This window comes from Paenibacillus sp. FSL H7-0331, assembly GCF_001956045.1.
This window is the reverse complement of the sequence record NZ_MRTH01000014.1, coordinates 1-57671: the sequence shown is the minus strand read 5'-3', so window position 1 is coordinate 57671 and position 57671 is coordinate 1. Positions and strand designations below refer to the sequence as shown.

43 protein-coding genes and 1 rRNA gene (1 of these 44 running past the window's edge) are annotated in these 57671 nt (G+C 47.0%); 32 read left to right on the top strand and 12 right to left on the bottom strand.

Features of this window, described 5'->3' with window-relative positions:
- The 7 genes from argC to argH all read left to right on the top strand — a co-directional run.
- Window positions 1-670: the 3' portion of an N-acetyl-gamma-glutamyl-phosphate reductase gene (gene argC / locus BK127_RS20975; protein WP_076233474.1), read on the top strand. The gene continues 380 nt to the left of window position 1, outside the view; the window shows 670 of its 1050 coding nt (coding positions 381-1050); the start codon falls outside the window, past its left edge; it ends in the stop codon at window positions 668-670.
- Window positions 671-752: 82 nt separating this feature from the next.
- The gene (gene argJ, locus BK127_RS20970; RefSeq protein ID WP_076233605.1) at window positions 753-1931 is read left to right on the top strand and encodes a bifunctional glutamate N-acetyltransferase/amino-acid acetyltransferase ArgJ; all 1179 of its coding nucleotides are present in this window, start codon (window positions 753-755) and stop codon (window positions 1929-1931) included.
- 450 nt (window positions 1932-2381) lie between these two features.
- Window positions 2382-3161, top strand: a complete 780-nt coding sequence (gene argB, locus BK127_RS20965; protein WP_076233473.1) for an acetylglutamate kinase — start codon at window positions 2382-2384, stop codon at window positions 3159-3161.
- A gap of 78 nt (window positions 3162-3239) precedes the next feature.
- Window positions 3240-4436, top strand: a complete 1197-nt coding sequence (locus BK127_RS20960) for an acetylornithine transaminase (RefSeq protein WP_076233472.1) — start codon at window positions 3240-3242, stop codon at window positions 4434-4436.
- 34 nt (window positions 4437-4470) lie between these two features.
- Window positions 4471-5424, top strand: coding sequence for an ornithine carbamoyltransferase (gene argF, locus BK127_RS20955; protein WP_076233471.1), 954 nt, complete (start codon window positions 4471-4473; stop codon window positions 5422-5424).
- Window positions 5425-5485: 61 nt separating this feature from the next.
- A complete protein-coding gene (locus BK127_RS20950) occupies window positions 5486-6724 on the top strand; it encodes an argininosuccinate synthase (protein WP_076233470.1) in 1239 nt (412 codons plus the stop codon).
- Between the two features lie 176 nt (window positions 6725-6900).
- Window positions 6901-8316 (top strand): argininosuccinate lyase, encoded by a 1416-nt coding sequence (gene argH, locus BK127_RS20945; RefSeq protein WP_076233469.1) that lies wholly within the window; start codon window positions 6901-6903, stop codon window positions 8314-8316.
- 179 nt (window positions 8317-8495) lie between these two features.
- Here the strand turns inward: argH and BK127_RS20940 are convergent, their stop codons facing one another.
- From BK127_RS20940 to BK127_RS20930, 3 genes are all read right to left on the bottom strand, one after another.
- On the bottom strand, window positions 8496-8867 hold the full coding sequence (locus BK127_RS20940; protein WP_076233468.1) for a DoxX family protein: 372 nt from the start codon (window positions 8865-8867) through the stop codon (window positions 8496-8498).
- Window positions 8868-8889: 22 nt separating this feature from the next.
- Entirely contained in the window at window positions 8890-9339 is a 450-nt protein-coding gene (locus BK127_RS20935) for a MarR family winged helix-turn-helix transcriptional regulator (RefSeq protein WP_076233467.1), read from the bottom strand.
- A 520-nt stretch (window positions 9340-9859) separates the two neighbouring features.
- A complete protein-coding gene (locus BK127_RS20930) occupies window positions 9860-11341 on the bottom strand; it encodes a VanW family protein (RefSeq protein WP_144026518.1) in 1482 nt (493 codons plus the stop codon).
- A 303-nt stretch (window positions 11342-11644) separates the two neighbouring features.
- Here BK127_RS20930 and ftsE point away from each other — a divergent pair, with 303 nt between their 5' ends.
- From ftsE to BK127_RS20905, 5 genes are all read left to right on the top strand, one after another.
- Window positions 11645-12331, top strand: a complete 687-nt coding sequence (ftsE, locus tag BK127_RS20925) for a cell division ATP-binding protein FtsE (RefSeq protein WP_076233466.1) — start codon at window positions 11645-11647, stop codon at window positions 12329-12331.
- Window positions 12321-13238, top strand: coding sequence for a permease-like cell division protein FtsX (gene ftsX / locus BK127_RS20920; RefSeq protein ID WP_076233465.1), 918 nt, complete (start codon window positions 12321-12323; stop codon window positions 13236-13238). Before ftsE ends, ftsX begins: the two co-directional genes overlap by 11 nt.
- Before the next feature lie 64 nt (window positions 13239-13302).
- Window positions 13303-14583: a murein hydrolase activator EnvC family protein gene (locus BK127_RS20915; RefSeq protein ID WP_076233464.1), complete on the top strand. Its 1281-nt coding sequence runs from the start codon at window positions 13303-13305 to the stop codon at window positions 14581-14583.
- Between the two features lie 87 nt (window positions 14584-14670).
- Entirely contained in the window at window positions 14671-16122 is a 1452-nt protein-coding gene (locus tag BK127_RS20910) for a S41 family peptidase (RefSeq protein ID WP_076233463.1), read from the top strand.
- A 157-nt stretch (window positions 16123-16279) separates the two neighbouring features.
- Window positions 16280-17545, top strand: a complete 1266-nt coding sequence (locus tag BK127_RS20905) for a PDZ domain-containing protein (RefSeq protein WP_076233462.1) — start codon at window positions 16280-16282, stop codon at window positions 17543-17545.
- 237 nt (window positions 17546-17782) lie between these two features.
- Here BK127_RS20905 and BK127_RS20900 read toward each other — a convergent pair whose 3' ends face one another.
- A complete protein-coding gene (locus tag BK127_RS20900; RefSeq protein WP_076233461.1) occupies window positions 17783-18562 on the bottom strand; it encodes an OmpA/MotB family protein in 780 nt (259 codons plus the stop codon).
- Window positions 18549-19337: a flagellar motor protein gene (locus tag BK127_RS20895; protein ID WP_076233460.1), complete on the bottom strand. Its 789-nt coding sequence runs from the start codon at window positions 19335-19337 to the stop codon at window positions 18549-18551. Before BK127_RS20895 ends, BK127_RS20900 begins: the two co-directional genes overlap by 14 nt.
- Window positions 19338-19582: 245 nt before the next feature.
- On the opposite strand from BK127_RS20895, the gene uvrB reads away from it, so the two are divergent.
- The 3 genes from uvrB (at window position 19583) to BK127_RS20880 (ending at window position 24969) form a co-directional block, all read left to right on the top strand.
- The gene (uvrB, locus tag BK127_RS20890) at window positions 19583-21595 is read left to right on the top strand and encodes an excinuclease ABC subunit UvrB (RefSeq protein ID WP_372237366.1); all 2013 of its coding nucleotides are present in this window, start codon (window positions 19583-19585) and stop codon (window positions 21593-21595) included.
- Between the two features lie 90 nt (window positions 21596-21685).
- On the top strand, window positions 21686-24547 hold the full coding sequence (gene uvrA / locus BK127_RS20885; protein ID WP_144026523.1) for an excinuclease ABC subunit UvrA: 2862 nt from the start codon (window positions 21686-21688) through the stop codon (window positions 24545-24547).
- 197 nt (window positions 24548-24744) lie between these two features.
- Window positions 24745-24969, top strand: a complete 225-nt coding sequence (locus tag BK127_RS20880; protein ID WP_076233458.1) for a hypothetical protein — start codon at window positions 24745-24747, stop codon at window positions 24967-24969.
- Between the two features lie 233 nt (window positions 24970-25202).
- Here BK127_RS20880 and BK127_RS20875 read toward each other — a convergent pair whose 3' ends face one another.
- A complete protein-coding gene (locus BK127_RS20875) occupies window positions 25203-26171 on the bottom strand; it encodes a sugar phosphate isomerase/epimerase family protein (protein WP_076233457.1) in 969 nt (322 codons plus the stop codon).
- Window positions 26172-26374: 203 nt separating this feature from the next.
- Between BK127_RS20875 and BK127_RS20870 the strand changes: the two genes are divergently transcribed.
- Window positions 26375-26644, top strand: coding sequence for a hypothetical protein (locus BK127_RS20870; protein WP_083689450.1), 270 nt, complete (start codon window positions 26375-26377; stop codon window positions 26642-26644).
- Window positions 26645-26900: 256 nt separating this feature from the next.
- Here BK127_RS20870 and BK127_RS20865 read toward each other — a convergent pair whose 3' ends face one another.
- The 5 genes from BK127_RS20865 to BK127_RS20845 all read right to left on the bottom strand — a co-directional run bounded on the left by BK127_RS20865 (window position 26901) and on the right by BK127_RS20845 (window position 34060).
- Window positions 26901-28052, bottom strand: coding sequence for an MBOAT family O-acyltransferase (locus tag BK127_RS20865; RefSeq protein ID WP_076233455.1), 1152 nt, complete (start codon window positions 28050-28052; stop codon window positions 26901-26903).
- A 121-nt stretch (window positions 28053-28173) separates the two neighbouring features.
- Entirely contained in the window at window positions 28174-29097 is a 924-nt protein-coding gene (locus tag BK127_RS20860; RefSeq protein WP_076233454.1) for a hypothetical protein, read from the bottom strand.
- Between the two features lie 103 nt (window positions 29098-29200).
- A complete protein-coding gene (locus BK127_RS20855) occupies window positions 29201-30397 on the bottom strand; it encodes a class-II aminoacyl-tRNA synthetase family protein (protein ID WP_076233453.1) in 1197 nt (398 codons plus the stop codon).
- A 6-nt stretch (window positions 30398-30403) separates the two neighbouring features.
- Window positions 30404-30655: an acyl carrier protein gene (locus BK127_RS20850; protein ID WP_076233452.1), complete on the bottom strand. Its 252-nt coding sequence runs from the start codon at window positions 30653-30655 to the stop codon at window positions 30404-30406.
- A 60-nt stretch (window positions 30656-30715) separates the two neighbouring features.
- Window positions 30716-34060, bottom strand: coding sequence for an FG-GAP repeat domain-containing protein (locus tag BK127_RS20845; RefSeq protein ID WP_076233451.1), 3345 nt, complete (start codon window positions 34058-34060; stop codon window positions 30716-30718).
- A 318-nt stretch (window positions 34061-34378) separates the two neighbouring features.
- Here BK127_RS20845 and BK127_RS20840 point away from each other — a divergent pair, with 318 nt between their 5' ends.
- From BK127_RS20840 to BK127_RS20800, 9 genes are all read left to right on the top strand, one after another.
- The gene (locus BK127_RS20840) at window positions 34379-36904 is read left to right on the top strand and encodes a U32 family peptidase (protein ID WP_076233450.1); all 2526 of its coding nucleotides are present in this window, start codon (window positions 34379-34381) and stop codon (window positions 36902-36904) included.
- A 216-nt stretch (window positions 36905-37120) separates the two neighbouring features.
- Window positions 37121-39826 (top strand): S-layer homology domain-containing protein, encoded by a 2706-nt coding sequence (locus tag BK127_RS20835; RefSeq protein WP_076233449.1) that lies wholly within the window; start codon window positions 37121-37123, stop codon window positions 39824-39826.
- A gap of 90 nt (window positions 39827-39916) precedes the next feature.
- Complete coding sequence (locus tag BK127_RS20830; RefSeq protein WP_076233448.1) at window positions 39917-40591, top strand: tetratricopeptide repeat protein; 675 nt, start codon at window positions 39917-39919, stop codon at window positions 40589-40591.
- Window positions 40592-40710: 119 nt separating this feature from the next.
- On the top strand, window positions 40711-42522 hold the full coding sequence (locus tag BK127_RS20825; protein WP_076233447.1) for a bacterial transcriptional activator domain-containing protein: 1812 nt from the start codon (window positions 40711-40713) through the stop codon (window positions 42520-42522).
- Between the two features lie 53 nt (window positions 42523-42575).
- On the top strand, window positions 42576-42953 hold the full coding sequence (locus BK127_RS20820; RefSeq protein ID WP_076233446.1) for an STAS domain-containing protein: 378 nt from the start codon (window positions 42576-42578) through the stop codon (window positions 42951-42953).
- 254 nt (window positions 42954-43207) lie between these two features.
- Window positions 43208-44404, top strand: coding sequence for an ABC transporter ATP-binding protein (locus BK127_RS20815; protein WP_083689447.1), 1197 nt, complete (start codon window positions 43208-43210; stop codon window positions 44402-44404).
- Entirely contained in the window at window positions 44397-45110 is a 714-nt protein-coding gene (locus BK127_RS20810; protein WP_076233445.1) for an ABC transporter permease subunit, read from the top strand. The genes BK127_RS20815 and BK127_RS20810 overlap by 8 nt, the downstream gene beginning before the upstream one ends.
- A 146-nt stretch (window positions 45111-45256) precedes the next feature.
- Window positions 45257-46645: a GldG family protein gene (locus BK127_RS20805; RefSeq protein WP_076233444.1), complete on the top strand. Its 1389-nt coding sequence runs from the start codon at window positions 45257-45259 to the stop codon at window positions 46643-46645.
- Complete coding sequence (locus BK127_RS20800; protein WP_076233443.1) at window positions 46642-47616, top strand: DUF4340 domain-containing protein; 975 nt, start codon at window positions 46642-46644, stop codon at window positions 47614-47616. The genes BK127_RS20805 and BK127_RS20800 overlap by 4 nt, the downstream gene beginning before the upstream one ends.
- 228 nt (window positions 47617-47844) lie before the next feature.
- Here BK127_RS20800 and BK127_RS20795 read toward each other — a convergent pair whose 3' ends face one another.
- Entirely contained in the window at window positions 47845-48384 is a 540-nt protein-coding gene (locus BK127_RS20795; protein ID WP_076233442.1) for a general stress protein, read from the bottom strand.
- Window positions 48385-48744: 360 nt separating this feature from the next.
- Between BK127_RS20795 and BK127_RS20790 the strand changes: the two genes are divergently transcribed.
- From BK127_RS20790 to BK127_RS20760, 7 genes are all read left to right on the top strand, one after another.
- Complete coding sequence (locus BK127_RS20790; protein ID WP_083689446.1) at window positions 48745-50268, top strand: phospholipase D family protein; 1524 nt, start codon at window positions 48745-48747, stop codon at window positions 50266-50268.
- A 70-nt stretch (window positions 50269-50338) separates the two neighbouring features.
- Entirely contained in the window at window positions 50339-50584 is a 246-nt protein-coding gene (locus tag BK127_RS20785) for a spore coat protein (protein ID WP_076233441.1), read from the top strand.
- Between the two features lie 23 nt (window positions 50585-50607).
- Window positions 50608-51471 (top strand): spore coat protein, encoded by an 864-nt coding sequence (locus tag BK127_RS20780; RefSeq protein ID WP_076233440.1) that lies wholly within the window; start codon window positions 50608-50610, stop codon window positions 51469-51471.
- Window positions 51472-51817: 346 nt separating this feature from the next.
- Window positions 51818-52498: a heptaprenylglyceryl phosphate synthase gene (gene pcrB, locus BK127_RS20775; RefSeq protein WP_179097561.1), complete on the top strand. Its 681-nt coding sequence runs from the start codon at window positions 51818-51820 to the stop codon at window positions 52496-52498.
- 37 nt (window positions 52499-52535) lie between these two features.
- Window positions 52536-54905, top strand: coding sequence for a DNA helicase PcrA (gene pcrA, locus BK127_RS20770; protein ID WP_076233438.1), 2370 nt, complete (start codon window positions 52536-52538; stop codon window positions 54903-54905).
- A gap of 81 nt (window positions 54906-54986) precedes the next feature.
- Entirely contained in the window at window positions 54987-57005 is a 2019-nt protein-coding gene (ligA, locus tag BK127_RS20765; protein ID WP_076233437.1) for an NAD-dependent DNA ligase LigA, read from the top strand.
- Between the two features lie 591 nt (window positions 57006-57596).
- A 16S ribosomal RNA gene (locus BK127_RS20760) occupies window positions 57597-57671 on the top strand; the annotation flags it as partial.

Below are 57671 nucleotides of genomic sequence, written 5' to 3'. Positions count from 1 at the left end.
GGCAAAGGCAATCTACGGACTGGCCGAGGTATTTGGCGAAGAGGTAAAAGGATCTACATTCATTTCCAATCCAGGCTGCTATCCAACCGCTACCTTGCTCGGATTAGTGCCGATCGTGAAACAGGGCTGGGCAGACACGTCTTCCATTATAGTTGATGCCAAATCCGGTGTGTCCGGAGCGGGTCGAGGCTTGGGTTTAACAGCGCATTTTTCGGAAATGAATGAAAATTTCCTGGCTTATAAAGTGAATAAGCATCAGCATACTCCGGAAATTGAACAGGTGCTTGGTCGTGTTGCTGGGGAAGAAGTTGTCATTACCTTTACCACACATTTGGTGCCGATGACACGCGGGATTTTATCGACTATTTATGTTAATCTGAAACAGAAGCATACGGAAGATGAAATTATCGATCTTTATCGTCAGTATTATGAAGGACGTCGTTTTGTACGTATTCGCGAGAAGGGCAAATGGCCTGCAACCAAAGAAATATGGGGCTCGAATTATTGTGATATCGGACTGTCTCTGGATGAGCGGACGGGTCGGTTGACGATCATTTCAGTCATTGACAATATTGTAAAAGGGGCCGGCGGTCAAGCGGTTCAAAACTTGAATTTGATGATGGGCTGGGACGAGGCGACTGGTTTGGCGTTCACTCCTGTATACCCGTAACTCGTAAAATTAAGGAGTAGATGAACAGGTGAGCAAGCAAACAAAGGAACTATATTCGGTCGTGCCCGAGGGTTCGATTACGATGCCTCAAGGATTTCGTGCTGGTGGTCTGCATTGCGGTTTGAAAAAAACGAGCCGTTTTGATCTTGGTGTTATTGTCTGCGAGGTTCCCGCACAGGCTGCAGGTGTATATACACTGAATGCGTTTCAAGCGGCGCCGCTGCATGTAACCCGTGAGAGCGTAGCCGTGGAAGGCAAGCTACAGGTGATGCTGGTTAATAGCGGCAACGCGAATGCTTGCACAGGCAAGCAGGGAGATACGGATGCACGCGGAATGCGTTCAGCTGCGGCTGAAGCATTTGGTGTAGCGGAGCATTTGGTAGGCGTCACATCAACAGGCGTTATTGGCGAGCTGCTTCCTATGCCGAAGGTGCTTAGCGGTATCGAAAAGCTGCCTGCACAAGTGAAAGCAGATGGTGGAGAAGATTTTTGCCAGGCGATTCTGACGACGGATCTCGTGCAAAAGATGACCTGCGTACAGCTGACCGTTGGCGATAAGACGATACATATCGCGGGATCGGCCAAAGGATCGGGTATGATTCATCCGAATATGGCAACGATGCTTGGATTTATGACGACAGACGCCAATATTGAAAGCGCACAGCTGCAAAAGCTGTTGAACGCCGTAACGGATTCCACTTTCAATATGATAACGGTAGACGGTGATACGAGCACGAACGACATGGTTGTCGTGATGGCGAGTGGTCTGGCTGGTAACGATACGTTAACACCGGAACATCCGGACTGGGCTGCATTCGAAGCGGGCTTTAAATATGTTGGCGAGTATTTAGCCAAAGCGATTGCTCGTGACGGAGAAGGCGCAACGAAGCTGATCGAGGTCACAGTTGCCGGAGCTGCAACACAAGAAGCTGCACGTGCGATCGCCAAAACCGTCATCGGCTCAAGTCTCGTGAAATCCGCTTGCTTTGGCGCTGACGCCAACTGGGGACGTATTATTGCTGCTGTCGGCCGCGCCGGTCAACCGGTTCACACGGAAACTGTCGATATCAGCTTGGGCGATATTGTCGTGTTGGAGCAATCCCGTCCGGTTAAATTCGATGAAGAACGCGCCGCTGAATATTTAAAAGGTGATCTGGTTGTCATCCATGTCAACCTGCACATGGGTAATGAAACTGCCACCGCTTGGGGCTGCGACCTTACTTATGATTATGTAAGAATTAACGCCGCTTACCGGACATAGGGAACCGAACAATTTAATTGAACTCAACGAGCTAAAGCGGAATTTTATCTTAATAGTAAACAGCCATAATAACTATGTTAAACATCATAAGAGTTAAGAAAACGACCATTGTCAATCCTTAGTCACTTTTCCCTTGCTGTAACGATGTACGAATCGTTACAGCGTGTGCAGAGCGAAGCAATTGCACCCATCACTAAAACCAACTCCAAGCACCCAAATAAAGCGTGTCCCGCAGGGACGAAAAGCGCTGATAACATCACAAAGGTTCGCAAACGTTCCGCGGCCACAAGTAAAGCGTGTCCCTTAAGGGACGAAAGCGTTGTAACCACGTTGTATCCATCAACAAAGCACCAACAGCATCAGTATTCCTCGGCTTATAGGGGGAGTCCAGAGGGCACAGCCCTCTGGGGCCCTCCCTATCAGGGAGGGTTTGGGAGGGTAATCACCATTATGTTTGTCATGAAATGCGGCGGTAGTACGCTGGCGGCGCTGCCGAATTCTTTTTTTGAAGATATGAAACGACTGCAGGATGAGCAGATCATTCCGGTAATTGTACACGGAGGCGGACCTGCAATCTCGGATACGCTCAGCAAGCTGGGCATCGAAACCGAATTTGTCAATGGGCTGCGCAAAACGAACGAAGCCGTACTCGACGTTGTCGAGATGGTTTTATCAGGGCAGATTAATAAAGAGATCGTCCGCAAGATTCAGCTGGCGGGCGCAAAAGCAATCGGCATCTCTGGTGTGGATGGTCATTTGATTCAGGCAGAGCCGGTAGATAATGCCAATGAGGTTGGCTTGGTTGGTGATGTGACCCATGTGAACGCAGAGCTGCTGCAAGGCATCATCAAGCTAGGCTATATGCCGGTCATCGCTCCGGTTGGCCTGGGAGCAGACGGAGGTCAGCGCTACAATATTAATGCCGATACAGCGGCGGGTGCTGTAGCTTCACATCTGGGCGTGGAGAGAATGATTGTCGTGACCGATGTGCCAGGCATAATGAAAACGATCAACGGCGAGAAAAAGGTGCTTCCGCTCGTTACCGTGCAGGAAATCAACGAAATGATTACAAGCGGCGATATTTATGGAGGCATGATTCCGAAGGTGCGTGCAGCGATCCAATGCATCCAAGGCAAGGTGAGTGAAGTTGTTATCGTGAACGGAGCCGAGCCGGAAGTATTGAGCAGAGTCATTAAAGGTGCAGAGATCGGTACACGAATCGTCAGATAGCCGATGACCATGAGTTCCTCAAGCAGCAAGCAAGCGTAATGCAACAAACCAATGAATCAGGAAAAGGAGTGAGCTGGCATGGGAGAAGGAGCCAATTCTTTATTTCCGAATTACGGCAGCAGGTACGGGTTGACGTTTGTGAAGGGTGAAGGCAGTCGACTGTGGGATGAGCAGGGCAAGGAATACCTCGACTTGATGAGCGGAATTGCTGTTACGAATCTGGGGCACGTCCCTAAACAGGTTACCGAGCGTCTGAAAGCGCAAATCGACCAGCTTTGGCATACCAGCAATTTATTTCATATACCGAATCAGGAAAAACTGGCTCAGTTACTGACTGACAACAGTTGTGGCGATGCTGTGTTTTTTTGCAACAGTGGTGCCGAGGCCAATGAAGCGGCGATCAAGCTGGCCCGTCGCTATTTTAATAAAGTACTGGGCAAGCCGGAGCAGTACGAGATTATTACGTTTCAGCAATCTTTTCATGGGCGTACATTAGCGACACTGACAGCAACTGGACAGGATAAGGTAAAAGACGGCTTTGCCCCATTGCCGGAGGGCTTTGTGTTTGCGCCTTATAATGATGCAGAGGCACTGAAGCAGCTAATCGGTCCCAAAACCTGCGCGATTATGCTGGAGATGGTTCAAGGTGAGGGTGGTGTGAACCGCGCTGAGCCGGAGTTCATTAAGCGAGTGACTGCTCTTTGTGAGCAGCATGGGCTGCTATTAATTATTGACGAAATCCAGACCGGAATCGGTCGTACCGGTAAGCTGTTCGCCTATGAGCATTATGGCATTCAGCCGGATATATTTACATTGGCCAAAGGTCTAGGCAGTGGAATGCCGATTGGTGCCATGGTCGGTAAAGAGAAGCTTCGTGAGGCATTCTCTGCAGGCAGTCACGGCTCTACATTCGGCGGTAATTATTTGTCTACAACGGCGGGTGTGGCAACACTGGAGACGATTTTGAATGAAAAGCTGTCCGAGCGGGCGGCAGAAATGGGCGAATATATCGTTAATGAATTGTCGAAGCAATTAGCCGATAACCCATTGGTTAAGGAAGTACGTGGTTTAGGATTGCTGATCGGGATCGAATGCACGCAACCGGTTGCCGACTTGGTCACCGCACTGCAGGAGCAGGCTGTTCTCGTAATCTCGGCAGGTCCAAACGTAATCCGATTGGCACCGAGTCTGTTGATCACGAAGGAAGATGTGGATCGGGGCATATCCGTAATCCGTTCGGTACTTAGCAAACAAGCGGCCGCTGCGGTACAATAAAAGCTGAATTTATTTTTGAGAGGGGCAGAGAACCTTGACAATCACAGAGCAACAACTAGCCGTGGATTTAAAAGGCAGAGATTTTTTGGGTCTATCTGACTTTACAACCGAGGAAATTCAATATTTGCTGGATATGGCGATAGATTTGAAAAAGAAACGTAACGCAGGGGAAGTATTCCATCCCTTGAAAGGCAAGACGCTGGGAATGATTTTTGAAAAGTCATCCACTCGCACAAGGGTTTCTTTTGAAGTCGGGATGTATCAATTAGGCGGTCATGCCTTATTTTTGAGCAGTAACGATTTGCAACTGGGACGCGGCGAGACGATCTCCGATACAGCACAAACGATGTCACGCTACCTGGACGGCATTATGATCCGTACTCATGCCCACCGCAAGGTTATTGATTTGGCTCGCGGCGCAACGATTCCCGTTATTAACGGACTGACCGACCGGTCGCATCCGTGTCAGGCATTGGCCGATTATCAGACGATATTGGAGCACAAAGGGCAACTGCGCGGTTTGAAGGTCGCTTATATCGGGGATGGCAACAACATGGTGCATTCCTTGATCATGGGTGCAGCGAAGCTCGGAATCGATTTTGCGGTAGCTTCGCCTAAGGGCTATGAGCCTAATGAGAAGATCGTAACCTCAGCAGTAGATGTAGCGAACCAGACAGGAGCCAAGCTTTACGTTGGCAATGACGTCAAAGAGGCAGTAGCGGATGCCGATGTTATTTATACCGATGTGTGGGCGAGCATGGGCTTTGAGGAAGAGCAAAAAGAACGTGAAATCGCCTTTAAACAATTTCAGGTGAACGAGGCGCTTGCCAGTCTGGCGAAAAAGGATTACCTGTTCATGCACTGCTTGCCTGCCCACCGTGGCGAAGAAGTCAGTGAGGGTGTTATCGATGGACCGAACTCGATCATTTTTGATCAAGCCGAAAACCGGCTGCACGCCCAAAAAGCGATCATGGCAGCGATTATGTAAAGAACTTATATGTTCATTTTAATTGTAATTATGTAATTATCAAAGGAGCGCGGAATCAAACATGGCTAAACAAAAAATAGTTCTCGCCTATTCAGGCGGTTTGGACACTTCGGTTATTTTAAAATGGTTAAAAGAAACGTACGATGCTGAAATTATCGCTTTTACAGCAGATATCGGGCAAAAGGATGAGCTGGACGGTCTGGAAGAAAAGGCGCTTGCAACAGGGGCATCCAAAATTTATATCGATGATCTTCGCGATGAATTTGCCAAAGACTTCATTTATCCGATGTTTCAGGCAGGCGCCTTGTATGAAGGACAATATTTGCTTGGAACAAGCATTGCGCGTCCCTTGATCGCCAAGCGGATGGTTGAAATCGCCCGTCAAGAAGGCGCTACAGCGATTGCCCACGGCGCAACAGGTAAAGGTAATGACCAGGTGCGCTTCGAGCTTACAGCGGCAGCCCTGGCGCCTGAGCTGGAGGTTATTGCCCCATGGCGTCTGGATTCGTTCCGTGAAACCTTCCCGGGCCGTGCGGAAATGATCGCATACGCCGAGAAACATAACATTCCGGTAACGGCTTCGGCCTCCAAGCCTTATTCCACTGACCGTAACCTGCTGCATATCAGCTTTGAGAGCGGGATGCTGGAGGATCCTTGGTTTGATCCAAGCGCAACCTCGAACAAAGACATGTTCGTTTTGAGCGTTGACCCTGAGGATGCGCCGGATCAGGCAGAATACGTAGAATTGAATTTTGAAAAGGGTAACTGTGTAGGGGTTAATGGTGATCTGATGACTCCGCTGCACGTGATGGAGTATTTGAATGAATTGGGCGGCAAGCATGGAGTGGGCCGTGTCGATATGGTAGAGAATCGTTTTGTAGGAATGAAGAGCCGCGGCGTATATGAAACACCGGGTGGTACGATCCTGTTCGCTGCACACCGCAAGATGGAGTCGCTGACGATGGATCGTGAGGTTATGAGCCTGCGTGATTCGTTGATTTCCCGCTATAGCATACTTGTGTATAACGGCTTCTGGTTTGCGCCGGAGCGGTTGGCCGTTCAGGCTTTAGTGGATGAGAGCCAGAAGAATGTAACAGGTACGGTGCGCTTGAAGCTGTACAAAGGCAATGTCATCGGAGCGGGTGTTCAAAGCCCTGTCAGCTTGTACAACCCGAACATTGCAACGATGGAAGCTGATCCGACTCAGGCTTATAATCAAGGCGATGCGACCGGCTTTATTCGTTTGAACGCTTTACGCTTGAAGGTTTCCTCCGGTGTGGAGCAAAATGCGAAGTCGTAAGTAACATATCAAGGAAAGCAAAATCCGAGTTGTGAGCAAATAGAAGGCATAGGCTTTTCTGAGCTGTCGCATAAGCAGCTTGGGAAAGCCTTGCATTGTGTATAAGAGACTCAAGATAGAATCAACTATGAACACACGGCTTTCATGAAGAAAGCTGTAAGAGAGGGGCTGTAACGGTGTCAAAGCTGTGGGGTGGACGTTTTACGAAAAAAACCGATCAATTGGTAGAGGAATATACGGCTTCCATTTTGTTCGATAAAGAGTTGGCAGAAGAAGATATACAGGGCAGTTTGGCGCATGTGACCATGCTGGGAACCTGCGGAATTCTTCCTCTGGAGGATGTCGACAAGATCAAAAACGGCTTGCTCAAGGTACAAAGCAAGATCCGTCAAGGGGAAATAAAGTTCACGGTAGGCGACGAGGATATTCATATGAATATCGAGAAAGCGCTGATCGAGGAAGTTGGTCCCGTAGGCGGGAAGCTGCACACCGGACGCAGTCGTAACGATCAGGTCGCAACCGATATGCATTTGTATTTGCGTAAGCGCGTTGTTGAGTTTGTCGGGCTGTTGAACAAATTACAAGAGGCACTTCTGGGACAAGCCAGTCAAAACCTGGATACGATTGTGCCGGGGTACACACATTTGCAGCGTGCCCAACCGATTCTGTTTGCTCATCATCTGATGGCTTATGTGTCGATGTTCCAACGTGATATCGAGCGCCTGCAGGATAGTTACAAGCGGATTAATGTGCTGCCGCTTGGTGCAGGTGCATTGGCAGGAACAACCTTTCCAATTGACCGTCATTTTGTAGCTCAGCAGTTGGGCTTTGACGGTGTGTACGAAAATTCGCTGGATGCGGTGAGTGATCGTGACTTTATTATCGAGTTTCTGTCCAATGCTTCGATGATCATGATGCATTTGTCACGCTTATCTGAGGAAATGATCTTGTGGTCGTCAACGGAGTTCCGATTTGTCGAGCTGGACGACGCATTCTGTACGGGCAGCAGTATCATGCCTCAGAAGAAAAATCCTGATGTGCCTGAGCTGGTTCGCGGCAAAACGGGCCGTGTGTACGGTAATTTGTTTGGTCTGCTTACGGTGCTGAAATCATTGCCACTGGCTTATAACAAAGATATGCAGGAAGACAAGGAAGGTATGTTCGACACGGTACGGACACTTCAGGGCGCGCTTCAATTGTACGCTCCAATGGTTAGTACGATGAAGGTAAATAAGGAACGGATGCGTCAAGCGGTCAATCAGGACTTCTCGAATGCGACCGATATTGCTGATTATCTCGTGAATAAAGGGCTGCCTTTCCGTCAAGCGCATGAAGTGATTGGCAAAACGGTGCTGTATTGCATCCAAAACGGGAAGTTTTTACTCGACTTGAAGATTGAGGAATACCATCAATTTTCCGATCTGTTCGAATCCGATATTTATGCAGTGCTGCAGCCAGAGCAAGTCGTGAATGCACGTAATGTGTACGGTGGAACGGCAACCGGACAGGTTAGTGCTGCCATTAGCCGTGCTGAGGCTGTGAAGCAGCAGACGGATGAGTGGTTCGAGCAGTTTTATAATAAAAGCAAGTAGGCCGTTAATTTAATAAAATTAACTAAAAACCATAAGAACGCTGTTTGGGCGTGTTTATGGTTTTCGGCTTTTTATTAGACAATGAGACTGCCTCCAGGTCAAGATACCCGACTTTTGGAGACAGTTTTTTGTCACTTTATGTTTAAAAGCAAAAACGGGGCTTCATGTTAAATTGCTTGCTATCCCAATTTTTTCAGACTCTTATTTCGCTTTCCAATAAAAATGACTAGTCCTATAATTAATAGGATGAATGAAGGTATTGCAGTTCCAATACCTTGACCAGCCTGTAAATGTGAAAAGACTGCGCCTGCCATAAGCAACACTAGCCCTCCTGAGACAAGTAAGGCGATTCGAGGCTTCCAAAACCCAACCAAGAGACCAATGGCTCCCAAAACCTCACATGCACCGACAAAGTACATAAATCCGAGGGAATATCCAAAAGCTTCTGTAAAGAGCTGGCTTTGTTCTGCATTTCCAGTTAACTTCATGACACCAGTAAGAATAAAAGCAACGACCAGCAATCCTTGAAAGATACGAATTATCCACTTCATATACGCATTCTCCTTTTAGTAGTTATCCTAATTCCTTAGCCCCAAGTCCGATTTTTTTCATCAAATGAATCAACTGCTCTTTCTCTTCATTACTGATAAAGGATAAATTGTGAGATATCGTTTCAACATGTTTTGGGAAAATCTCGTCAAAGAATAATTTTCCTTTCTCAGTAAGGACGACATTTGATGTTCTGCGGTCCGTTGGACTAGCTTCTCTTTTTACCAATGCTTTTGTTTCAAGTTTATCTACTACGTAGGTGATACTCCCACTTGGGATCGAAAAGGTTTCACTAATCTTCTGGACTGGATGAGGTCCTTTACTATAAAGAAGCTCAAGAATCATAAAGTTAACTGGGTCTAACCCGTGACTTACAATATCTTTTTTAACATTTTCGAATACGGTCCTCGAAGCCTTTCCCCATACTCGAATTAACCTTAGATCAAGCTGACTTTGTTCATCCTCTTGAAACATTGATTCCTCTTCCTTTCAAGAAATAAAATTTGTGGTACATTTTATGAGATTCCGGGTACTATCAGTAATTAACACATCAGTTGGCAGTTTGATTAAGAAAAGACGCACCTCATCCACTACATTATCCTAACATTATATATCCTATAATTAGTTCTTATTTATCCTAACATTAGGATAAATAATTGTCAATAAGAATTGAATACATTGTCGATACGGTGATCAATTCCGTCTTGAACTCACAAGAAGAGACTGTCAAGTGAAAGAAGCGAAGAGACAATCAATCCCAAAAAAAAAATATGGAACGCTGTTTGGTTGAATGTCTTTTGCTAAAGGGTCAAAAAGGAAAAGAGCAGGAGGAGTTTAGAGAGGAACTTGTCCCGTTTTGAAAGACTAGGAGTTGATGGAGAAATCAACTCTTTCTTGTTGGAGGAAGATTCACCTATGATCGAGGGTGCAAAGCTATTTGCAAAAGTGAACTCCAATCCGGCCGTACTTAGACGACTGTTTGGATTGGAGCTTTTTATCTGTACACAGGTCCCTTAATCCCATCCTCGACCAAGGGTGCTTCATAAGGCTTGGCTGGTTGAAGCTTGGGATCAGGCTGACCCGAGGGAGTGGTCGGGTATACCGCGATAATCGTCGGCTGTGCGGCATAAGTATCTAGCGAGATACGCTCTTGGGAAATGATCCGGTCTGCTTGTTTCTTATAGCGTATAGTATCCACCACATAACCTGGTTTACCTTCACTAATAAGCTGCTTCTTGCCAGGTGATAAAGTAGGATTAGCCACATAGCGGATTTCGGGCTGAAGCGTGCGAATCGTATGGGATTCGATAGTATACGTCGTATCGATGGGAATTTGACCGAATAGTTTAACAGTCATTTGCCGATCATCTACCGACGTTCGGATGAGCAAGTACTTGTCTGTACTATTGCGAAATTGGAAATTAATGTGCCCAGCAGCAAAGGTCGCATCTTGTCCAAGTGGAACATAGCTGACTGGCAAGGAATGATGGCGTCTTTCGACAATCGTAAGTCCAGCACGCAGTACGGCATTGTAAAGGGTGGAGGATACCTGGCAGATGCCGCCGCCGATCCCAGGGACAAGCTTGCCATTTACGATAACAGGCGCCTCCTGAAAGCCGAACCGAGCCTCTGTCTGTGCAATATAGGTTGCATAATCAAAGGTATCCCCCGGTTTCATCAACAGGTCATGGATCGTCGATGCCGTTGAGCGGACGTTGTGCAGGCGACCTTCGCTTGTTTGCATGAGTGGTGTAGAGAACTCGCTGATTTTGCGATCTACCCCCTGAGCTTGGAGAACGGAAAGCGTGAGGTCTGGCTTTTGGGTCACAAAGGAGAGAGGAATATCGATGGGTACCACGCTTTCCTCTGATTGGGAAGATATCCGATCCCTAGTCCCCAGTGGACGGATCTCCTTTTGTAATTGCTGTAGTAAAGCGGTCTCGTCTACACGGTTTACTGGCCTATCAGGGATATAGCTGATCTCATCGGTAGGCCCCACAACGCGCTGAGCAGGGCTTGGTTGTTGTCCATACAGAGTGGACAATTGCAGGAGAAGTGCTCCATGAAGGACAGCGGGATCAAATTCGTAACGGAGTGCCTGATGCCGCTCACGCAGTTGCCAACGGGATACCGCACGAGTCCAGGGTGACCCCGTACGGAGCTGTGCCAATGGCACAAGTGCATCTTCTACGGACACACGAAGACCCAACTGCTCCATCGTTGCAGTGAAGGCTGGCAGCTTCAAATCGGGCAGCGTACTGACCAAACGAATGGGCTGCTGCCGCACAAGCTGTGTGTGTTCGGTAAGCTGCTGCTCAAATTCCATGTAGGTAATTCCGCCCACATGCCATTCATCTATTGTATATCCAGCAGGCATTCGATTCTGCAGGCCGTATAGAGCAATCCCCAGACAAGCGATGGCAGTTATCATCAAGATATAAACAAACAGGCGTATATAAGGGTTCCGGTATTTCACTATAGGATGCACTCCCTTTTTTGAAAGTACCTTGGCCGTTCAAGAGGTTCTGCTCGTACACTTGATGTATATGCGATCCTCTTGGGGAACTTGACTAGTTCTCTGTTCCAGCAAGAAAACTGAAAAAATGCTGAAAATCATTTCCATACGAAGGAATTTGGCTGTTAGTGTCGAAACCATATAAGCTAGCGAGGTTAATCAGCGTGATGATTCGAACAGGATGGCTATCGTTTACTCAGGTAGCGGGCACGTATAAGAAAATTTATACGTTCTTATCTACTTAAACAATCAGGATGTGATACCGTGATAGAAATGCAAGATGTGTGGAAAACGTACCCAGACGGCAGTCAAGCATTGAAAGGGATCACCGTCAAAGTGAATCGCAACGAATTTCTGTATGTCGTTGGACCGTCCGGCGCAGGAAAATCGACATTTATGAAATTGATTTATAGAGAAGAACGGCCAACCAAGGGGAGTATTTTCGTAAACGGTTTTAACCTGGAAAAGCTTAAGCAGCGCAAAATCCCATACGTGAGGCGCAATATCGGCGTTATTTTCCAGGATTATCGGCTGCTGCCCAAGCTGACCGCTTTTGAGAATATCGCTTTTGCGATGGAGGTTATCGAAGCGCCGAAGAAGATCATCAAGAAGCGTGTGCTTGAGGTGCTGGAATTGGTCAAGCTGCGGGATAAGGCGAGCTCATTGCCGACTCAAATGTCCGGTGGCGAGCAGCAGCGGATCGCGATTGCCCGGGCTATTGTGAACAACCCGACGGTTATTATCGCGGATGAGCCAACAGGTAACCTTGATCCCGATACCTCGTGGGGAATTATGAAGCTAATGGAAGAAATTAATTTTCGTGGTACGACCATCATTATGGCAACCCATAATAAAGAAATTGTGAATACGATGCGTAAACGTGTGCTTGCGATTGAAGATGGTCAAATTGCCCGCGATCAGGTCAGGGGTGAATACGGCTATGAGGATTAGCACAGGGTTCCGCCATATTCGCGAGGGCGGTAAAAATGTGATCCGCAATGGCTGGATGTCATTTGCTTCGATCAGCTCGATTTCGATTTCGTTGTTTATTCTCGGTGTCTTTTTGCTGCTGACCTTGAATGTCAACTATTTGGCAGAGCAAATTGAATCACAGGTTGAAATTCGTGTATATCTGGATGTAGAAATTCCTAAAGATCAAATACAGCCTCTGCAAAACGAAATTAGTGCGATTCCTCAGGTCGACAAGGTGAAATTTGTTTCTAAAGAAGAAGGCATTGTATATTTACGCGAAAAGCTTGGTGAAAGCGGTAAACAGCTGCTGGAAGGCTTTGAAGGTGAGAACAATCCGCTGAACGATTCGTTTACCGTCGAGGTTCTGGCACCGCGTGAAGTGGCGAACGTAGCCCAAATGATTACGGAAATCAATAATAAAAAGCCGACTAAACCGATATATCGTGTCAGCTACGGGCAAGGAACGGTAGAAACGATGTTCAAGGTCACGAAAATTGTCCGTTATGTAGGTCTTGCTATGGTTGCAGGACTGGCGCTCACGGCGATGTTCCTGATCGCGAATACGATTAAGCTGACGATTATCGCGCGGCGGCGTGAAATTGCTATTATGAAGCTGGTGGGAGCGACTAATTCGTTTATTCGCTGGCCATTTTTCATAGAGGGCGCATTGCTTGGCGTGGTAGGTTCAGTCATACCGGTTGGTGTCCTGCTGTACGGCTATTGGCAAATGATGGAGTCTACCCAATTGGATTTAAATTTATTGATGATTAAATTGCTGCCATTTCAACAGATCTACATGACGATGTCATGCTTATTGTTGGGGATTGGAATCTTAATAGGCATTTGGGGAAGTACGTTGTCCGTTCGCAAATTTTTACGGGTCTAAACCGGTTGCTGGTAATTGTTTAACGTCCATACCAGTCTAGTCTAATTATGGGGGGAACCGCAGTTTGAAGAAAAATGTGTTAACTTTCATCATATCAGCAGGATTGGTCAGTACGTTAATCGTGCCACAGCTTGCAGGGGCAGCTAGCTCTGCTACTCAGCGAATTGAGCAGGAGCTTAACCAGCTAAGAAAAGGACTTGCTGATAATCAGAAAAAGGCCGCTGAGTCAAAATCTGCAATTGATAAAATCGCGCAGGAGAAGCAGGCTGTCACTAAGGATCTGAATACGCTGTTAGCCGAGATCGTAACGGCCAATCTGAAGCTGAACGATCTGAATAATCAGATTAGTGCGGGCAAGGAAAAGCTGGCTGTTAACGGCAAAGAGCTGGAAGAGGTTGAGGAGCGTATTGATTCTCGGGACAAGCTGTTGAAGTCGCGTCTTCGATTGATGTATATGAACGGTGTGGTTTCGTATGCGGATGTGCTGCTGAGCTCTACGAGCTTCGGTGATTTTCTGGATCGTTTGAACGCTTTAAATGCTATAGTCAATCAAGATAAGCATATATTGGAGGACAATCGCAAGGACAGAACGGAGAAAGAGGGCAAAGAAAAGCAGATTAAACAGGAGCTGAGTCAGGTTGGGGATTTGTATACCCAGCAGGCTGTTCACAAATCCGATCTGGATAATAAAGAGAAAGAAAAGCAAGTCATGATCGCCAGCCTCTCGCAAAAGGAAAAGGAAGAGAAACATACGCTCGAGGATATTAGTGAAGACTCGGAAAAAAAACTGGTTGAAGAGGCACGCAAGCAGTCGGCGCTCGCTGAAGCGAAGCGCAAAGATGCTGAGGCTGCTGCGGCAGCCGCGGCGGCTAAAGCCAAAGCAAAGGCAGGCAATAGCGCCACCCCTGGCAACAGCACTACTCCTGCTCCGGCAGCACCATTCACAGGAGGTAAATTTGCTTATCCATTAGCAAAAGTAGCTACAATGACCTCAGATTTTGGCTATCGCTCCGATCCGTTTAATGGGAAAAAAACGATGCATAAGGGCATCGACCTCGGAGCTCCCAATGGAACGAGCATTTTGGCTGCTGGCGATGGTGTCGTGATTGTCGCTTCCTGGTGGAGCGGATACGGAAATACGGTTATTATAGATCATGGAAATGGTTATTGGACGTTGTATGGACATATCCGTAACGGGGGGACGGTTGTGGAGAAGGGAGATAACGTCAAACGAGGCCAAAAGGTAGCTGAGGTGGGGTCAACCGGGGAATCAACGGGCAATCATCTTCACTTTGAGGTTCGTATTAACGAGGATCCTGTAGATCCTAAGCCATATCTTCGCTAAACCGCTGTTAATAATTTCTAGAGGCTTGTCATACACTACAAAGACGAGTCCAATAAAGGTAGTCATAAAGGCGGTGTATTTAAAAGTATGAACTTCAAGGGACGTACGGTTATATTATTTGTTTTGCTGGCCATGTTCGCCAGCAGCATCATGACGCTCATGATCGTGAACCCTTCGACATTGGCGGCAGGGTTGAAGGGTGGGGCTGTAGGCTCCACGGTGACGTCCGGACTAAGCACGAAAGACATGAATAAGCTGTCAACTACCTATCAACTGATTGAAGGCAAATTTTTGTCCCAGGTCGATCATGATAAGGTCATGACGGGTGCGATCAATGGCATGCTTTCCTCGTTGGAGGACCCTTTCACTGTCTATATGGATCAAAAGGAAGCCAAGCAATTCGATGAGAGCATCACTTCCTCCTTTCAGGGAATTGGTGCAGAGGTATCCTCCGAGGAAGGCAAGGTGACGATCGTTTCTCCAATCAAGGGCTCACCAGCGGAAAAGGCGGGATTGCATGCCAATGATGTTATTTTGTCGGTCAATGGCGAGAAGCTGGATGGCTTAACGCTGAATCAGGCGATTATGAAAATTCGCGGACCCAAGGGCACACAAGCTAAGCTGGAAATTGTGCGTTCCGGTTCTTCCGACCCGATTCAAATGACGGTTGTGCGGGATGATATCGACGTTGAAACGGTGTATGCGGAGATGCTTCCGAACAATATCGGTAAAATTGAAATTCGTCAGTTTTCCAGCAATACATCCAAAAGGTTCAAGGATGAGTTAGCAGGGCTTGAAGCCAAAGGGATGAAGGGCTTGGTTATTGATGTTCGGAACGACCCGGGTGGTCTGTTATCGGCAGTTGTTGAAATTGTCGAACCGTTTGTACCTAAGGGGAAACCCATTGTGAAGATTGAGAACCGCAAGGGTGAGCAGGAGGACACCACCTCCCAGGGCACAGGTAAAAATTATCCCGTGACGGTACTGATCAATAAAGGCAGTGCCAGCGCATCGGAAATATTGGCGGGAGCCCTGCATGATTCCTCCGGCAGCAAGCTGATAGGGGAAACCACATACGGTAAAGGTACCGTGCAGGTTACATTTGAAAAAGAAATGGGCGATGGCAGCAATATCAAAATGACGGTATATAAATGGCTCACACCAAACGGTACCTGGATTCATAAAAAAGGGATCGCGCCTGATATTGCCATTGATCAGCCTGCTTATTTTAAAGTAGCTCCGTTAACGAAGAAGACAACTCTGGTGCAGGATTCGAGCAGTGAAGATGTTAAAAATCTGCAAACGATGCTAAAGGGACTTGGCTTGAATCCGGAACGTGCGGATGGCTATTTTAGTGAAAAAACAGCTCTGGCGGTCAAAGCATTCCAGCGGATGCAAAATCTACCGATTACCGGTGAAGTCGATACTGAAACAGCGACACGTCTGGAGAAGATGATTTTGGCAGAAATTAAAGATCCCAAAAATGATCTGCAGCTCAAGGCAGCAACGCAGCATTTGCAGTCCATTATGACCAAATAACAATTCAAATGTAACAGCATCAGGAATCTTGATCCGTTGAGTGCGTAAGGTTTATATGAAGAGGTGGGCAGGAATCGGCCTGCTCTGCGTCGAATCATAGTGAGGAGGGTGGATACGTCCGCCTTCCTATTTTATTGTTGCAGAGGGAGCTTTCCACATGAACGTGTTTATGGAGATCGCACTTAAAGGGCTGCAGGCCCTGCTTCAATTACTGATCAATCCTTTTTATTATGTTGGTATATGTTTTGTCATTTTACAATACCGCAGACAAATAAGTCTGGAGCGTAAATTGTTTCATACCAAGCTGCATTCGATACTGTCGCAAACGTGGCAGACGCTGCTGTGGGGCTTGATCGGGGGTATTGCAGCTTCTATTGTGATGGCGTTCATTGGCGCAACGATACAAGTCGAGGCTGTACTTATATTATGGGTTATCGCTCTGCTGCTGCTCTTTATTCGGGTGCGATTTTTATGCTGGGCTTACGCGATTGGGCTTATCGGCATCCTGCAATCGATATGGATATTCATCCCCACCCTACATACAGTAACCGGTCTATCTTGGTTGACGGAGCCTTTGCTTGCATTAAATATGCCCTCCTTACTGGCATTGATTGCGATCTTGCACGTAGTGGAAGCCTTACTGGTTCGCACGAGGGGGGCTCGTACAGGGACACCCATGTTCTACGAGAGCAAACGCGGGAAAATCGTCGGAGGCTATCAGCTGCAGGGATTTTGGCCGGTTGTGTTATTCCTTGTGGTCCCTTTTCAAGGTGGAGGCACATTGCTGCCCTGGACACCACTGCTGGGTGCAGGACTATGGAGCGGAGGCTGGACAATTATCGGTTTTCCGATGATGATCGGGTTTGCTGATATCACGCTATCCCGGCTGCCGGAAGAGAAAGCCAAGCTTAGCTCTAATCTGTTGTTCATGTATGCGGGTGCGGTGCTGCTGCTGGCGGCTCTCGCTTACTTAGGGCCTGTTGCGACCCTGATTGCATGTCTGGGCTGCATATTGCTTCACGAAGGATTAAGAATGTACAGCCGTTGGGACGAATCGAATCGAAAGCCGTATTTTGTGGAAGACCCACGCGGATTAAAAATATTGGGAGTCTTGCCTGGAAGTGCAGGGGATGAGATGGGTATACAAGCAGGTGAGATTATCCATAAAGTCAACGGCCTGCCGATTAGGTCCAAACATGAATTGCACCATGCGATGCAGTTGAATTCGGCCTTTTGCAAGCTGGAGGTACTGAACCTGGCTGGAGAGAGTAAATTTTTGAAGCGACCTATGTTCTCTGGAGAGCATCATCAGTTGGGTATTCTTCTCGTTCCCGATCAGGATGCACCTTACTATGTAGAGGAGAGACCGGTACATTTTTGGAGATATTTACGTAGAAAGCTCCCGGGTACGATAAGCAAATGATGGGAACAAATAGGACTCCTTTTTAAAGATTCATTCGATTATGTAGAACATATAAAATAAAAATTGTTCCACAAGGAACAAAAAAGCTACCGGAAATTAATTCCGATAGCTTTTTTTACTATCCATACTGAGAGCTGGCTATACAACGTACAAGCTCTGATTTGAACCATGGCCATGCAGGATGGCTCATGATTATGGATTGAAGGCAGATTAACTGATACACTCAACAGATGGGTGTTAAGGCTTTGTAGGCTCACGCAACACAATGATTTCAACCCGGCGGTTTTTTGAACGATTCTCAGGGGAATCATTATTGACAACCGGATGCGTATCCGCAAACGCACTGGACATAAATTTTTTGGAATCCAGACCCATCGTATCTGTAAAATAGCGAAGTACAGAAAGCGAACGCTCGGAAGAAAGTCTCCAGTTATCCTTGAACAGCGATCCGGTAGCTAACGGCAGATCATCCGTATGACCCTCGATACTGATGGTTGAGTCCAAGGTAGGGAACAAACTCGTTAATTGATTCAGAATCGGATAAGCTTCTTTCTTCAAATCGGCTTTACCCAAGTCAAATACAAACAGATCGTTCAAGGTTACGGTAATGCCTCTCGGTGTATTAGCGACAAATACTTGGGATTGCAGGTTTTGCTGCTGTATGTATTGCTGTATTTTTTCCATCAGATCCTGAAGCTGTTTTTCACGAAGCTCTTTTTGTTCCTTATCTTCTTTATCCTTCTTATCCTTGTCGGCACTTTGGTTCTTATTACCTTCGTCCGCCTTGGATACATTGACACGACCAAGCACTCCATCACCGCCAGGCATCACCGACTCCGCTTTGGTGTATTGGAAATTCAGGGATTGGGCAAGCACGGAGTATTTATCAGTATCGATTTTACTCATCGCATACATGATCACAAAGAAGATTAAGAGCAGTGTAATCAAGTCCGCATATGTGATTAACCAACGTTCATGATTTTCATGTTCAGGATGCTTCTTCTTATTCCTCGCCACCTGGATCACCTGCGCCTTCAGCTTTCTTATGGCTCTGATGCTGGAACGATTTCAGCTTTTTCTTAATCAATTGTGGATTTTCACCGGCTTGCAGAGCCAGTATGCCTTCCAGCATCAATTCCATTTCGGAAATTTGTTCCTTACTGCGAATCTTGATCTTAGTGGCGAGTGGGAGATATATCACGTTGGCTGAGGAAACCCCGTACAAAGTAGCGGTAAACGCTACTGCGATGGCAGGTCCTAATGTGCCTGGATCAGAAAGGTTGCCCAAGACATGAATCAAACCCATAACGGTTCCGATAATCCCCATAGCTGGTGCATATCCACCCGCAGTTTCAAAGATTTTGGCCCAGCCCTCATGATGATGCTCCAGGGCGTCCATTTCCAGCTCCAGGATTTGTCTGGTTAATTCAGGATCAGTACCATCAACAACCATCATCAGTCCATCACGCAAAAAATCGTTCGGGTTTTCCTGAGCCCGCTGCTCCAGCGCGAGAACACCTTCCCGTCTGGCTACAGTAGCCATATCAACAAGCTCTTCAATAATCAGGTTGGGATCACGTTTCTTTTCCTTGAAAGCCATGCCAAGCGCCTTCGGAATTTCTTTCAAACGCGACATCGGAAAGCTGATAGCAACGGCTCCCGCCGTACCTCCAAAAATGATGAGCATGGCGCTGGGGACGATAAGCGCATCGAGATGACCACCATCCCACATATATCCCCCTATCAAAGCACCCAAACCGATAATAAGACCTAAAATCGTTGTTAAATCCACTTTTCCTACCACCCTTACAATGAGTAAAATGCTGGCCTTCTATGGATCAATTATGTCTTGCCTCCAGGGTCAACTTGTTAAAGTTGGAAGCATTCTCAGTTTGCAACAAAAGATGAAAAAAGGTATAATACATGGGAACAGGTATTCCTATGCAGCTCATTGTCGATGGATGTAAGACTTCGTCGAGAGTTGCATATTATTTATCGGAAGCAAGCGGTCAAAAGTTTAGAAAAATTGATCATTCGATGGACGGTGATGGAATGAACGAAGTGACGATGAGCAACAAACCCTTTGAATTGATTTCGGATTATACGCCTCAGGGCGATCAGCCACGAGCTATAGAACAGCTGCTGCAAAGTATCCAATCCGGACAAAAGCATCAAACGCTGCTCGGTGCGACAGGTACAGGTAAAACGTTCACGGCAGCCCAAGTCATTGCCAAGCTCAATCGGCCAACGCTGTTGATTGCTCATAATAAAACGCTCGCCGCTCAGCTATGCAGTGAGCTGAAAGAATTTTTTCCTAACAACGCAGTTTCTTATTTTGTCAGCTACTATGACTACTACCAACCAGAGGCTTATATTGCTTCTTCAGATACTTTTATTGAAAAAGACTCCAGTATTAACGAAGAAATCGACAAGCTGCGGCACTCCGCGACCAGTTCCTTATTTGAACGGCGTGATGTGATAGTCGTTGCCAGCGTATCGTGTATTTACGGTTTGGGTTCACCAGTTGAATACCGCAATTTGGTTCTTTCGCTGCGAGTAGGTATGGAGCGCTCCCGTAACGAGCTGCTGCATCGTTTAATCGACATCCAGTATCAGCGTAACGATATGAATTTTGTGCGCGGCACGTTTCGTGTTCGCGGTGATGTTGTGGAAATCTTCCCGGCTTCCCATAGTGAGCATGCGGTTCGGGTGGAGCTGTTCGGGGATGAGATTGAACGTATTACAGAAATTGATGTATTAACGGGAGAAATCTTGGGTGAGAGGGACCATATCGCGATCTTCCCGGCTTCCCACTTCGTAACCCATGAGGATACGATGAAACGGGCCCTTGTCAATATCGAACGGGAGCTGGAGGAACGACTGGCGGAGCTCAATGCCAAAGGCAAACTGCTTGAAGCTCAGCGGCTGGAGCAGCGGACTCGCTACGATATCGAGATGATGCAGGAAATGGGTTTTTGCTCAGGGATCGAGAACTACTCGGGACCGTTAACCTTTCGTGAGTCAGGTGCAACACCTTATACGCTGTTCGACTACTTTCCGGATGATATGCTGATCATGGTCGATGAATCTCATGTGACGCTGCCGCAGATTCGCGGGATGTACAACGGCGACCGTGCACGGAAGGAAGTGCTTGTGGAGCATGGCTTTCGGCTGCCATCGGCAATGGATAACCGACCACTGCGGTTTGAGGAATTTGAGGATAAGGTCACCCAGGCTGTGTTTATATCGGCTACTCCGGGACCGTATGAATTGGAGCATTGTCCGGTCATGGTGGAGCAGATTATTAGACCTACCGGTTTGATTGATCCGATTATAGAAGTGCGGAAGACCAAGGGTCAGATTGATGACTTGCTGGGAGAAATCAATGAACGTATCCGTAAGGATGAGCGTGTGCTTGTTACTACGTTAACAAAGAAAATGTCGGAGGACTTGACGGATTATTTCAAGGAAATCGGCATTAAAGTGCGTTATCTGCATTCCGATATCAAGACATTGGAGCGGATGCAAATTTTACGTGATCTGCGGCTCGGTGTGTTTCATGTACTCGTCGGTATTAACCTGCTGCGGGAAGGTCTTGATTTGCCGGAGGTATCGCTTGTTGCCATCCTGGATGCCGATAAGGAAGGGTTCCTGCGCTCTGAGCGTTCGTTGATTCAAACAATTGGCCGGGCAGCCCGGAACTCCAACGGACGTGTCATCATGTATGGGGATAAAATTACGGATTCGATGGCTAAAGCTATGGGAGAAACGAGCCGCCGTCGTGAAATTCAGCTCGCCCATAATGAGCAGCACGGTATAACACCACAAACGATTCAGAAAAAAGTCCGTGATGTGATCGAGGCCGTCAAGGTAGCCGAGCAGAAGGCTGACTATTTGACCGATATTAAGGGCGCCAAAATGTCCAAAAAGGATAAAATGTCCTTGATCGAACGGTTGGAAAAAGAAATGAAGGATGCCGCCAAAAACCTGCAATTTGAACGAGCGGCTGAGCTTCGAGATGCCGTCATGGAATTAAAAGCCGATTTGTAGTGGATAGGAGTAATCGGCTGAATCGTTTATAATGGATAAGATGGCAGACGCTTGACAATCCGTTGAAATCAAAAGGATGGTGTTATGCACGTGATCAGAGACAATATTGTGATCAAGGGCGCGCGAGCGCATAATTTGAAAAATATAGATGTTACGATTCCACGGGATCGTTTTGTTGTACTTACAGGCTTAAGCGGATCAGGCAAATCGTCGCTTGCTTTTGATACCATTTATGCTGAAGGGCAGCGCCGTTATGTAGAGTCGTTGTCTGCTTATGCGCGGCAATTTTTAGGGCAAATGGACAAACCGGATGTGGATTCCATTGAGGGACTGTCTCCGGCGATTTCCATTGACCAGAAAACGACAAGCCGTAACCCGCGTTCTACCGTTGGAACGGTCACCGAGATTTACGATTATCTTCGTTTGTTGTTCGCTCGTATCGGGCGTCCGCATTGTCCCGATCATAAGATCGAGATTACCTCCCAGACCATTGAGCAGATGGTAGACCGGATTATGGAATATCCCGAGAGAACACGTCTGCAGATATTGGCTCCGATCATCTCGGGTCGCAAGGGCGAGCACACCAAGCTGTTGGCTGATATTCACAAGCAGGGCTTTGTGCGCGTGCGCGTGAATGGCGAAACGATGGATTTGTCCGAGAAGATCGAGCTCGATAAAAATAAAAAGCACAATATCGAAGTGGTCGTTGACCGTATCGTCGTTAAGGACGATGTGCAGAGTCGGTTGGCCGATTCGTTGGAAACGGCTCTTAAGCTCGGTGAGGGCAGAGTTCTCGTTGATATTATCGATCAGGAAGAGCTGTTGTTCAGCCAAAATTTGGCATGTCCGGTATGCGGATTCAGCATTGAAGAGCTGGCTCCCAGAATGTTTTCCTTCAACAGTCCTTTCGGAGCATGTCCCGATTGCGATGGATTAGGCAGTAAAATGGTTATAGATCCAGATCTGCTTGTACCGAACCCACAGCTATCGATCGAGCAGGGAGCTTTTGAAGCTTGGGCGGGCAGTACATCGAACTATTATCCGCAGTTCCTGGCAGCCGTATGTGAGCATTATGGGATATCACGGACGACTCCTGTGGCCGACTTAACCCCCGAGCAGATGAAGAAGCTGCTGCTGGGTACAGGCGGTGAGAAGGTACGGTTCCGTTACGAGAATGATATGGGTCTCAGGAAAGAAGCGATGGTTCCGTTCGAGGGAATTATTCATAATCTGGAGCGTCGTTATCGGGATACGTTCTCGGAAGGCATTCGTGAGCATATCGAGAGCTATATGAGCTCGAAGCCGTGCGGCAAATGTAAAGGTCAGCGCTTGAAGGCTGAATCGCTGGCTGTCACCATCAATGAGAAAAATATTGCTTATGTCACTTCGTTGTCCATCGGTGACTCAGCGGTATGGTTTGATTCCTTGTCGTTGACGGACAGAGAGATGCAGATCGCCCAATTGATTCTCAAAGAAATCAAGGCACGCCTAGGCTTTCTTGTTAATGTAGGGCTGGATTACCTCACAATGCATCGCGCAGCGGGAACCCTTTCCGGTGGTGAGGCGCAGCGGATTCGATTAGCAACACAGATCGGGTCTAGCCTGATGGGCGTACTCTACATTTTGGATGAGCCCAGCATCGGTCTGCATCAGCGTGATAATGAGCGGTTAATACAGACGCTTGAGCATATGCGCGATCTCGGCAACACCCTGATCGTAGTAGAACATGATGAAGACACGATGATGGCAGCTGACTACATTATCGATATCGGTCCTGGCGCTGGTGTGCATGGCGGAATGGTTGTGTCCCAGGGAACACCACAGGAGATTATGGATGATCCCCATTCGCTAACAGGCCAATATTTAAGCGGCAAGAAATTTATCCCGATAGCTGCCTCCCGACGGGAACCGAATGGGAAATGGCTGGAAATCAAGGGAGCTAAGGAAAATAACCTGCGTAATGTGAACGTTAAGCTGCCGTTAGGTGTGTTCACCTGTGTAACGGGTGTCTCCGGATCAGGCAAAAGTACTTTAATTAATGAAATCTTGTACAAAACCTTAGCCAAGGAATTAAATAGAGCCAAGGTACGCCCAGGTGAGCATAAAGAATTTATCGGACTTGAGCACGTGGACAAGGTGATCGAGATCGACCAATCGCCAATTGGACGAACACCACGCTCCAATCCAGCCACCTATACAGGGGTATTTGACGATATACGCGATTTGTTTGCTACTACGAATGAGGCTAAAGTTCGCGGCTACAAGAAAGGGCGCTTCAGCTTTAATGTGAAGGGTGGACGCTGTGAAGCCTGCAGCGGGGACGGAATCATCAAGATCGAGATGCATTTCTTACCGGATGTGTACGTACCTTGTGAGATTTGCAAAGGCAAACGGTACAACCGGGAAACATTAGAAATTCATTACAAAGGTAAAAGCATTTCCGATGTGCTGGGTATGACGATCGAGGATTCATGCGAATTTTTCAAAAATGTGCCTCGGATTCATCGTAAGCTGCATACACTTCTTGAGGTAGGTCTCGGTTATATGGACCTGGGACAACCAGCGACAACCTTGTCGGGTGGAGAGGCGCAGCGTGTGAAGCTTGCAGCTGAGCTGTATCGCAGAAGCACAGGCAAAACGATCTATATTCTCGATGAGCCAACAACAGGATTGCATATTCACGATATTGATCGATTGCTTAAGGTGCTGCACAAGCTGGTAGATAATGGGGATAGTGTTCTTGTCATCGAGCACAATCTGGATGTCATCAAGACAGCGGATTATATGATTGATCTCGGTCCCGAGGGCGGCAGCAAAGGCGGTACGATTGTGGCTACGGGAACACCTGAGGAGGTCGTCAAAGTAAAAGGCTCCTATACAGGGAAGTATCTTAAGCCCATTCTGGAGCGAGATAAAGCGAGATCCGCTGAATATATAGAGCAGTTGGCCTAACATTTTATCAAATCGGGAGTTATAAATGTTAGAAGCAATGGACACTGTATAGATACACAGTTGTTTTTGAAAAAGCATCGACGCAAAGGCAAGAAATGTTGACAAAGTTGTTACACTTCAGCAAATCACTTGCACTTCGCAGCTAGTCAAGCTAAGATAGAATATAAGCAATTTTGTAACCATGAGGAGGTCTCTCGATGTTTTTGGCCGAAGAGGCAGCAAAAGCAGCGCAAGCCGCATCAACTTTTAACGGGTTTGACGTATTCGTGATCTTGTTTACGATTGTAATCGCTATTGGTGTTGTACGTTTACTGGCATCTCCTAAAAAAAATATTTTTGCCATCGGGTTCGGTGGAATTAGCTTGGTCGTTTTTTTAGTGATGGATGCTGTAATGGTTATGAGTTGGATGGGTAAAATCTAGGTATTTCACACAGGCTTCACCTACTATGAGTTTTCCCTATAACGAAGAGAAGCCCTTGGACCCGAGTCCAAGGGCTTTTTGTATGTCTATCAGTTAAACCAATCTATGGCAGGACTGCATATTCAGATATGACTTGAAAAAGCCGAGGAATATGAACCCTCAGCTTTTCAAAACACATATTCTTCAATAATCATCAGTCAAGCCCTCTGTCAAAGCAGAGCCTTACACTGTGATTATACCCACCACATCTCACCAACGGGATCTTTAATCAAAATTTGCTGCAGGTTTTGTACGGCTTTGGTAAAGCCTTCGTCTACAGACATCAAGCCATCCTCGTGCTCAATACTAACCACATAGTCATAGCCGACAAGACGAAGAGCGCTGATGATATCAGCCCATGTTTTCAAGTCGTGACCGTAGCCGACAGTACGGAACTGCCATGCGCGATCCAGCATCAAGGTGTAGGATTGCATGTCGGTAACACCATGCTTATTAACATTAATCGGATCAATAGTCGTATCCTTGGCATGAAAATGATGGATAGCGTTGGCGCGGCCTAATATTTGAACCGCTTGTACTGGATCAATTCCCTGCCACCACATATGACTTGGATCGAGGTTAGCACCGATAACGTCACCTGCAGCTTCACGAAGACGCAACAGCGTAGCTGGGGTATGTACAGAGAAACCGCCATGCAGCTCAAGACCGATTTTTACATTGCGGTCAGAAGCGAATTTACCAGTTTCAGTCCAGTAAGGAATAACTTTGTTCGTCCACTGCCAGTCCAGAATTTCCTGATAATCATTAGGCCATGGTGCTACCGGCCAGTTCGGGTATTTGGCACCTTCATGATCACCCGGGCAGCCAGAGAATGTATTGACGACAGGAACCTCCAGCTTTTCAGCCAGCTCTATCGTTTTGAGGATCGTATTATGATGATCTGATGCAATAGGATGCTGCGGGTGAAGTGGATTACCATGGCAGCTAAGTGCGCTAATAGTGAGCCCGCGGGATTCTACCGCCTTTTTAAAAGCTTTCAGCTTTCCTTCATCAGCCAATAATACTTCCGGATTGCAATGAGCATTTCCTGGGTAGCCACCTGTACCAATTTCAATCGCTTCCAAGCCTTTAGCAGCAATGTAATCGAGGGTTTCTTCAAGAGATTTCTGGGCAAATAATACGGCAAATACGCCTAACTTCATAAGACACCTCCGGAAAAATAAGAAATGTACGCGTGTACGCACTATAGCAAATTATAACATTGTTTGCTTGTTAACTCAAAGTGCAAGATGAGGACATTCATATCTGCAATGGGTATACATTTACTTGCTTACTAGGCGAATGAACAAGCGCGAATGAAAGACCCACATATACTGTACCATTCACAGAGAAGGAGATGATCCATTTGGCTTACAATAACAATTTCCAATGTCCGCCGGCTGACCCGGTTTTTACAGATCCAACGCAGGTGATCCGCAATTATTACTATCCACAACCGGTACCGGTTATTCATCCTGTTGAAGTTATCAATCGGCATCATTGTGTTCCAGTTCCACATCATTTTGTATCCTGCACTGTCAAAGATGAAGTATGTACAGTTAGCAGCCGTAGTATGAAGAAACGGGACGCAGGCGGTGCCAGAGCAAAGGTATCGCGTACCAAGCTGAAAAAGTAATCAGTGATCCTCCTTCAGGCATTCAAGTGATGGTAAACTCAAACCCATGATATAACATAGCCGGTTCACTCTTTTTATCTAAATGGAGTACCTACAGCTTGCAGAAGGTCGAGCTCAGCGTCTCATGAAAAGAGTCTCTTATCCGGGATAACCGGATAGAGACTCTGGGTACTTGGAAAGAATGGAGTACAGCCGGATCAAGGATCTCTTCCGGTTGAAAACAAGCAAGCGGACTGTCAGTTTTATTCGCATTCGGTTAAAAAGGCCAATTAAACAGTCCGCGGTAAATTTTCCATACGGTTTCGGTGTTACCACTGTAGATAATGACGGAGAAGGTTACAATGGCTTGGGTGAGCGCGCAGCGGGCGAGAAAATAGGTGCGTGATACCTTTTTCTTATTGACTGTCGATTTGCCAAGCAAATTTTCCAATGCGATGACGATTCCGTGATAAAGCCCGTAGAAAAAGTAGAGCCAGCTAAAGCCATGCCAGAGACCAATCAGCACCATAATGAGGATGGACAAGCCTGCTGCTGTCATTTTGCTTGGAGCTTGACGTGAAAAAAACATGAAAATATGCTCGCGAAACCAATCCCCTAGTGTTGCATGCCAATTGCGCCAAAATTGAGTCAAGGTCGGCGACTGGAACGGTTTTTTGAAATTTTCCGGAATATTATAGCCCATTAAGCGGCCAAAGCCGATGGCGATATCGGAATAACCTGAGAAATCGAAAAAAATGAGCGCGTAGAACCAGACCATCAGAAATAGTGATTGATGCGTATGGAGCTCACCCTGCTGCATATGGTTGAATACGTCGGTCATCCAGGTGACGATTACGATTTTTTTGAATAACCCTATAATAATTCGTTTGACATTGTCCTCAACCTGCGATGAAGTCAGCTTGTAGGGCTGTTTCGTATCCGCCATAAAATCACGGAATTTAAGAATAGGCCCTGAAGTAAAGGTCGGCACGAAAAGAATATAGTTAGCGTAATCAATCAGCCCGGCACGAGCATCTTTACCGATAAAATAAGCAAAATAATGCGCATCGATAACCTTCAGCACGTTGTAGATCAAACCAAGCAGCATCACCGTATCGAACAACGGGTTTTCAAATATTTGCATTCCGTACATACGCATTCCGCAAACGCCAGCTATGTTCAGTGTGATCAGAGTAATGAACCAGCCTCTGCGCCAGGAGGTGGTCTGACACAAGAATCGAAATGCGATATAATTCACAATCGTATAGATGATGTAAAAGACAAAAAGCTTCTTGCTGAACACCAGCAGGAAGCTGAGGTTGAACGCCAGCAGTAATATGCGTTTATTGTGGGGCCACCAGCGGGTAAGCGCCAGAATGAGAATCATTCCACACATGGCCATGACTGCGTTCATGTTCAAATACCACATAACCTGACTCCCTTGAATGAAAGATGGCCGAGCCTTGAAGAGGCTCAGAACCCCTCGTATATAAACAATCCTTTACCTGTAAAATAGATCAAAACAATAATGAGCATCACCGTATACACAATTACTTCGACGATTTTGCGAGGGATTGGAGCCATGCGTCAACCTCCTTGGTGAATACGGGAGCCCCGACTTCACGGCTCAAATGGACGAGATCATGAAACTGCGCAGGCTTGTAGGTACTTAGCAGATCCAGCACAGGAACCTGATGCTGAGCGAGCTTTTGATTCACTGTGGTTTGTATGCCTGCCATATATTTGGGAACCGGATACGCCGGATTCCAGGGCATCCAGATCACACGTACAGGCAGCTTGTGATCATCGGCATATCGCAAAATAGAATCGAGTGCCTGTAAATTATCTTTGTAGTCAGGCTGTGACATCCAGCCGAAGCGGCGCTCGTAATCATCCCATTTGGTCTTCAGCTCATCATCGGCTTTTTTGCCATAATAAAGCTCCTTATCAATCCAACGAGGCACGTAAGCGAACAGCTTGGAGCGGTTCAGCTCCAGTGTGCCCTCATACAGCTGCCGAACGGCTTCACTGCCGGAATCCCGAAAATAGTCGCGATAAGTATACACATAGGGCTGGTACCAGGGCTTGAACCACTGATAGGTCGGGTCCGTTTCCAGACTGTCGATCATCGTATGTACGTCAATGGCTATAACAAGCTGATCCTTGACATGAAAAAGCTGCCGCTCCAGCAGCGCCTGCAGGTCGGTTAGCTTCCCGTAGGACAGTCCCAGCTCAATGAGCCCCGATTTGGATTGCTCTTCGATATAGGCACCTGTGACGGAGGAATTTCCGAAGAAAACCGGTCCATGATCCAGCCAGCCGTGATGATATAAGGTTTTGGTAAAGTCATTTTTGTAAAAACGCCGCGAGGTGACCATCGGGTCCCACATCGAGATCAGAACGTCCGATAGCACAAAAGCGGCGAGCAGCAGCAGCACGAAGCTGTTTTTACGGAAAAAGGCGATCAGTTTCATAAGGAACCCACATCTTTGTTTAGTGATAAAGAATTTATAGTACGTAATTGATTAGTGATTACGTCAGCGAGCTTGTGCATCATAATGCATAACGAGTGAGAATTTACAGAGACTTTTGCTGCCAAGCGTGATACTGTTCGCGGAACGTTGCCGGCCAATCGGCTTCATCCAACCCAAACTGTGCCAGGAAGGCAAAAGTCCAGCGTTCAATCCCGAAGCCTACACAGCCGGTAACAGCGGGACGTTTACCCATTTTAATTTGAAAGGCATTGCCGAACGTGTTGCTGTGGAAATTAATCGATCCGCAGGCAATCGATTTTTTAATGTGGGGTATCGTCAGACGCAGCTCATATTTCATCTCCTGATTGCGTTGAAAAGAAGCCTTTGTTTGAAAATCATTGGTAAAAAAAGGATCATTGGCAATTTCAAGCATACAGTCAACATTCCACTCGACAGCTAATTCTTTCATATACTCGATAGCGCGCAGGCGGTTTTCCTTAACAAACTCAGGTTTACCGACAAAAATAATTTCGCGCATGCTGAAATCCAGCAAACGTCCAAAATCGCTGTGGTTACGAGATTCAAAGCGATGGCATTTGGAAATAGCGGAAACGATAAGACCGTCACCCTCCAGCGTTTCATTTTGCAAGCCCTCATAACAGTGATAGCAGGTCGAAGGGTTCATCGTGAACTTTGGTGATGGCATCGTAGTGTTCATATCGAGCGGAGCATCTGACTTCCAGCCACCGGACTCCCGAATGGATTGTGAAAAGGCTTCAATAATGTCCAAATCCTCACGCAGGTGTGTCAAGAAATGGATATGCTCGGGAAACGAAGTAAAATGGTTCGTTTTATTCAGTGTTTCGCAATGAATAACGGCGGGATAGGACTCTTCTTTGATGCCTTCGAAGCGATTGCCGACCTTAGAGACGAACGAATAGTCAAAAAAGCGCATCAGACTGGAAAACGGTTCACGGAAAATGAACAGGCCTTCCTCCAGAACCTTGATGATTTTGCGGTCTACGAGCTCGGCAATAATATCGCCTTCATAGGGCGTGTTCACCTTTTGCTCGAACAAAATATTTTCTTTGAAGCCAAAATCACCATGTGAAAAACGTTCGATCAAGCGGCGTACTTGTGCTTCAATCGCAGCATCGCCTTTGGGTGATTCATGGACAATATGAATATGATTATTTTCAAGCCGGATATCGCGAATTTGCTCGTCGATGAAGGCGGCCGCGTATTTCAGCTGGCCATGCTGGCTTAGTGCCAGCCCTTCGAGAGAAACGACGCATTCCATAGGTCATTACCTCGCAGTCTTTTTTTGGATGAAGTCGGCGATTTCACGCACGGTATTCATAGAATACAGCATCAGGTCCTGATTCGTCACCTGAATGCCATACGTTTGCTCGATATGGGCAATTAACGCCGTAGCGCCGATGGAGTCCACATAGCCGTAATCGAACAGATGGACATCTGGGGTAAACTCATCGTCATCGGCTTCTATTTCGTAGCGATTGCGGATATGCGATTCTAACTGGGAAAGCAGGTCTTGCATGTGGGTTTCCTCCTTGTTTGGGCAGTTCTGATAACTAAGTATAAAGGCGGCTGGCACCGATTAATAATGAATAAGAATCGTCGTTGCTGCGCCAAAATGGGTTACGGTATACAGATCGCTACCATCCTGCTGCACGACCTGAAGCTGATCTCCTTCGATATTCAGGGGAACTGCGCTTCTCAGCTGTATTTGCTGCATACCGTCCGATTGAAGCTCAAGCTTCCACTCATTGGGTGCCTTGTGCAGTGTATACGGCACATTGCTGCGCAATAAATGCGGACCGGAAGTCGATAATGAATAGTCAGCAATAGGGACGGCATTGTCACTAGATGGCTTCGAATTCTCAAAGCGAACGAGTGTAGTTAACGGAACACCTACATACAGCTTATCATTGCGCCAATCGGAAATATCCGATTCTGTTGACAATGGACGATCTGCATAGGCTTGACCACGCTCAATGGAAACACCAAGTGTTCCTTTGTATTCGGCCGCCTGTTCAGGCACGCCTTGCGTTAGCGGTTTGATGCGAATCGTAGGTTCTGTACGCATACCGAACAAATGCTTGATTCGATCGAAAACGACTTCACTCCAAGGACGATAAACGGTTACCTGTGTTGTCAAGGTATTAAGGACTGAACGCGCCATTTGCGTCTCTGACATAAAGTTGTAGCTGTGCTGATTGCGAATTTGATCCAAAAATTTCACAAATTCGAGCAGCTCGCCAACTCGGCTTGGAAAATGATATTCGATATGCTCGAAATAATCAATCGGCATATCCTGGGTAATATAGGAATCGAACAAATCCTCCGTCGTATACTGCGGATCAAGACGAAGTACAGGTGCAGGTGTGCTCAGCAGCATAGGTGGCTGACTTGGCAGACCGGATGTGGAATCTGTCATCAGGAAAGGCATTCCCCAATTGTACTGCACGCCCAGCCGCGGCTCATTAGGGATGTTGGCAGGTCTAAAGCCGAAGTTAAACCATATTCCGGCATCCCTTTCGTTACGCAGCGTCTGTGTAGGATCAGGGTTATTGATCCGCCAAGTATGTTGGTTGGTTCCCGGCATCTTCCAGGGAATACCGAGTCGATCAAAGGCCTGCCGATGCAGTGCGAGCTCTTCTTTCTCCTGCGCATCGCTTGTGAAATTATGGACAAATAGATGCGGGTACAGTTCGAGATAATGATCCTTACTATATTGAATAAAAGCTTGCAGCTGCTCCGCGTAAGGGAACTTGGGATCATCTACCGTTGTCGGCATCCCGAATTCGAGCTGTCCGACGATCAGATCATCTTTACCGTCGTGATTCAGATCATACCATAGCGGCACGGAATTATGCCCTCCGACGAGCGCATGATTGCCGAGCTGGTTCAGCGTAGAGCCTTCCAGCACGCCGTCAGCCTGCCATTGACCGTTTGCTTGCTGCGTATACACACGCAGATCGCCTTCCGAGCTGCCGACCACAAGCTCGAGTCGGCCATCGCCATTGACATCGCGCAGCGATGGCGCGGCGTAAGCCGCAGGCAGCCTGAACAGCAGGCTGCCCGGTTCAAAGGCAAGCGGCTGCCCGGCTGCGCCGGAGTTAACGCCGCCTGCGCCTGCGGCGCCCTCGCGGCCCGCTTCGCGATGGCCGTGATAGAGCATTACACCGCCTGCGGCATCCCCGACAATGAGGTCGGGTACACCGTCGCCGGTGGTGTCACCGACAGCCGCAGCCACAGGTGCTGCGGCACGAATGACCTGCCCGCCCGCAAGCAGCGGGGCAGGCGGTGTAAACGCGCCGCCGGCTGCGCCATAGGCGACGGCAAGCGTGCCGTCCGATAGGCCGAGGATCAGATCCGGCCTACCGTCGGCATTCAGGTCATACGCGGTTACACTTGCGTATGACCCAGTCTGCAGCGGCTGCCCATTTAGCAGCCGAAGTGGCTCCCGCTTCCCGAAGACATCTGGCGCCGCGATGCTGGTGCCCTTACGCACTTCACCTGCGCCCGCGCTTTCCGGCAGCACCTGCCCGGCATAAGCCTCAGGCTGTGAGCCTAAGTTAGGGTAGACATAGACCGATCCGTCAGATGACCCGACAATCAGCTCTGGCAGCCCATCGCCATTAAGATCCGCCAGGGTCGGGTAGGCACGATACGGTTCCTGGAAGGCATCTCCCAGTGAGTGATAGTTGGGATCACGTGCCAGCTGAATGGGACGTCCCTCGCTGATGAGACGAGTGCCGCTGGAATAAAACGAATTCACCGTTTCACCAACAAAAGCAGGTTTTTCGTTCGTACCTGTATTTAGGTGAACGGCAACGGATTCCTGCCACAGCCCCCAATGGAAAGAGGAGCGAACGAGTGAAAACGACGGAAGCTGATTGTATTTCTTCAATAATTCCGCCCATTGAATGCCTTCACCATCCCGAATCGCTTCAATTGCTTCAAAATGATTTTGATGGGCCATCGCAGGCCGGCCATAAGGTCCAAGCACTTTTTTTACACTGTAGCCGAACGTCTCCTTGGACACAAACGCAGCATATTCACTGCGAAGCAGCGCGCTGCCTGTAGAGAAGGTGAAATGAAAATAAGGCGCCAAGGGCAGTTGGCTGCGATCAAAATATAAGGCGCCAGAGGCAGGCTTATTGCTGCTGTTCATCGTCTCGGCAAGCTTGGTGAAGCCCAGCGCTGCGTCCATACCGCCAGCCAAATCATAGCCTGTAATATAATAGCGATTAGGCAGCAGGGCACTGCTGACAAACACGGTCCCTTGTCCATATCGGTTCAAAGCAAACAATGTCGTATCGTTCAGTGTAACGATCGGTTCAGCCGTAGATACGAGCAAGCCTTGTCCCCATGAAAAACGACCTAGATCAGCCAACCCGTCATGCTGCAGGTAATTATCAGTAAACTGACGGAATAACTGCTGGATAGCCTGCAAATTCAGCTCGACCTCGGGATACTGGAAGGATGACCAGCCCGCCTCTTGAGGCTGTGTACTTGCCTTCATCTTATCTGGTGGAGCGAGTCCCACCAATTGTTTAGCGCCAATAAAATCTAATGGAAAATCAGATGCCAAACCATTTTCAAGGAACAAATGTCCGCCTTGGGATACATAGCTTTGCAGCATATCGACCTGCTGTACGGATAAAGCTCCATGTAGAGAAGGATCTACGTATACGGTATGAAAAGCTTTTAATTGCCGTAAGCTTAGCTTATCGAGGGGCTGTCGTTCCAGCTGTAAATTGGCAACTAATGACTGGTTCAGCTGTCCGAATGCCGCGGTATCGAAGCTGTCGCCCTTTGTGACATAGACCATGTGAATCGACAAATCCTTATTGGAAACAAAAAGCCATACAAACGCGATAAGGATTAGCAGGAGACCGACAGCGGCACCTGTAATCCGGACTTTGGTTAACTTCAAAAAAACCCCTCAATTTTCACTCGGTTAAACTACTCAAATAGTATATCATGGATGCAGACCTTTGTTAACTTATGAGAGACTTGGGCGAAGAGACGTCAAAGTTGTACAAAAGACTAATTTCACAACATTTTTATATGAGTTTTGCCTTTTTTGAAGGCAATTCCAGTGGCTTTAGACTTGACAATTCTGTTACACTGTATATATAGAAGCTCGTATTGAGCTGTGAACATATGGGAACACGTTCATTTTAGAAAGATCACTGCGGGTACTCCCTTTACGGGTACTTGCAAATGGAACAACATTCGGAGGCATATAAGCATGACAACAATTAAACGATCGGATATTGAATTACTGGCACCCGCCGGAGACTGGGATTGTTTACGGGCAGCAGTAGCCAATGGGGCTGATGCTGTATTTTTCGGTGTGGAGAAATTCAATGCGCGGGCAAGAGCGAACAATTTTTTAATGGATGATTTGCCGGATATTATGTCCTTTCTTCATTTGTATGGGGTGAAGGGATTTTTGACATTTAATATATTGGTATTTGAAGAAGAGTTGAGAGAAGCGCAAAAGCTGATTGAAGCCTGTATCGAGGCGGGAGTAGATGCGGTTATCGTGCAGGACCTTGGTCTCGTGAAGATGATCCGTGATATTTCACCGGATTTCCCTATTCACGGTTCGACGCAAATGACGATCACCTCGCCAGAGGCTGTCGAGTTTACGAAGACATGGGATATCGAACGGGTCGTATTGGGGCGTGAAAACAACCTTAAGCAGATCAAGCAAATCGGTGATCAGGCAAAGCTGCCGATGGAAGTGTTCGTGCATGGCGCTTTATGCGTATCGTATTCGGGACAGTGCCTGACCTCGGAAATGTGGGGAGGCCGTTCAGCCAATCGTGGAGAATGTGCGCAGGCTTGCCGTTTACCGTATGATTTAATGGTGGATGGGGTGCAAAAGCCGATGGGCGATATCGCCTACCTGCTGTCACCAAAGGACTTGGCGGCGCTTGAGCTGGTTCCGGAGCTGATCGAAGCGGGTGTGACTTCCTTTAAAATTGAAGGCCGTTTAAAAAGCCCTGAGTATGTGGCAAACGTAGTTAGCAAGTATCGGCTAGCGATCGATCGCTATTTTGACGGTGGCGATGTAAGACCGAGCAAGGAGGAGCTGCGTGAATTGGAGCAAAGCTTTTCCCGCGGGTTTACGTACGGATTTCTAAAGGGTACAAATAACAAGCAGCTCGTAGAAGGCACCTATCCGAAAAGCCGTGGTATTTATCTGGGTCGTGTGAAGCAAATTTTGCGTGATGGCGTGGTCTGTGAGCTTGAAGCTCCTGTTAAACGCGGTGATGGCATCTGCTTTGACGCGGGGGATCCGACCAAAAAAGAAGAAGGCGGTCGTGTATACGACATCCGCCGTAGAGGTGTGAAGCTGGAGGGTGAAGCGGCAGGTGGATTGATCGAAATTATTGCCGGACGCAACGATGTTGACTTGAAGTGCCTGCATGTGGGGGACCGGATATGGAAAACGAATGATCCGCATCTGGACAAAAGGCTGCGCCAATCATTCGAAAATGATCGGCCTTACCGTACCTTTCCGGTGAATATTAAAGTAACTGGAACGCTGGGCGAACCGCTTCGCAGCTGGTGGACCGATACGCGAACCGGGCATACTGCCTACGTAGAGTCGGAGCTACCGCTGGTACAAGCACAAAAGCGGCCGATGGATGAAGCGTTATTCGCAGAGCAGTTGGGTCGATTGGGCGGCACGATTCTAGAGCTCGGAGAACTTGATGTGCAGCTGGAAGGGGAACTCATCGTACCGATGCGCGAGCTTAACAGCATGCGCCGCAGTGCTGTAGAGCTGCTGGAGACTGAACGTCAGCGTCCGCGGGCATACGTGAAGCGCAGTGTCGATGCTTATGCAGACGTTCCTGCGCAAGCTGCTCCGCAGAAGCAACTTGCTACCGCCGCTCCGCAGGTACGTATGACCGCTTTATGCCGCAGTCTGGAGCAGGTTGAGGCGGCGCTTGCTACCAATGTCGATATGGTGATCGCCGATTTCGAGTTTATTAAGCAATTTCCCGCAGCTGTAGAAGCAGCTCGTCGCGCCGGTAAGCGTATTGCGCTTGCTACACCGCGCATTCATATGCCGGGGGAAACCGGATATTTCCGTAATATTTCGAAGCTGAAGCCGGATGCGATTCTGGTTCGCAATACAGGAGCTGTTTATTTCTATTTAAAGCAGCGGCTCGAACAGCCGAATGAGCAGCATCCTGAGCTGATCGGAGATTTTTCCCTGAATGTCTCCAATCATAAAACAGCAGCACTGTTTCTTGAAGCCGGTTTGAACAAAGTTACACCATCTTATGATTTGAATATTCAGCAAATGGTCGATCTGCTGCATGCGACAGATACCTCGAAGCTGGAGGTCGTTATTCACCAGCATATGCCGATGTTCCATACTGAGCATTGTGTATATTGTACATTCCTCAGTGAAGGAACAGATTATACGAACTGCGGACGTCCTTGCGAGGACCACAGTATTTCACTTCAGGATCGTGTCGGCATGTCACATCCTGTACGAGTTGACGAAGGCTGTCGGAATACGGTGTATAATGCGGTAGATCAATCTGGAGCTGAATATGTACGGAACTTCATGGATCTGGGTATCTCCTCCTTCCGTATTGAGTTTTTAGAGGAGACAGGGGATAAGGTCAAAGAGGTTATTTCCTTGTACGAGCGTGCGTTGAGCGGCGAAATCAGTGGGACTCAAGTATGGAAAACATTGAAGGCAACCAATCAACTGGGTGTCACAAGAGGACAGCTTTTAAATAATAAATAATCGAATTTCGTTGAATATGAAGCAGTTTAGGTCCTTTGTATCAGGTCCTGACTGCTTTTTTGTTGATTTTTGTAAGAATTTTGTAAGGTCCGATATTGTATGATACAGATGATGTATGTATTCATGTAAATATGTGTAAACCCTTTTCTGTTCGGAGGCTGCACATTTACTGGATGATCCATGTTCATTGACAAAAGAATAAGAGGAGGAGAAACAATGTTTTTGAAAGAAGCACGCAGTAAGATCAGCTCTGTTCTTGTGTTCACGCTGTTGTTCAGTTTGCTATTGCCTGCATTAGCTTGGGGCGCTGCAGCAGTGCCATTGAAGGACATCGCGGATTCCTACGCGCAAAAGGAAATTCAAAGCTTGGTCGATAGTGGGATAATCAGTGGTTACGAGGATGGAAGCTTTCAACCCCGTAAATCGATCACCCGTGCCGAATTGGCCAAAATCCTCGTGTTGTCCCTTGGATTGAAAGAAAATCCGGACCAAGCGGCTGCCTTCACAGACGTAGACAAAAACAGCTGGTACAGAGGTTTTGTCGGAGCTTTGGTTCAATCCAATATTACACAAGGTAATTCAGCAACAACATTTGCTCCTGATGCTAAAGTAACAAGAGAAGAGCTGGCTGTATTCTTTATACGCGCTCTAGGTCTTGAGGAAACAGCAACCAAGGTAGCTGTTGATGCCAAGGTATCCGATCTGAATACCATTTCCGATTGGGCTAAAGCTCATGTATCGCTTGCTTTCAAAGTAGGCTTCTTGCAAGGGATTGACGATGGAGCAGGCTCTGTCAAATTCAGTCCTAAAGACAACTCGGAAAGACAAGCGGTTGCTCGTCTGGCCTATGAGTTCAAGAACAACAAGGACTCTATCATCACTAAGGCAAAAGCGCTTGCTGTTGGAACATTAGCTGTCAGCTCCGCTGTCGTAACGAACAATACAACAGTAGAAGTGACCTTCAATCAAGCAGTAGGTACAGTGTCTGCATCCGATTTCACATTTGATAACAGCTTGACAGTTACCAAAGCAGAGTTGAAATCCGGAAGCACAACGGTAGTTGTTTTAACAACTAGTTTGCAAACAGGCGGAACTGTATATAAGCTTAGCTACTTAGGCAAAGACACAGGCATTACGGTAACTGGTGCAGCAACTGGCGGAAGCGGAAGCAGCAGCAGCAGTGGTAGCTCCAATAATTCAGTAGCAGATAAGCAGTTGCTCGCAAACGGCGGTATTACGTATAAAAATATCAGATTAACTGCAAGTGATACTTATGGTCCTGCTGATGGTTCCAAGACCATAGTTAAAGGAACTTTGACCCTTGATCCTGGTGAGACAGGCGAAATTACGCTCAGAAACATTGAAGCGGACAATATCGTCGTTGCTTCGGGTAGCCCTAATTCTATTAAATTAGTTAATATTGTTATTGTAGTAGAATTGAAAATTGATACTAACGCGTCCCAAACAGCATTGGTTCGTGTTGTAACAGAGGGAACTACAGTAATAGCTAGCACTTATGTAGGTTCCGGTGCCATTATTGAAGCAACTAAAGGTAGCTTTGGTAATATCAATATCGGAGCGGGAGCTGCAGGCAAAGAAGTTCAACTTAGAGGTACGATTACAGATGCCGTCTACGTGACTAGTCTGGCAGTTAATGTAAATATTAATGTAAATGCTCCAACAACTGGAGGTGGCAGCACTTCCGTGGCAGCATTGAACCTGGGTGCAAACACGAATGTAAAAACGCAGACAGGCTCTACATTAAAATCTTTGGTAGTTACAGCAAATATCAAGGTATCGTTGGATGGCGCGGGGACTATTTCTAAGGTATCCGCAAGTTCCACAGTACCAAGCTTTGCCTTGAATGTGTCTTCAACTGTCAATATTGTAGCATTTACAGTAACTATCACGATCATATTGACTGGTGATACAGATAAAGTTGCGGCTATCTCTATAATCATCAGTGTGGGTGGCGGTAAGGTTGAAGTATCACCTGATAATGCTGATGTAAATGCAACTAAAGACGCATTGGCAATTGGTTATGCAAATGGTGATTCAGCTACATCCGTTAAAAGCAATCTTAACTTGCCAACAACAGGTGTTAATGGAACAACCGTTACATGGTCATCTTCGAACACGGCTGTAGTTGGCAACGACGGTACTATTACGCGTCCGACAGCTGACACATCTGTAACTTTGACGGCGACAATTAGTAAGGGTTCGATTACTGCAACTAAAGCTTTCACTGTTCTTGTTAAAGCTACTGGAAATTCAGAAACAGCTGTGGCTGCAAGTATTAATGCGCTAGTAATTGGTTATACTTCTGGTGATTCAGCTACTTCGGTTACACAAAACCTTACTCTCGCAACAACAGACGCAGCAAATGGAACAACCATTACATGGTCTTCCTCGAACACGGCTGTGGTTAGCAACACAGGTGTTGTAGTGCGGCAAGCAGCTGACACAGTAGTAACATTAACAGCTACTGTTAGCAGCGGCAGCAATTCTGGTACTAAAGAATTCCAAGTTACTGTTAAAGCTTCAAATTCAGTAACTACGGTAACTTATCTAACTTACAACACTACTGCTACTGTTTCTGGTTCGGTATATAGTGGAAATAGCGGATTGAATAATGTTGGTGGTGTTAGCGCATTCCATATTGCAGCAGGTAACGCTGCGGATTACTTAATTGTAGGATTTAGCGAAAACTTGTCGACAACGCTTGATTTTAGCGGTGCTACATTTACAAGTAATGGAACGGTTGTAACTGCAACCTACACAGTTATTGATACGACATATGCAGCATTTAAGTACAGCGCTACAAGAATTCCGGGCGAATACAAACTGGAAATTAATGGATTGAAGAACAAAGCAAATGGCTCATTATATAACACCGTTACATTCTATGTGTATCAGGATTAGATGTACCTCAAAAAAGAGTCAACCTTCGGGTTGACTCTTTTTCTATTTGCGGCGAAAATAAAGGAAGATATTGTCGATTGGAGGCTGGAGATGAAAGAAAACAAATGGGTCCTGGGTCTAATCGGCATCATTCTAGCAGCGGCGATCTGGTATATATATCCGATTCTTTTTCCGAAGCAGGTGGAAAGTACGAGTCAGGAATATGAACAGGCGACGAAGCTGATCAAAGAAGGCAAGCTGGAAGAGGCCAAGCCGATGTTAATGAAAGGAATCAACAAAGAACCTGGGGAAGGCAAATACCATTTCGCACTTGGCAACATTGCCCGGCAGCAAAATAAGCTGGAAGAAGCGTTGTCTCAATATGATCAAACCATTCAAAAGACGCCTGGGACAATAGAAGCCTATAACAACAAAGCCGGAATTTTGATGCTGCAAAATAAACCGGATGGGGCGTTCACGACTATTGAGTCGGGACTTCAACATAATCCTGCATTTCAAGATCTGCTATTCAAAAAAGGGCAGCTACTTTATGTAAAGAAGGATTACGCGCAGGCGATTGTGGTTTTACAGCCGCTGAGCAGTGACCCCAATTATGTTGAAGCCTATCGATTTGTGGGGCTATGTCTTCGGGAGCAGCAAAAGTATGATCAAGCGGTCGAACAACTACAAGTATATTTGCAAAAAACACCGCAGACTTCGAAGGGCCGTGCTGAAGTCGAACAAGTGGTAGCTGTCATGCAAACTCAAGTGTCATCAATAAAATAAACGCTTAATGCACTAATTAATTCTTTTTAATCAGGTTTTGATGGTATAGAAGCAACCTCACAGGTTTATAGAAATGCTCATTCAGAATTTTGAAAAATAGCCAGTAAGAGGGTGAATAATTGATTACGACAGCTCAAACTATGGTTCAACTCATGAATGAGCAGCGGTATGAGGAAACGGTTTGGAGTATGGAAAGGATTCTTATGGATGGTGGTAGCGTAAGCTTGGAACTGGTCGATCAGCTACCAAACACATGGGTCTGCAAATCTGCGTTGCTGCTGCAGCTTCAGGGTGGGCATTGTGCATACAAGGGTGAGCTGGCTGAAGCCTATGCTTTATTGAAACAGGCTGTTCAAGGCTTTGCTAGGATGGGTTTACAGCTCATGATGTTGGATTCGATGGCGCAGTTGGCTGCTGTTTGTTTACGGATTGGAGAATGGCAGGATGCCCAGACATTACTGAAATTTTTACATATGGAGTGGGAAAGGAAAGAGTCTTTCGTGGGGGGGAAGGTTCTTCATGTACTGGCTCGAGGTTCATATTTAATCGATACACTAAAGGGCGAAGACTCTGCATACAAGGAGGCAGAGGGACTTTTTATACAAGCAGGTGCGAACCTGTGCTGTATGCAGCTATATGCTGACCGCCTGTTGGATCCGATATCTGATATAAGCGAATTGGAGCTGGAGCGAATTGGTATAAATGCAGAGCAGAAATCGAGGCTCGATCCAACGCTGTATACATGGGGACAATTCATTAAAGGCCTTATACATAGCCGACGTGAGCAATGGGAGCAAGCGATTACTGCATTCTCTACCGTGAAAAGCGATGAGCTGTCGTATGAATACGCTGCATTGTATTGGATTCGGAGAATAGAAGCGGAACTGCTGACTGAGCGTGAGATCGATGATACCTTGTGGAACCAACTGAATCGTCTGGAGGCTGCTTTGAGCAGTGATATGCCTATTCAGCTTCAAGTATGTGGTATTCGGTACTTGCAAGCCAAATGGCGGGGAAGCCGCATAGACGCAGATCGCTTGCATATTAAGCTCCAGGCATGGCTGGAACTGGTCAATAACTCTTCTTATTCGGCTTGGATAACGCAGTGGGAGTCGCGGCTGCGGGCACAGAACGTAACTAAGCCTAATACAGACCGAAGCTGGAATATTAGCTGCTTTGGAACATTGACATTCATCAATGCCGATATAGAAGTTAAAAATGTGAAATGGAAGCGGAAAAAGGCGCTGGAGCTTTTTGTTTATTTGCTCATACAGCCCGATCTGTCAGCGCCAAAGGAACGGGCGATGGAAGTGCTGCTGCAGCAAGTCGACGCAGATAAAATGAATAATCAACTGTATGTAATCATTCATCAGCTTAAGCAAACCTTGAAACAAGAGCTGCGGATGGAGTCGGCTATTGTCATCAAGGATGGGACACTCAGCTTTAATAAACAATTGCTGGGACAGGTCGATTTAGTCAATTATCACAACCTGACACGAATGGGGGATCAGGCCTGGGGAACGGATTATGAGCTTGCAGTCGATTTCTACAATCAAGCAAAGCAGTTGTATGGAGATTTGATTCCCGAGCTGCACTATGTAGATTGGCTTGAGGCTTACCGGGAATCTTTAGTTGACAAACAGGTCGGTATTTTGCGGAAAATGGCGTTGTATTATAGTACCCAAGATAAGCGTGAACTTGCGGAAGTTTACTATGGTCAATGGATAGAGATCCGGCCACTAGAAGAAGAAGGATACCAGGCCTTTGTCGAGTTTTTGATTTCAACTGGTCGAGAATCTGAGGCTCGACGTTGGTATGGTAAATGGGAGCAGGTATGCCGCAAAGAGCTGGGTTGGGTACCTTTTTCAGAAATGAGTAAAATGGTTTATGGGGGAAGCTCCACAGGTGTGGTGGAAGATGAAACGATTTAACTAACCTTACCGATATGTATTTACAAAGTGATCCGACAGGGGGAACGAACGAGATGGTACTTCCGTTAGCGGAAACTTTATCGATGAAGGTCAGATATTCAGGTTCAGTGATAATATTGGAGCTGAATGGGGATTTGACGATTCAGTTTGACGTATTGTTGTCAAGGTTCCGTGATTCCCCACGAGGTTTGGAGACTGAGAAGCGGGCATTAATTTTGAATTTTTACCGTGTTAGCTCCAGCACTGGCGGAGGGATAGCCGTATTGCTGCGGCTTATTCGCGAACGGGCAATAGGTAATCTCTACACGTTTATGTGCGGTTTATCTACATATCTGGAACGATTGTTCCGAATCGTTGGCTTAACGCAATATGCGATGGTATACCCTGATGAATATACCATCTTGCAGAGGCTTAAGGAAGCTGCTGAATGAACGGATATAAAGTATTAAAGAAAGCTGTGAAATGAGGACTGCGTAGAGCGGATCTCATTTCACGGCTTTTATTTGTTTTCAGGGATCAAAGTTGCTTTGTTCACGTTTTAGACACATTTTTTTAAGCGAATTTTCAGATTCGTTTAAGCTGGGCTTATTGTTGGGCTTGTATATTATGGTTGCTTTGGTTAAGCAGACAGAAAAGTGGACATGGCTTGAAGAAGGTATAATTCGTTTTGAATGGAGGTTTTGAGGTGCTTGAGGTAAAACAGGTCAGCAAATTGTACGAGAACCAAAGAGGGGTCCAGAGCATCGATTTTTCCATGAGCCGCGGTGAAATTGTCGGGTTTTTGGGACCAAACGGGGCGGGTAAAACCACGACCATGCGGATGATTACAGGCTATTTGAATCCGACCCATGGATCCATTGCGATTGACGGCTTATCGATGTCCGATCATCCGCGGAAAGCCCGGCAGAAGATCGGATATTTGCCGGAAACGCCACCGCTGTATCCTGAGATGTCGGTACAGTCGTATTTGCAATTTATTGCCGATCTCCGCGGAATTCCTGTGAAGCAGCAAAAACACCGGATTGGTGAGGTCATCGAACGTCTTGGCTTACAGGGACGGGAGCGTCAGATTATGCGCAGCTTGTCCAAAGGCTATAAACAGCGGATGGGACTGGCACAAGCGATTCTGCATAATCCCGATTTATTGATTTTGGATGAACCAACCTCGGGATTGGATCCCAAACAGATTATTGAAATTCGTCAGCTCATTCGCGAGCTGGGTGAGAATCATACGGTGCTGCTGAGTACTCATATTCTGCCCGAGATCAATACGTTATGCAATCGGGTGTTGATTATCAATCAAGGGCGCATCGTACTGGATGGACATCCTGATCAGCTGGCGCAATCAATGGGCGAGACGTTTGAGGTCTCGCTTGAAGTAAAAGGGCCGCGCGAGGCGGTACTGGCCGAGCTGCGCAGCCTGCCGCAGATCGCCAGCGTGAAGCCGCTGGCGGATGTGCTCGCTGCCGCAGGGACGGCAGCAACCGATTCGGCTGCGCTTGCCCCGCAGCCGAATCCAGACGCGCCCGAGCACGGCGTGGGTGCGGAAGCTGTGCCAGCCGAGCCTGCGGCAGGGCAGGCATTGTTTTCCACGGTCGCGGCGGAGCCGACCGTGCGGGTACTCGTGTCCGCCACGGATCGTGTGGACGTTCGCGAAGCGATCTTTTACCGCATGGCGGAGCGGCGGTATCCCATCCTTGCGATGCGCAAGGAAAGTTTGAGCCTGGAGGATATCTTCCTCAAGCTCACAACGAATGAAGCGATTGATCTCAATGCGTCAGGTGATGGTGCATCAGGGAGCCTTGCTAACAATTCATCCCGTCTGGCGAAAAAGAGTGGTACCACTGTTTCTTCGGATAAGAGGGGGAATCCAAATGCGTAGAATAGGGGCCATTTGCAAAAAAGAGCTGCAGCTATACTTTTACTCACCAACAGCGTACGCAGCGTTTGCTTTCTTTTTTCTGATTTCAGGCTATTTCTTTAGCGCCAATTTCCTGAACCCGCCTAATATTGTCGATGTTCGCCCGGTGGTTGGTACGGTAACGTTCGTCTTCCTGCTGATTATTCCGCTGCTGACCATGAGACTGATGTCAGATGAACTGCGTCAAGGCACGGATGAGCTACTGCTGACATCGCCAGCGAGCATCACTGAAATTGTCATCGGTAAGTACTTGGCTGCCGCTGTTGTCCAATTGATGCTTGTGGCAGGCTGCCTGATTTACCCTTGGATTATGAGCGCTTACGGAACGCTGGATCAGCCTATATTTTGGCTATCTTACCTGAGCATGTTCTTGATTGGAGCGGCTATGATGTCCGTAGGACTGTTCGCTTCTTCCTTGTCTGCTCATCAGATGGTCACTGGAATTGTCGCTTTTGCCATTCTGTTGATGTTTTGGACAGTGGAATGGTTAGGTGATTTGCTTGGTGGTAAGCTTAAGGACTATCTCGGTCTCTTTTCCATAATCGGCCGTGGTATGAACTTGCAGAAGGGTGTACTGAATTTCGCCGATATTTTGTTTTATGTTACCTTGATTATCGTGTTTATCGTGCTCAGCGTCCAAGTGCTGGAGAGAAAACGCTGGAGATAATCAGTAAAACAAGCAGTCTATATGCATCATTTTGCTATGCAAAATTCAGTTCATGCTTACGAAGTTAGTTTCGTTAAAGCGAAACTCGAAGTCCATGCTTACGAAGTCAGTTTCGCAAAAGCGAAACTCGAAGGGGGAAAGTCTAAGTGAATAAGTGGATTCGCGGTACGAATGCCGTCGTATTATCGCTTGCGGTAATTGGTATTTTCATCATCCTGACTATTTTTCTCAACTCCACGAAAAATTTGCAGGTTGATTTAACGCAAAACAAAAAGTTCACCCTGTCCGATAAAACGACGGAAACGTTAAAATCACTTGATAATGACGTTCATTTCATCACCTTGACGAGTGACCAGACCAATCCGTATATCAAACGCCAGGTGGATGAGCTGATTCAGGAATACAAGAAACGCAATGCCAAAATCGTCTCCGATGATTACGATATCGTAAAGCAGCCAGCAATGGCCAAGCAGTACGACGTTGATCCGGGAGGAACACTCGTGTTGGAAAGCGGTACACAGAAGAAAATCTTGTATTATTCCGACATGTTTCTGCCTGGACAGCAGCAGGGTGAGTATAAATTTAGCGGAGAAGAGAAGCTGACTCAAGCGCTGGTTAATTTGAACGCCAAAACCAAAAGCAAAATTTATTTCTTGTCAGGTCACAATGAAATTCCGCTTAATAAAATGAATTTGTGGAAGACTGGACTGGAAGGCGAGAATTATGAGCTGGCTGATCTGAATTTACTGCGTGAAGGCAAAATTCCTGACGACGCCGAGGTACTGTTCGTTATCGGTCCGACAACGGATATCAGCGATAAAGAAACAAGCGTTATCAATGAATACTTGAAGGGCAAGGGCAAGCTGTATATCGCACTCGGCTTCAATAAAGATATGGCAACCCAATGGAAAAATATCGATGGCCTGCTAGCCCAATACGGAATCAAGGATCAGCATGCGATAGCGATTGAACCGAAGCAGAGCCAGTTGTACGATCCACTCACGATCATACCTGAATATGGCTTCCATGCAATTACCAAGAAGCTGCAGGATTACAATTTGTTAACGATGATGAATTTGGCTGTATCGATCAATGCGGACCAACCTGTAGCTGATTTTCCAGTTACGGCGATTCTTAAGACGACGGATGCGGCTTATGGGGAAACCGATATCGTTCAGCTCATGAGCAACCGTACGGCCAAGGACGATAAGGACATTAAGGGCCCGCTTAATCTGGGATACGTTGTTGAAACGAAGGAGCAGAAGCCTAAAGCTGTCGTACTGGGCGGTTCCTCGTTCTTCGTTGATGAGGTCCTTCAGCAGCAGGGCAATCGTGATTTTGCACTGAACAGCGTAGGCTGGCTGCAGGAGCAGAAGGATCAAGTAACGATTCGTCCTCGTGAAGGTGATGCACTGCAGCAAGCACTGATTACAGGAAGTCAGGCGAATACGATTTTGTACGGTACTTTATTTGCATTCCCGTTACTCTTCCTGGTCGTTGGCGGAACGATTTGGTTGAGGAGGAGAAAAGGATGAAGCGACTCATTCCGACACTTATACTTGTGATCCTGTGTATTGGTGGCTTCTGGTATGCCCAGAGCAAGGATTTTTTCAAGGAGAAGCCGGAACCATCAGTAGCACTTGCCACAATTAATAAGGACGAAGTAGCGAGTTATTCAATAAAAAATGGCGATAACGAGATTGAAATGCAGCGTAAAGACGGGAATTGGACGATGACGAAGCCATCCCCTCTGCCACTCGATAAGTTTAGCGCGGATGGTTGGGTTGAATCTTTCATTTCCCTCAGCAAAGATAAAACAGTAGATGCAAATGCGGCCGATTTGGCGCCATTTGGACTTGCCAAGCCATCGCAGCAGTTCAAAGTCACGCTGCAAAATGGTACTGTCCATACGCTTAGTGTAGGTGACCCGGTAGCCATTCAAGGTTTCCATTATGCGATGTTCAGCGGCTCACCGGAGGTATTCCAGCTCAGTGATACGAAGACACAGCCGCTTACCCTGAGCCAAATCGACTTTATGGATAAAAATCCGGTTAAACTTGATTATGAGCAGCTGCGAGCCATGACTGTGGATTGGAAAGGACAGAAATGGATCTTGACCAAGGTCGATGCTGACAAAAAATCGTACGAGTCCGACTGGAAGCTTGGTGAACAGACGCTGAAGGCTGCAGATGCGACCCAGGTTATCGACAAGCTGCAGATGCTCAGTACTGAGCAATCGGCCAAACGCACGGCAGAGATCAAGCTGGATGCGCCTGAGCTTCGTGTAGAGGTCAAGCTGGTCGATGCAGCGAAGAAGGAAACCACGGAGGTCTATCTTGGCAAGCAGCAGCAGGACACCGTATGGTTCAGTAAGGAAGGCAGCGAGTGGGCTTATGCCATTCCAGCGGCTTCCATTCAGGAGCTCGCAGACAAAGGCAATCCGCCAGCCCCTCCAGCACAGACAGAGGGGCAGCCAACGGCAGAGCAGCCCAAAGCGGCCCAATAATCAGTGAAAGGAATCCTGACGATTCCAAATAGAGACCTGAATAGAACCCGTATCGCCCATCAGGGCCGTATACGGGTTCTTTCTGCTTACCTCAAGCTTGTTCGATTAAAGAATTACTCTGCTGGAAACAGGATCAAGCTGTGTATACATGCTCAACCCAAAAACTGTACCCAATAGATGAGTACAGTCTTTGAGTTGAAACTATGAATAGTAACCTCAGGCTTACAGTTAATTGTATCGATTGCCTGTCGTGTTCATGGATCGATCATAAGTATTGGAGTTCAATGAATTATTTTCACGGAACGTGTCGTACGTATAGTTATCACGATTTGCATCAGAATCGACCAGCACGAGGATATTGCCCTCATCGACATAATTGTTATACTGTCGAGCCTCATCCTCAGGAATGCCCAAACCGATTAATCCGCCAACCAGTCCTCCTGCTCCTGCTCCCACGGCTGCACCTGTAAGTGTAGCTGCTATAGGACCTGCTGCAAGAATCGGTCCGATTCCCGGAATAGCCAGCAATCCAAGACCTGCCAGCAAGCCAGCAGCTCCGCCTAACAAACCTCCAGTAGCCGCACCAGTCGCCAGGCCTTCTGGAGCTTTTGTTCCGGTTTGATCCGTTACAGCAGCAATATCATCCTTATTTCTGGCAATAATTGAAATATCGTCCGATGTATAGCCCTGACGTTTCAAAGATTCGATCGCTTTCACAGCTTCCTGCTCCGACTTGAAAACACCAACAATTTTCTTTTCGTTATTCATGATTATTACCTCCCTGGATTATGGTTGCTGAATCGGTTAAACCCGTTCACTTCATTGCTTAAGCTCCTACTAGAGGGTCTCCTAGCCTGTATCCAATACGCTGCATTTGAATACCTTTGAATACCTTGTTGTGCTTTGTAACGCTCGTTGCACTATGTATTTACCCGCTCTTCTGGAAATGAAACTTTGCTTTTTGTATGCGTCTGGCAGACCGACTGAAAGAGGACTTGCTTTTGTTATCAAGGATTTGCGTATGTTTCAGAAGGCTGCTTAGAAAGGTATGTAAGTATGAATACTGCCCTCCTGATCGGTGGAGCTCAATATTTTAGAAAAGTATCATAACTGAAGGAGAGAGGCTCGATGGAAGCGGACAATAGCCAGCAGCAATCAACTACTCATCATGATCTGAACATCGCCTCCTCGGAGCCAGTTCCACCAAGACCCCGGAGAATACGTAATAAACGAAGGTTGTATCTTATTCTTCTTTGTGTACTCATTCTATGGCTAACCATCGTCATGATTTATCAGACACATAAACCGCTTCCTCCGGGCCTTTCTATGGAAGGTCCTGTGCATTATGTCAAGGATGTGGAGTTTCTCTACGACCTGACCTACAAAAACCCAGTGCTGCCCGTGCAGGAAACGATGATTTTTGATAGGGTGTTCCAGGTTATAGACGAAGCGGAGCAGTTTATTGTGATCGATATGTTTTTATTTAACAGCTACTACAAGGAGGGGACCTTATATACGCCTCTTAGCGGTTTGATGACCGAGAAGCTGCTTGAGCAGAAAAAGCGACATCCTACGATGCCGATTATTTTTATCACGGATGAGGTCAATACGATGTATGGTTCTGCTATGCCTCCAGAGCTGGCACGATTAAAGTCAGGGGGGATAGAAGTTGTGATCAGTGATGTTAATCCGCTGCGTGATTCAATCCCTGCCTATTCAGCCGTCTGGCGCACATTCGTTCAATGGTTTGGTCAAACTGGCAAGGGCTGGCTGCCGAACCCAATGGTGGATACAGCACCTTCCATGTCGCTGCGTTCCTATTTGAAGCTTATCAACGTCAAAGCAAACCACCGAAAGATAATTGCTACGGAACGAGCACTCATAGTTCCATCAGCCAACGCCCATGATGCCAGTGCCTATAATTCCAACTCTGCCTTTTTAGTTCGTGGGGATATCATCGGGGATGCCTTGGCAAGCGAACAGGCTGTAATCACTTTTTCGAGCGGGGGGAAAGAGATTCCTTTTCCTCAGTACAAGCCTAATGGCCTGGAGGTGGGTGACATTGAAGTTCAGTTGTTGACCGAAGGGAAAATTTACAAGCATGTAATACAGTCGTTGTCTGAAGCGGGAGCTGGTGATCAGGTATGGATGGGGATGTTTTATTTGGCAGATCGCCAGGTAATCAAGGCAATGATTGAAGCATCCAAACGCGGAGCTGAGCTTCGTCTCATCCTGGACTCGAACCAGAATGCTTTTGGTCGAGATAAAATCGGAGTACCCAATCGACCTGTTGCCCAAGAGCTATTGAACGCTTCAGACAATCGAATCCAAATTCGTTGGTATAATGGCACGAACGAGCAGTACCATACCAAGCTGCTATTTATTGATAAAACCAATCGAATTATGGTCAATAACGGCTCGGCCAATTTCACGGAACGTAATCTCGATGATTTGAATTTGGAGACCAACCTGGGGATTAACGCTCCTGGAGACAGCAAGCTGGCCCTTCAGCTTCGTCAATACTTTAATCGACTGTGGAACAACGAAGGTGCTCCTTATACATTGGACTATGAAGCCTTCAAGGACAAGACTGTGTGGATCAAAGAGTGGATGTACCGATTACAGGAGTGGCTGGGGGTGACTACTTTTTAAATAGACATACATAACATTTCCACATACTGGACAACCTACCTTTTGTAACCTATGAAAGGAGGGAATGCCTGTGTACACACAACAGCAGAACAACCAACAACAATCCGGGGCTGGAAAGATTAGCACCAAGGAGCTGCTATACGTAACAGATTGCTTGAAAAACGAGGACTTGCTGGCCAAATTGGCTGCACAAGCAGCTACTGAAGCTTTTACGCCGCAGCTGAAGCAGCAATTTATGCAGATCGCTCAAGACCGCCTCAATCATTCCGACCAATTGCTGAGTGCCCTGCAGCAGCAAACGAATTTGACCCACTAAACCGATAGGAGGTGTTAGACTCAATGTATCAATCAAACTATGGGAACCAACAGGCATTTAATCAACAAGGACAACAAGCTCAACAAAATCAGCAAGGCCAACAAAATCAACAGGGTAATGTACTGGAGGAACTGGATTGGGGTAACCTGTTATTATCCGAGCTGAAGCGGTGCGCGCGCGAGTATACGACAGCGGCTTTGGAAGCGGTCAATCCAGTTCTATGTCAAACCTTTCAAAAGCTTGCGAATGAAACGATGCAGGATCAAACCCAACTGTTCGGTGTGCTTTCACAAATGAACGGCTATGGATCGGTCCAAATGGCCCCGCAGCAAGAAGTCCAGCAGCAGCTGCAGCAGCAAAGCAGTAAGGTTGAGCAGCTGCACTCCAATGTACAGCAAGCCTTGCAGCAAGCAAATACTTCTGGGGCTGGCTTATACCAGCATCAAGTAGAGCAGCAGGCCTATCAATCCTATCAGCCTTACCAACAGACGCAGGCCTACTCGTACCCGTCCAATTCCGCATATTCGGGCAATCAAGGGAATCAAGGTTCTTACGGATCTCAGGGGGCGAATAACTCTTCTGGTCCAAGTAGCTATGGACAAGGTTATTCGTCCGGGTACTCGAATATGGGTTCCAATTCGGGCATGAACCCAACGCAAAGCAGCGGGTCTGGCTACGGGCAGAACCAGACTTCTTATTCAACCGCTTCCTCGGTCACAGGAGCTTCCAGCGCCAAGTTTGCAGGCTCTGAGAGTCATGAAGCCACACGCGGGGGCAATAGCTTTAATTGGACAGATAATCAGGAAGGTGACAGCTCCTCACAGGGATCAACGTCGCAGCCAACGGCCAATCGGACAAACGATTCGAGCGGCAAATATATATTGTAATTTACTTAATAACAAGGCAGACTCCGGCTATGAGCTAGCGGGGTCTTTTTTTCGTTGAGAACATATGATCGCTCCTGTATAATGAAATGTATATCACACTTATCGCTTACTCTTTTTGCGTATATGCTTCGATTTCTTTTCCTATCATGTTCACCTCTCAATGTAATTTTTATCGCAGCATGAGTAGTCTTCAGGATGGCCTGGGATCAGTTGGTGATCCGGTAATAGCCATTTGACACCTGTGGTTGTGTAGCATAGACTAATTTTTATAGCGTCATAATCGAGTATGATAGCGCAGCTAATTATAGAACGAATGCTTAGGGGGCACGGCCTTTTGCTAGTAGATATGAAGCAGTGGAAGCATACTTTCAAGCTGGACCCGGATCGGGAGCTGTCGGACGAACAGCTGGATCGTTTGTGCTTGTCCGGAACAGATGGCATCTTGGTAGGCGGTTCTTCAGGTGTTACCTTTGATAACACAGTCGATCTACTGGCGCGAATTCGCAGATACGAAGTGCCTTGTGTACTGGAAATTTCCACTCAGGAAGCGATTGTACCTGGCTTTGATTTATTTTTTATTCCTATTGTTTTGAATACCCGGGATACGAATTGGATTGTTGGGCATCATCATCAGGCTCTGCGTGAATACGGTGCACTGCTGGATTGGAAGCAGGTTGTGACGGAAGGCTACATTATGATGAATAAGGAATCAACGGCTGCACAGGTTACACAAGCCGACACTGATTTGGATGTCAAAGATGTAGAGGCTTATGCGCGAATGGCAGATCAGCTGTTCCGGTGCCCAATTGTATATATGGAGTACAGTGGAATGTTCGGCGATATGAGGCTTGTGTCTAAAGCACGTGAGGTTATTAAACATGCACGGTTGTTCTACGGCGGGGGAATTGATGGCCCGGATCGGGCCCATGAGGCCGCTAAGGCTGCGGATACCATAGTTGTAGGCAACGCGGTGTATGATGCATTTGAACAGGCACTGGCTACCGTACAGGCGGTTAAAGACCGTTAACAGCAGTAGCTAGCCGTAATAAAGGAGTAGATACGAAATGAATGAAACGATTGATGTTTTTGCTTCGATACAAACCTTGAACCCCCCGCAAAAGCAAGCCGTTGAGACGGTTGATGGACCTCTTCTGATAATGGCTGGAGCCGGTAGCGGCAAGACCCGTGTGCTGACGCACCGGATTGCTTATTTAATTGCAACTCGCAAGGCGGCTCCATGGAGCATTCTTGCCCTTACGTTTACGAACAAAGCGGCCCGTGAAATGCAGGATCGCGTCAGCAAGCTGGTAGGTCCTGGTGGTCGTGATATTTGGGTATCGACGTTCCACTCGATGTGTGTGCGGATGCTGCGCAAGGATATTTCCCGAATTGGATTTACGTCCAATTTCACGATTCTGGATTCCGGCGACCAACTGTCTGTTATTAAAGCATGCATGAAGGAACTTAACTTTGATCCCAAAAAGTTCGAGCCCAAAGCGGTTCAGGCTGCAATGGGAGCTTTCAAAAATGAATTGAAAACACCAGAAATGGTCGAAAACGCAATCGGCGATTATTTTGACGGTGTCGTGGCCAAGGTATACAAGCTGTATCAAAAAAAGCTTAAGCATAACAACTCGCTCGATTTCGACGATTTGATAATGGTAACGATCCAACTGTTCAAGGAAGAGCCGGATGTACTTGATTTTTATCAAAATAAATTTCAATATATTCACGTGGATGAATATCAGGATACGAACAAAGCGCAGTATATGCTTTGTTTAATGCTGGCGGACAAGCATAAGCGTATTTGTGTTGTAGGTGACAGTGACCAATCGATTTATCGGTGGCGTGGTGCCGATATTAGCAATATTATGAACTTTGAGAACGATTATCCGAATGCCACAACGATTCTGCTTGAGCAAAATTATCGTTCCACCTCGAACATACTGAATGCGGCCAATAAAGTGATTGCAAACAATGCAGGTCGCAAAGCGAAGAATCTGTGGACGAGCAAGGACGGTGGTGCCCTAATCCGTTTTTATCAGGCTGATTCTGAGCATGAGGAAGGCTACTTCATTACAAGTGAAGTCAAGAAACGTGTGGATAAGGGCAAAAGATATCAGGATCATGCGATTTTATACCGTACCAATGCACAATCGCGGGTCATTGAGGAAATACTGATTAAATCCGATATACCTTATCAGATCATCGGCGGCATCAAGTTCTATGATCGTAAAGAAATCAAAGATATTCTCGCCTATTTGCGGTTAATTTCCAATCCGAATGATGATATTTCCTTTGTCCGTGTTGTTAATGTGCCCAAGCGTGGTATCGGGGACACGACTGTAGAACGATTGACGGAAGCAGCAGCTCGCCGGGGGATTTCCTTGTTTGCACAGCTGGAGGATATTGATGGCATGGAAATAGGTGCCAAAGCCAAACATGCGTTAACCGATTTTCGCGAAATGATAGATAACATGCACCGGATGGTTGATTATTTATCTGTGACTGAGCTTACAGAAAAGCTGCTCGAACTGACTCAGTACCGAATCGAGCTGCAGCGTGAAAAAACAATCGAATCCACCGCAAGGCTGGAAAATATCGATGAGTTTTTATCCGTAACCATGGAATTCGAAAAGCGCAATGAAGATAAAACCCTGATTGCTTTTCTGACGGACCTCGCCTTAATTGCCGACATCGATACAATGAACGAAACTGAGGAGGAAAAAGCCGATTCCGGCAATGCCGTCGTACTCATGACCATGCACAGTGCCAAGGGACTGGAATTCCCTGTTGTGTTTATTGTTGGTATGGAAGAAGGGGTCTTCCCTCATAGCCGTGCGGCTAACGATTATGAGGAGCTGGAGGAGGAGCGCAGACTTGCTTATGTGGGTATTACTCGGGCTGAGCAGGAGCTGTTCTTAACGTGTGCCAGAATGCGTACATTGTTCGGACGGACCAATATGAATGCACCCTCACGTTTTCTCAAAGAGATTCCTGAGGAATTGCTGGAAATGGCGGCGCCTGCTGGTGTAATTGGTGGTCGTTCAAGCAGTCCCTCCTGGGGGAATAAAGAAGGCCGTTATGGAAGCACTGGCGGAGGCTTCGGTTCCTCAAGCAGCAGTTATGGTGGCGGAGCGGCCGCCCCTGGAGCAGGTAAAAGCGTTACTTTCCGCACAGGAACAGGCAGCCCTTCTTCCGGCGTTACGGTTCGTTCAGCCACTCCGGGTGATCAAACGGGAGCGGGCAGTGGTGCTCAGGTGACTGATTACAAAACAGGCGACAAGGTAGCACATGGTAAATGGGGAATTGGCACAGTCGTGACGATCAAAGGTTCAGGTGATGATACAGAACTGCAGATTGCTTTTCCTGCACCTACGGGTTTGAAGCGTCTCCTTGCCAAGTTTGCACCAATTACCAGGTATAATGAATAAAAGTTTCTACATCAAGGCGCTTCGCAACAATGAGGCGCCGATTTTTACATAGTCGAACCTTGAAAGGATGGTTTTACTTATATGACAGATTCTATGGAGACGATGAAAGCTCTCATTGAAGAAATCTACAGCCACAACCACCTCTATTACACCATGGATCAACCGAGCATCAGTGATGCAGATTACGACTTGCTCTACGACCGTTTGGTCGCAATGGAAAAGGCTACGGGCATTACCCTGCCCAATTCGCCTACTCAACGCGTAGGAGACCAGATATTAAAGGGTTTTGACCCGCATCGGCACAAATCGCGTTTGTGGAGTCTGGATAAGGCACAAAATAAAGACGAACTAATGATCTGGTACACAAGGGCCTCCAAGCTGGTCAATGAATACAACGATCAGAATGACGAGGATCCGCTGCCGCCGCTTAGCTTTGTCATGGAGTTAAAGTTTGACGGACTGACGTTGAATTTAACCTATGATCATGGTGAGTTGGTTCAGGCTTCAACGCGCGGTAATGGCGTCATTGGTGAGGGGATTCTGGCGCAGGTCAAAACAATTCGTTCCATACCATCAGAAATTCCATACCGTGACGGAATTATCGAGGTTCAGGGCGAAGGGATTATGAACCTGTCCGTACTGGAGGAATACAACAAGACAGCGATAGAACCATTGAAAAATGCCCGGAACGCCGCGGCAGGTGCTCTGCGCAACCTGAATCCAAAGGTGACAGACAGCCGCAAGCTTAACGCCTATTTTTACCAGGTTGGTTATACAGATGGACTCCGCTTTGAGAACCATGAAGCGATGGTTGAATTTTTGCGTAACAATCGCTTCAAGGTCAGCCCATTGGTACAGGTGTTCGATTCTATAGAAGCCGCAGCAGGCGAACTGGACAGCATAACAGCCATGCGCCATACCTATGACTTCCTGATCGACGGAATCGTGATCAAAATCAATGATACCCGCACACGCGAAGTGTTGGGCTATACCGATAAGTTTCCACGCTGGGCGATCGCCTACAAGTTTGAAGCGGAGGAAGCCATTACAACGCTGTTGTCCGTGTCCTGGGAGGTTGGTCGCACTGGCAAAATAACTCCTGTAGCCAAAGTAGAGCCCGTTGATATCGCTGGAGTCACCGTACAAAACTGTACTTTGAATAATGTCGGAGACATAGAACGCAAGGGACTTAAGCATGCTTTGGGCAGCCAAGTGTTTATTCGCCGTTCCAATGATGTGATCCCTGAGCTGCTGGGCAAGGTTACTGAGGAGATGGATGGGGAAGAGATCGTAGCGCCTGTCAGCTGTCCATCCTGTGGTTCCGTTCTGGAATTGAAGGGAGCTCATTTGTTTTGCTTGAACCGTGTGGAATGCCGTCCGCAGCTGATTGGGCGTATTACGCATTTTGCTTCGCGTGACGCGATGGACATAGAAACCTTCAGTATCATGACAGCAGAGCAGCTGTACGCGGAGCTGAACGTCAAGGATCCTGCCGATCTGTATGACCTGACCTTTGAAGATTTGATCAAGCTGGAGCGATTTGGTGATAAGAAAGCCAAAAACCTGCTTGCCTCACTTGAAAAAAGTAAACAGTGCGATCTCGCATCTTTCCTGTATGCGCTCGGAATTCCGAATACAGGCAAAACAACAACCCGTGTGCTGGCCGACCATTATCGAGATCTGCACAAACTGATGGCTGCTACTCCCGAGGAACTGGTTGCCTTGTACGATATTGGCGGTATTATGGCTGATAGTATTGTTAGCTTCTTCCGCGACCCCCTTATGCAGCGGAGTATCGATCGGCTTCTTCAGGCTGGAGTGACACCTGTAAGTGAAGAAGCGCCAGTAATTATGAATGCTGACAACCCGTTTTTTGGTAAAACCATCGTACTGACTGGTACGCTTTCTATAATGGGACGCGATGAGATGGGCAAAAAGCTGGAAGCATTGGGTGCCAAAATTACAGGCAGTGTATCCAAAAAAACCGATATCGTGATCGCCGGAGAAAGCGCAGGAAGCAAGCTGACCAAGGCTCAGGATCTTGGCATTCGTGTGATAGATAATGAACAGGAGTTATTAGAAATGCTGGGCGAAGCTTAGTTTTTGTGATAGCGAATACCGTAAAAAGACAGCGGAGGGAGTCCTTCTGAGAAAGGACCTTTCTCCGTTTCTTTGTATAAGAAGCATTCTTAAGGTAGTCATCTGTGCAGTTTATCAGGGTGCTGCGGTTTGACCTATCTAAAGCACTTTATTTATACAACACAGGTATGATTTTTCCCGAAAGCAGCATCATAAGCAATAGCTGGAATTCGGCGCTAGAATACCATTAGTGATCGGCAACAGAGAGTGAAGAAATAAAATTCAAAAAAGTAGTTGCATTTAGTAAGGCGTTTGTGGTACATTACTTTTTGTCGCTGCGAGGCTAGTGTGATTGAAGCGATAAAGGAATGCAAAATAAGTAATAAAAAAAAGTTGCATTCGTCGGTTGTTTCTGATAAGATAAATTCTTGTCACGGTAAACAAATGACAAAATAATAGTTACTCAATAGTTATTTTTTTGAGTAATGAAAGCTCTTTGAAAACTGAACAAATGATAATTGAATGCCAGTTGTTTTGCATTTTTGAGCTTTAGACAAGCTTACAATATGTACACTAGCATCAAGAGCCTCGGCGCTTGGTGAATATTGTACCTTAATGGAGAGTTTGATCCTGGCTCAGGACGAACGCTGGCGGCGTGCCTAATACATGCAAGTCGAGCGGATTGTT

Coding starts and splice junctions, on each gene's coding strand:
- argJ (WP_076233605.1), top strand. CDS start 753: ATGCCTCAAGGATTTCGTGCTGGTGGTCTGCATTGCGGTTTGAAAAAA.
- argB (WP_076233473.1), top strand. CDS start 2,382: ATGTTTGTCATGAAATGCGGCGGTAGTACGCTGGCGGCGCTGCCGAAT.
- BK127_RS20960 (WP_076233472.1), top strand. CDS start 3,240: ATGGGAGAAGGAGCCAATTCTTTATTTCCGAATTACGGCAGCAGGTAC.
- BK127_RS20950 (WP_076233470.1), top strand. CDS start 5,486: ATGGCTAAACAAAAAATAGTTCTCGCCTATTCAGGCGGTTTGGACACT.
- BK127_RS20940 (WP_076233468.1), bottom strand. CDS start 8,867: ATGAAGTGGATAATTCGTATCTTTCAAGGATTGCTGGTCGTTGCTTTT.
- BK127_RS20935 (WP_076233467.1), bottom strand. CDS start 9,339: ATGTTTCAAGAGGATGAACAAAGTCAGCTTGATCTAAGGTTAATTCGA.
- ftsX (WP_076233465.1), top strand. CDS start 12,321: ATGAGGATTAGCACAGGGTTCCGCCATATTCGCGAGGGCGGTAAAAAT.
- BK127_RS20910 (WP_076233463.1), top strand. CDS start 14,671: ATGAACTTCAAGGGACGTACGGTTATATTATTTGTTTTGCTGGCCATG.
- BK127_RS20905 (WP_076233462.1), top strand. CDS start 16,280: ATGAACGTGTTTATGGAGATCGCACTTAAAGGGCTGCAGGCCCTGCTT.
- uvrB (WP_372237366.1), top strand. CDS start 19,583: ATGGACGGTGATGGAATGAACGAAGTGACGATGAGCAACAAACCCTTT.
- BK127_RS20880 (WP_076233458.1), top strand. CDS start 24,745: ATGTTTTTGGCCGAAGAGGCAGCAAAAGCAGCGCAAGCCGCATCAACT.
- BK127_RS20875 (WP_076233457.1), bottom strand. CDS start 26,171: ATGAAGTTAGGCGTATTTGCCGTATTATTTGCCCAGAAATCTCTTGAA.
- BK127_RS20865 (WP_076233455.1), bottom strand. CDS start 28,052: ATGTGGTATTTGAACATGAACGCAGTCATGGCCATGTGTGGAATGATT.
- BK127_RS20860 (WP_076233454.1), bottom strand. CDS start 29,097: ATGAAACTGATCGCCTTTTTCCGTAAAAACAGCTTCGTGCTGCTGCTG.
- BK127_RS20855 (WP_076233453.1), bottom strand. CDS start 30,397: ATGGAATGCGTCGTTTCTCTCGAAGGGCTGGCACTAAGCCAGCATGGC.
- BK127_RS20850 (WP_076233452.1), bottom strand. CDS start 30,655: ATGCAAGACCTGCTTTCCCAGTTAGAATCGCATATCCGCAATCGCTAC.
- BK127_RS20840 (WP_076233450.1), top strand. CDS start 34,379: ATGACAACAATTAAACGATCGGATATTGAATTACTGGCACCCGCCGGA.
- BK127_RS20835 (WP_076233449.1), top strand. CDS start 37,121: ATGTTTTTGAAAGAAGCACGCAGTAAGATCAGCTCTGTTCTTGTGTTC.
- BK127_RS20830 (WP_076233448.1), top strand. CDS start 39,917: ATGAAAGAAAACAAATGGGTCCTGGGTCTAATCGGCATCATTCTAGCA.
- BK127_RS20820 (WP_076233446.1), top strand. CDS start 42,576: ATGGTACTTCCGTTAGCGGAAACTTTATCGATGAAGGTCAGATATTCA.
- BK127_RS20810 (WP_076233445.1), top strand. CDS start 44,397: ATGCGTAGAATAGGGGCCATTTGCAAAAAAGAGCTGCAGCTATACTTT.
- BK127_RS20800 (WP_076233443.1), top strand. CDS start 46,642: ATGAAGCGACTCATTCCGACACTTATACTTGTGATCCTGTGTATTGGT.
- BK127_RS20795 (WP_076233442.1), bottom strand. CDS start 48,384: ATGAATAACGAAAAGAAAATTGTTGGTGTTTTCAAGTCGGAGCAGGAA.
- BK127_RS20790 (WP_083689446.1), top strand. CDS start 48,745: ATGGAAGCGGACAATAGCCAGCAGCAATCAACTACTCATCATGATCTG.
- BK127_RS20780 (WP_076233440.1), top strand. CDS start 50,608: ATGTATCAATCAAACTATGGGAACCAACAGGCATTTAATCAACAAGGA.
- pcrB (WP_179097561.1), top strand. CDS start 51,818: ATGAAGCAGTGGAAGCATACTTTCAAGCTGGACCCGGATCGGGAGCTG.
- pcrA (WP_076233438.1), top strand. CDS start 52,536: ATGAATGAAACGATTGATGTTTTTGCTTCGATACAAACCTTGAACCCC.
- ligA (WP_076233437.1), top strand. CDS start 54,987: ATGACAGATTCTATGGAGACGATGAAAGCTCTCATTGAAGAAATCTAC.